Source organism: Rhodococcus sp. ARC_M12, from assembly GCF_022810385.1.
GTDB classification, from domain to species: Bacteria; Actinomycetota; Actinomycetes; order Mycobacteriales; family Mycobacteriaceae; genus Rhodococcoides; species Rhodococcoides navarretei.
Window position 1 is genome coordinate 692,056 of the sequence record NZ_JALGQI010000001.1, and the last position, 53,722, is coordinate 745,777.

Sequence of the window (53,722 nt, forward strand, 5' to 3'; positions counted from 1 at the left end):
CACCACATCCACGTCCGGCATGGCACCTCGATCGGCATTGAGCCCGAAGAACACGTATCCGTCGTACGACGTCAACCCGATACTCATCGCTTGGTTCTCGAACAGCGGCGACACCGGATACATCTCGAGCATGCGCGCACCGCCGACGTAGAGCGGAAACTGGGGCCCGGGAGCGTTGGTCACGATCAAATTGAACACCCGCTGAGAAAGCCGGCTGCCGGCCCGCGCACCCATGGCGTGCAGGCTTGCGGGGGCGAATCCGGAGATACGCATCAGCGTCTGCGCGGTGACACCCCGACTCTGCTTGGCGTGTGCCTCGGTGGCGTGCGCGATGTGCGAGAGCCGCACCACCGCATTCGATTCACCGACGGGCAGGTCGACGAGGAACGACGAGACCTCGCTGCGATCGTCCTCGGTCGGTTCGGCCGGCCGGTCCGTCGCTTCCACGAAACCGACACGATCTGCGGAGACGTACACCGACATCGGCACCATGGCCCGCACGGTGGACGAGGCAGTGACGGGCTCGCCCCGCGAGAGCAGCCAGTTGCGCAGTGCGCCGGTGACGACGGCGAGCACCACGTCGTTGATCGAGCAGTCGAATCTGTTGTGGATTCTGCGATAGTCCGCGAGCTCGGTCTTGGCGACCGCAAACCTCCGGTTTCGCGAGATGGGGGCGTTCAGCGGACTCGACGGCGCACTCTGAGTTGCGGTGCGCAGCACCGCCGCGACCTTCCCTGCGGCACGCAGCGCCTCGCCCGCGACACCTGCCACACCGTGCACCGCGCCGCGCAAGGCCTCGATGCTCTCGCCCGGGCGCACCACCAACTCGGTCAGAGCGTCGATGACGAGAGCCGAATCCTTGGGTGCCCGCGCAGGCATCCACAGTTCCTCGGCCATCGGCGGCGGATTCTTGCTCGCGTCCAGGATGACCTGACCGATGTCGAGTGCGTGCTCGCCGTCGACCAACGCAGAGTGGGATTTGGTGAAGATGGCGAAGCGGTTCTTCGAGAGCCCCTCGACCAAGTACATCTCCCAGAGCGGCCGAGTGCGATCGAGTGGGCGAGATGTCAATCGCGCGATCAGATCGTGCAACTGTTCGTCCGATCCCGGCTTGGGCAGCGCCGAACGTCGGATGTGATACGTGATGTCGAAGTCCGCATCGTCCACCCAGACCGGCCGGGCCAGTCCGAAGGCAACCTCGCGAACCTTCTGCCGATACCGGGGAACCAAGGCCAGTCGTTGCTCGACCAACGTCAACAGACGGTCGTAGCTGAAACCACTGCGTGGGGTCCGAAAGATGGCAAGCGAGCCGAGGTGCATAGGACTGCTGCTGGCCTCGAGAAAGTAGAACGACGCATCCTGCGCTGTCAGCCTGGTCGCCATCTCGTGTTCCGGTCCCCGTCCTCGCATGAAGTACGCGCCGATTCCTGTGGCCGAGCGCGCGGTGTGCTCGAACCTAGAGTACGTGGCGGACGAATGTCGGTCGCGGGGCCGTTCGAGGACCGTGTCGCGTGTGTTTCGTCGGTTCCGGGGGAACCGATCGCGGTCCGGGACCGTCAATGTCGGTGTGAGCGTCATCGAATCCAACGACCCGCCCGAGAGCCCGGACATATCCGGGTCGGTCGCCCGGCTCCGCGCCGAACATCACTGCTTCCTCTCGCGTGCCGCTCCGTTCGAGCCACCGCTCGCCACCGGGGCAGTGCACACGTGGGATCCAGCGACCACCACCGAACCGACGCCGGTCAGGCACCGAGCGACGGTGCGCAGCAACCGTTCTCGACGGCGCACCGAGCCTCCCGGCCGGCCGCCGGTACCTGCCGATGCGAGGGCTACCGCTGACCGCGCCATGCGCATGCTGATCGAGGTGATCGATCGACGACGCAGTGCCGATCAGCTCTCGCCGTTGTTCACCACCTCGATGATCGATCTGGTGCGGACCATCGTGCGCAATCCGCCACCGGGACGGCGGCTCGGATTTGCCGCGGTACGTCGAGTACACGTGGCCTATCAGTCGGATGTGTCCGCAGAGATCTTCGGCTCGTACACCCGTGGACCACGGATGTTCGCCTTCGCCGGCCGAATCGAGCTGGCCATCGACCCGCGCCGTCCCGGATGGACGGTCACCTCGCTGCGCGTGGGATGAGGGTCGCGTCCTCGTGCAGCGACGCGACCCACGACCGCTACTTCTTGCGCTTGGAGCGAGCGGCCTTCTTCGGTGCCTTGTTCTGCGTCCTCGCCGCTTCTCGGCGCTCCCGACGGGTTCCCTCCGCCGCGGACTCGCCGGCGGACCGGGAGGGTTCCGATCTCCGAACGTCGGTTCCGCCGCCCTCGGCCGGCCCGGAGAAGGTCAGTCTCTGCTCGTCCTGCTCGTCGAGACCCTTCGCCCGCAGAGCGGAAGGGACTGCGGGAGCCGAAGGAGCGGGAGCCGAAGGAGCGGGTGCCGCAGAAGCGGGTGCCGTGCCGGTCGTTGCAGGTGCAGCTGCAGGGGTCGCGGCCGGGCGGCCGGTGCCCATCGGAGAGGCCAGTCCCGGAGCCACGGCGAGCCCCGCGGAGGCCGCGGGCCCTGCCGGAGCCGGGGTCGCCTCTACCTGGAGGTTGAACAGGAAGCCGACCGACTCCTCCTTCAGGCCGTCGAGCATGCCCTGGAACATGTCGTAACCCTCGCGCTGGTACTCGACCAAGGGGTCGCGCTGCGCCATCGCACGCAGGCCGATGCCTTCCTTGAGGTAGTCCATCTCGTAGAGGTGCTCGCGCCACTTGCGGTCGAGGACGGACAGCAGGACTCGGCGCTCCAGCTCTCGCATTCCGTTCTCGCCTGCGATGCCGTCGATCTCTGCCTCGCGGTTGGCGTACGCGGAGCGCGCGTCCTCCAGCAGTGCCTCACGCAGCTCGTCGCGACTCAGATCGCCCTTCTCGCCGTCCTCGTTCTCGCCGGCGAGCACCTTGTGGTCGATACCGACCGGGTAGAGGGTCTTCAGCGCCGTCCACAACTGCTCCAGATCCCAGTCCTCGACGTAGCCCTCGCCCGTCGCACCGTCGACGTAGGCCGTGATCACATCGGTGATCATGCCCTCGACCTGGCCCTCCATGTCGGCCCCTTCGAGGATGCGACGGCGCTCCTCGTAGATGACGGTGCGCTGCTGGTTCATCACCTCGTCGTACTTGAGCACGTTCTTGCGGATCTCGAAGTTCTGCTGCTCGACCTGGGTCTGAGCACTCTTGATGGCCTTGGACACCATCTTGGCTTCGATCGGGACGTCGTCGGGCAGGTTGAGCCGGGTCATGATCGACTCGAGTGCGCCGCCGTTGAAACGGCGCATCAGTTCGTCACCGAGCGAGAGGTAGAAGCGCGATTCGCCCGGATCACCCTGACGACCGGAGCGGCCTCGAAGCTGGTTGTCGATGCGGCGCGAATCGTGGCGCTCGGTACCGAGAACGTACAGTCCCCCGGCCTCGCGCACGGTGTCCGCATCGGCCTTGACCTGCGCCTTGACCTCTTCCAGAGCAGGCTCCCACGCCGTCTCGTACTCCTCGGGGGTCTCGACCGGATCCAACCCCTGCTTGCGCAGCTTCAGGTCGGCGAGGATGTCCGGGTTGCCACCCAGTACGACGTCGGTGCCACGACCGGCCATGTTGGTCGCGACGGTCACCGCGCCCTGACGACCTGCCTCGGCGATGATCGTCGCTTCCTGCTCGTGGAACTTCGCGTTGAGCACATTGTGCGCGACGCCGCGCTTGGTGAACTGCTTCGACAGGTACTCCGAGCGCTCCACGCTCGTGGTACCGATCAGGACCGGCTGCCCCTTCCCGTGCCGCTCGACCACGTCGTCGACGACCGCGTCGAACTTGGCCTCTTCTGTCTTGTAGATCAGGTCGCCGTTGTCCACGCGGACCATCGGACGGTTCGTCGGGATCGGAATGACGCCGAGACCATAGATCTGATGGAGCTCCGCAGCCTCGGTCTCGGCCGTACCCGTCATGCCCGAGAGCTTGTCGTAGAGGCGGAAGTAGTTCTGCAGCGTGATCGTGGCAAGAGTCTGATTCTCGGCCTTGATCTCCACCTTCTCCTTGGCCTCGATCGCCTGGTGCATGCCCTCGTTGTAGCGGCGTCCTACCAGGATGCGGCCGGTGAACTCGTCGACGATGATGACCTCGCCGTCGCGGACGATGTAGTCCTTGTCCTTGGTGTAGAGCTCTTTCGCTTTGATCGCGTTGTTGAGGTAGTTCACCAGCGGCGAGTTGGCTGCCTCGTACAGGTTGTCGATGCCCAGCTGATCCTCGACCAGCTCGACGCCTGCCTCGTGCACACCGATGGTGCGCTTGCGGATGTCCACCTCGTAATGGGTGTCGACCTTGAGCATCGGTGCGATACGGGCGAACTCTCCGTACCACTTGCTCGACGCGTCGGCCGGTCCCGAGATGATCAGTGGAGTACGGGCCTCGTCGATGAGAATCGAGTCGACCTCGTCGACGACGGCGAAGTTGTGGCCCCGCTGCACGAGATCGTCGAGCGAGTGCGTCATGTTGTCGCGCAGGTAGTCGAAGCCGAACTCGTTGTTGGTGCCGTAGGTGATGTCGGCGGCGTACGCTGCGCGGCGCTGCACCGGCGTCATGCCGGAGAGGATCACGTCGACCGAGAGACCGAGGAAACGGTGCACGCGGCCCATCCACTCCGAGTCACGCTTGGCGAGGTAGTCGTTGACCGTGACCACATGTACACCCTCGCCCGAGATGGCGTTGAGGTAAGCGGGGAGAACACACGTCAGTGTCTTGCCCTCGCCGGTCTTCATCTCGGCGATGTTGCCGAAGTGCAGGGCGGCACCGCCCATGACCTGAACGTCGAAGTGTCGCTGCGAGAGCACTCGCCAGGACGCCTCACGGGCCACGGCGAATGCCTCGGGCAGGAGCTGGTCCAGGGTCTCACCGGCGGAGTACCTCTCCTTGAACTCCGCGGTCTTGCCGCGCAATTCGTCGTCGGAGAGGCTCTCGACGTCCGGAGCCAGGGTTGAGACGTGGTCGGCGATGCTCTTGAGCCGCTTGACCATGCGACCTTCACCGACACGGAGCAGCTTGGAAAACGACAGCGACGGCACGGGCTTTCTCGTCCTCGATCCTCGGTTCAGGGGTACTGGTACGAACAACACTGCTGCACGAAAAAGACTGCTTCTCGAACAACACTGGATACTGCACGAGCTCACGGGTCGGCACCACGGCTTGTGCGCGGCGGGTAACCCGAACGCGTCCATGGTAGGCGGTGTCGCTGCGGACCCGGCAGCCCGACTCACGGTCACCCGACATCGCCGGTACGCGACCGGCGATCACGCCGACACAGCACTGCAGGCCCGACGTGGGGATCGAGTCTCCGGTGTCGAGCCTGCAGCGTTGGAAAGATTTCACGGACGGCGAACGAATCATGCCGCCCCGGGCGGTCGGGTCAGGTGAGTCTGATCAAGCCGTAATCGAAGGCGTGCCGTCGGTACACGACCGAGGGGCGATCGCTTGCGCTGTCGTGGAACAGATAGAAATCGTGGCCGACGAGCTCCATTTCGTACAGGGCGTCGTCGACGCTCATCGGTGCAGCCGAGTGGATCTTCGTCCGCACGATGTGACCGGGGCCGCTCTGATCGTCCTCGAAGGAGTCGAGTTTCGTTTCGGGATCGAGTGCAAGCGCGTCGTCCTCCGCGAGCTCGGCAGTGGCCTCGGCGACGGAGACGGGTCTCTTCTCGCCGTAGTGGACCTTGCGACGGTCTTTGGTACGCCGGAGTCTGCTCTCGAGTTTCGACGTCACCGCTTCGAGTGCGGCGTAGAAACTGTCGGCGCACGCTTCGGCTCGAACGACCGGGCCCTTGCCCTTCGCGGTGATCTCCACGCGTTGACATGCCTTGGCCTGGCGGCGATTTCGTTCGTGTTGCAGTTCGACGTCGAACAGGTAGATGGAGGGATCGAAGCGCTCGAGGCGAGCCAATTTCTCGGAGACGTATATCCGGAAGTGATCCGGAATCTCGACGTTGCGGCCCTTGACCACAACGTCCGCATTACTCTTGGCGGGTTCTTCCGAGGGCTTCTCGTCGAAGAAAACCGAGGCTTGTGAAGGGGTCGTCACGCGTACCTCCCGATATCGGCCACGCCCACTGTTGGACGTGGCAAGTGTTCATGCCGAATGGGGAACCTTCCGGCATCTCGAGTCCGGGGCATCACCTCACATCTGGTCCAGTCGGTGCGTGTCCGCGACGTTAGTCGGTCATCGACTCGTGTGCCACCGTTCACACCGAATTGGTTGTCGGCGTGTCCCCCCAACTCGCCGTCACGCACTGGCCACCACCAGTGCGCCGGCCACCGGCACTCCGAAACCGGTTAGCACTCTTGCCGATTCGGCCAACGTTGCGCCGGTGGTGATGACATCGTCGATCAGCAGAACCGTGAAGTCCGTCGACCCCGCCACCCGTGCGTCGGATCGAGGACGTACCACCCCGACGCCCTCGATTCGGCCCGCCACGTTGTGCTGACGTTGCCCGGCCGACAGTCCGACCGAATCGCGGACTCCGCCGCTCATGCGGAGCAACTCGGGAACGAGCACTTGCTCCGGTGCCAACTGTTCGGCAGCGATTCGAGCGCATTTCAGAACGGGATCGCCCCCGCGAGCGCGCGCCGCACGAGCCCGAGAGGGCGCGCAGATCAGAATCAGCGAACTCAGTTCGGGTGGATCGATCTCACCTGCCTCGCGTAGATGTCCGACGGCCTCGGCGAGCGCTCGCCCGAAAGGCCGGGCCACCGACCGTCGACCTCGCTCCTTCAGCGCGATGACACCGGTGCGCCGCGGCCCGCTGTACGTGCCCAAGGACCAGCACGGCACACCGGGATCGACACGCGGACGAACGGCGATGGGCGGGACGAAGAGAGCCACTGAACACACCGAGCACCACGACTCCCCCGGCGCACCGCACCCGGCGCATTCGAGGGGCAGCACCAGATCGAGGAGTGTCCGCATGGACCCGGAGTCTGCCCGGACCCACCGACACGCATCTGCGGCCGACCTCAGCCGGGCAGAATCGGCACTGCTTTCACCCCGGCCAGACCGGTGACCTCGCGCCAGTACCGGTCGCCGACCGGATCGGCGTTGTTGAGAGCGAAGACCGCCCGCGCGTCGGCGACGTACTCGGTCTCCGGGGACGCATCGACCGCCAACACCGGAGTGGTCAGGTTGCGCGAAGGCAGCGCGTCCATCCGGGAGCCGTCGACGGTCACCTGCACCACCGGTGTGTCGGTGGCGACCCGCGCGATCACGATGGTGTCGCCGGTACTCCAGTCCAAACTCGTGGCGTCGCTGCCGAGTCCGATCGCCACGGCCCTCGGCTCGGTCAACGAGTACACACCCGAGGGCTCGCGCACCACCGTTGCCACGTACACGACGCCGTCGACGATGAGCGCTGCGCGCACTCCGTCGCGGGCCAGTCGCAGTTCGGTGATCCGGTTGCCGAGAGTCGTGACTGCGGTGGCCTCGACCGGTATCACCGATACCTGGCCGGTCGAGGGATCGCGGGCCGCTCGGATGACGTTGGTGCCGTCGATCACCGCCCAGGCCGCGTTGTCATCGGCTCCCCAGGTGGGCCGCGTGATCGATTGACCCTCCGCCACCGGGAACGCGCCGCCGTCGTAATCGCCGACCATGAGCGTGCTCGACGGCGCGGGGGCCGGCCGTCCGGTGTCCGCGACACCGGCCACGAGGGTGCCGTCGTTGGACAGCGCCACCGAGCGCAGGTTACGGGCCTGCCCGAAGTACCCGGGAGCGGGCGTGGTCTCCGCCTCGTCGACGCGGAGCAACGTGCCGGACGCCAGTGCGTGCAGTCCGACGCTGTCGTCGGCGCTGCCGAGCGGATCGAACGAGTCGACGCCTGCTGTCGTCCACCCGTCGGGCTTGGTCGTATCGATCGGTTGACCGTCCGCGAGCAGCACGTAAGGACCTGGCACCTCGGCCGAGGCCAGGGTCCAGATCACCTGAGCGGCGAGTAGTTCCCGATCACGGTCGCCCTTGTTCTGCAGGCCGCCGAAGTCGATCTTGATTCCGCCGAGCCCCACCCCCACCTGGGAGGTCTGACCGTCGGCCTTGGTGATGGGACCTCGAATACTCACGTCGTCGGAGAGTTCGTTGCTCACCGCTGCCGACAGCGCCGACTTCGGTCCGTCGATGAGCAGCTGCACGAGTTGATTGGCGAGTTGGTCCTGCGATCCGCTGGTCCACCGCACATCGGGCACGAGCACGCCACCGAGCGGATCGACGAAGTAGAGGGAGCGCTGCTGATAGGTGTTCAGAAACGCGGATCGATCGATGACGACGCCCGGCGGTAACTTCGAGATGCGCCACTGACCGTCCACCCGCTTCAGCTCGAACGCGGCGTCGAAGGTGTCCGAGCCTGCCTGGTACTCGCCGCCGGAAGCGAGCATTCCGGCCGTCGTCGACCGGATCGTGAACTGCGCGGTGTCGGTGGTGCGCGGCCCGGACAGGGTGTCGATCCGGTCGGCGACCACCGTGCGTGCGCCGTCGTCCCAGGTTGCCGACGCCTCTGCCGTGAGAAACTGCCGCGCGGCCTGATGCCTGTTGGAAGAGACGGCGCTGGCCTCGAAGAAATCGTCGAGCAACCGATCCGGCTCGCGTCCGGGTTCGGGGGCCGGAGCGCTGGTGGGCACGGCACCGGCGGTCAACGTGCCGATGGCCTGCGGGCTCGACGATTCGGGAAGGCTGGCGCACCCGCTGGCGAGCGCGACAACGAGCGCCCAGACGGCCAGCACGCGAGCGCCACGACCGGTCGGTCGGATCACGTCGCGGGCTCCGACGCGGACGTCTTCTGTGCGGTGATAGCGGGAATCGGTTGTCCTTGAGCGTATTTCTTGGTGCTGGGCTTGAGGGGCAGTGGGGAGCCGATCACCTTGTGCCCGCGAACGAGCGGCACTGTGAGTCGGAAGCATGCGCCTTCGCCTACTGCACCCCACGCTTCGAGCTTACCGTCGTGCAGGCGGGCGTCCTCGACGCTGATCGCCAGACCGAGCCCGGTGCCGCCGGACCTGCGAACGCGGGAGGGGTCCGAGCGCCAGAACCGGTTGAACACCAGCTTCTCTTCGCCGGGACGCAGACCGATTCCCTGGTCTCGCACCACGAATGCTGCCGCGTCGGCGTCCGAGCGAAGCCGCAACAGCACCGGCTTGCCTTCTCCGTGATCGAGTGCGTTGGCCAGAAGATTCCGCAGAATTCGTTCCACCCGTCTGGGGTCGACCTCGGCGATCACTGCGGTCTCGGGCATGTCGACGATCACTTCGGTACCGGTCTCGCGCGCCAGGTGTCGCACGGTCGACACCGCCGCTCGGGCACACATGCGCAGGTCGAGCTGTTCGGCGGCCAATTCGGCGACGCCTGCGTCGTGGCGGCTGATCTCGAGCAGGTCACCGAGCAAGGTCTCGAATCGGTCGAGCTCGTTGACCAGCAGCTCCGAGGATCTCTTGAGTGCGGGCTCCAGGTCGTCGCTGGCGTCGTGAATGAGGTCTGCGGCCATCCGCACGGTGGTCAACGGGGTGCGCAGTTCGTGGCTGACGTCGGAGGTGAATCGGCGCTGCAGGTTGCCGAACTCCTCGAGTTGAGTGATCTGCTTGGACAGGCTTTCGGCCATCTCGTTGAACGACATCGCCAGTCTGGCCATGTCGTCCTCACCGCGAACCGGCATGCGCTCCTTGAGCCTGCCGTCGGCGAAGCGCACCGCGATTCTCGATGCCGATCGAATGGGCAGAACCACCTGGCGCGCGACGAGCATCGCAATCGCTGCGAGCAGTACCAGGAGCACCACAGCGCCGATGAACAACGTGCCACGCACGAGCGAGAGAGTGCGGTCCTCGCTGGCCAACGGAAATATGAGATACAGCTGCAGGGCGGAGATGTCGGATCCGGTGGGTGATCCCATGATCAGCGCGGATCCGGAATATCCGCCGTCGCTGTCGGTCACCGTCGCGTACTGAGAGCTGATCAGGCCCTTCTTGACGAAGTCGCGCAGACTGTTCGGGATCTGATCAACGGGACCGACCGACGCCTCGGCGCGGGTGGCGTCGCCCTCGACGATCAGGACCGGATCGAACGACCCCGCCGAACCGGTGGTCGACGCGGCGTCCAGATCCTGGTTGGTCAGAGCGGCTCTTGCTCGTTCGAGGCGTGTCGCGAGCCCGCTCGAATCGTCGGCACCGGCGAGGTTGCCTTCGACGGTGGTGCGCGAACGGTCGAGTTCCTCGGTGGCAGCGGACAGTTTCGCTTCGAGGAGTCGATCGGTGATCTGGCTGGTCAACACCACACCGAGGATGAGGATGACCACCAGGGACAGCGTCAGCGTCGATACGACGACGCGCAGCTGCAGTGAACGTCGCCAGGCATGACCCAGCGACGTACTCAGCGAACGGAACCACCGCAGTAGGGGTGAGAACTTGCCGTTGATCCGCCGCCGAGAATGGGAGAGACGGATCACGGCGGTCCGGCCTTGTAGCCGACCCCCCTCACGGTCAGCACCACCTCGGGGTTCTCCGGGTCCTTCTCGACCTTCGCGCGTAGACGCTGTACGTGCACGTTGACCAGTCTGGTATCGGCCGCGTGGCGGTAGCCCCAGACCTGTTCGAGCAACACCTCTCGCGTGAACACCTGGCGAGGCTTGCGGGCCAGGGCCACGAGCAGGTCGAACTCGAGCGGGGTGAGGGAGACCAGTTCGTCGCCCCGACTGACCTTGTGTGCAGGCACGTCGATGACGATGTCTGCGATGGACAGCAATTCGGCCGGCTCGTCCTCGGTCCTGCGCAGACGCGCGCGCACTCGCGCGACCAGTTCCTTGGGCTTGAACGGCTTCATGATGTAGTCGTCGGCGCCGGACTCGAGGCCGAGCACGACATCGACGGTGTCGGTCTTGGCCGTCAGCATCACGATCGGCACGCCCGAATCGGCTCGCAGGACCCGACACACGTCGATGCCGTTCATGCCGGGAAGCATCAGATCCAGCAGCACCAGGTCCGGCCGGTTCTCGCGCACGGCCGCCAGTGCTTGAGTGCCGTCGCCGACCACGAAGGGCTCGAATCCCTCACCGCGCAACACGATGGTGAGCATCTCCGCCAGAGCCGAATCGTCGTCCACAACCAGAATCCGAGGCTTCATGGTCCTATGGTGTCACTTTCCGCACGCCTGATGGCTGATTGAACAAGTCGGCGGCGAGTCGATCGGGATCGACGTCGGCAGTGACGATCCGCCACGGCGACACCCAGTTCGAGTCGGCGAGCAGACCGTACGCGGCCGAGGTTCGGCTCTGCAGCGAGCCGTCCCGCTCGTAGGCATCCCGGGTGCGAGCGACGTCCGCGCTCTCGCGAGCCGCGGCTCGCTCGGCGGCGAGCGCCACGGGCACGTCGAGAAGGATCTGGACGTCGGGAATCGGTGCGAGGAATCGCTCGAATTCGAGTGACCTGATCCACTCGACGGCCTCGCCGTCGGCGGATTGCTCCAACCGAGCCGCGGTGTAGGCCGCATTGGACGCCACGTACCGATCCAGCAGCACGATGTCGTTGTGCGAGAGCAATTCTCGAATCTCCTCGCGCGCCTCTCGGCGATCGAGTGCGAACAGAAGAGCCATCGCGTGCACGCTGCCCGCGGTGTCGCCGTGCTGGCCGTGCAACGCCTCCGCGGCCAGATCGGCGTGGACCGACCGGTCGTACCGGGGAAACCCGATGCGCACGACCGTCAGACCGTCTCGTTCCCACGCCGAAACGAGCCGACGGGCGAGCGTGTTCTTGCCCGCTCCGTCGACTCCTTCGATGACGAACAGTTTTCCCACCGTCGGACCGGTCCGACGGTCAGTAGCGGTAGTGCTCGGGCTTGTACGGGCCCTCGACGTCGACACCGATGTACTCGGCCTGCTCCTTGGTGAGCTTGGTGATCGATCCACCGAGTGCCTCGACGTGGATGCGCGCGACCTTCTCGTCGAGGTGCTTGGGCAGGCGGTAGACCTCGTTGTCGTACTCGTCCGGCTTGGTCCACAGTTCGATCTGCGCGATGACCTGGTTGGAGAAGCTGTTGCTCATGACGAACGACGGGTGGCCCGTAGCGTTACCGAGGTTCAGCAGACGGCCCTCGGACAGCACGATGATCGAGTGGCCGTCCTTGAACTGGTACTCGTCGACCTGTGGCTTGATGTTGACCCGCGTGACATCGGGAGCCTTCTCCAGCCCGGCCATGTCGATCTCGTTGTCGAAGTGGCCGATGTTGCCCAGGATCGCCTGGTGCTTCATCTTGCGCATGTGCTCGAACGTGATGATCGACAGGTTGCCCGTCGAGGTGATCACGATGTCGGCCTGCTCGATGAACTCCTCGACCGTGCGCACGTCGAAGCCGTCCATGAGCGCCTGCAGCGCGTTGATCGGGTCGGCCTCGGTGACGGTCACGCGTGCACCCTGGCCCTTGAGCGCCTCGGCGCAGCCCTTGCCGACGTCGCCGTAGCCACAGACCAGAACGGCCTTGCCGCCGATGAGAACGTCGGTGCCGCGGTTGATGCCGTCGATGAGCGAGTGCCGGGTGCCGTACTTGTTGTCGAACTTGCTCTTGGTGACCGAGTCGTTGACGTTGATGGCCGGGAACGTGAGCTCCCCCGCCGAAGCGAACTGATACAACCGCAGCACGCCGGTCGTGGTCTCCTCGGTGACGCCCTGCACGGACTCGGCGACCTCGGTCCACTTGGACTTCGACGCCTCGAGCGAGCGACGCAGCAGTCCGAGGAACACCTTGTACTCGTCCGAATCGTGATCGTCGTCGGTCGGCGGGACGACCCCTGCCTTCTCGAACTGCGCACCGCGCAGCACCAGCATCGTGGCGTCGCCGCCGTCGTCGAGAATCATGTTGGCGGGCTGCTCGGGCCAGGTGAGCATCTGCTCCGCCGCCCACCAGTACTCTTCGAGACTTTCGCCCTTCCATGCGAACACCGGGACGCCCTTGGGCTCCTCGACGGTGCCGTACGGGCCGACGACGACGGCCGCAGCGGCGTGATCCTGGGTGGAGAAGATGTTGCACGACGCCCAGCGCACCTCGGCTCCGAGCGCCACCAAGGTCTCGATCAGCACTGCGGTCTGCACGGTCATGTGCAGCGATCCCGATACTCGTGCGCCCTTGAGCGGCTGTACATCGGCATATTCGCGACGCAGCGCGATCAAGCCGGGCATCTCGTGCTCGGCGAGCCGAATTTCCTTGCGGCCGAATTCCGCGAGCGACAGGTCCGCGACCTTGAAATCGATTCCACCGCGGTGATCCACGGTGAGTGCCGAGTCTGACGTAACTGAGGTCGTCATCTTGCCTCTCCTGTTGACTGAGTGTCTGCCGTCCAGGCTATCGGGTCCGCGCGTTGGAACTACCGGCTGCCCGGAGGTGCAGGCACGGAGCCGGTGACGCGACGCGATTGCCGCCGCCTGCTCTATCCGTTTCGTCCGGCTCGCGCCAGAATCCGACCCCGTTTGCGGGGCAGGATGTTCGCGCGGGTGATATCGCCCTGGTAGTGCGCCAGTACCCGCGGGTCCATCACCCGACGCCACAGTGGCGGAATTGCGGCGAGCATCACCATCGAGGCGTAGCCGGCAGGAAGCTGCGGTGCCTCGTCGCACGACAACAGGGTCTGATATCGCTTTCCGGGATTGGCGTGATGGTCGCTGTGTCGTTGCAGGTGATACAGGAAGATATTGGTGCAGATTCTGTCGCTGTTCCAGCTGTGGCGTGGCGAGCAACGTACGTATCTGCCGCGGTCGTTCGTCTCCCGGAGCAGGGCATAGTGCTCCACGTAGTTCACCATCTCGAGCAACACGAATCCGACGACGGCCTGCAGCAGCAGATACGGCGCGATGGACCACCCGAACACGATCAGCAACGAGCCGAAGAGCACGGCGCTGAGCAGCCACGTATGCAGTAGGGCATTCGTCGGGCTCGCGACCGAGCGGCCCTGACGGCGAAGGCGTTGCGCCTCGAGCTTCCACGCGGAGGCGAGACCGAGAATCGTGCTGCGCGGCACGAATGTCCACGCGCTTTCGCCGAACCGCGCACTGGCGGGGTCGTCGGGCGTGGCCACTCGAACGTGATGCCCCCGATTGTGCTCGACGAAGAAGTGCCCGTAGAACGTCTGGGACAACGCGATCTTGGCCAACCACCGCTCGTGCTGCTCGATGCGGTGACCCAGTTCGTGGGCGGCATTGATTCCGGTGCCCGCCACCAGGCCCACCGTCACCGCAAGCCCGATCTTGTCAACCACACTCAGCCCGCCGTACGCCCACATCCAACATGCGACGATCAGCGCAATGAACTGGATGGGGAGAAAAAGATACGTACACCAGCGGTAGTACCGATCGTTCTGCAGCTTCTCGCTGGCGGACGCGTCCGGATTATGTCCGTCCTCGCCGGCGATCAGATCGATCACCGGAATGATCACGAAGAACACCAGCACACCGCTCCACCAGAACAGTGGCATCCCCGTCCAGTAGACCAACTGCGACGGCAGTAGCGCCGATGCCGGGGCCAACAGCCCCAGCATCCACAAATAGCGTTTGTTGTCCTGCCAGCGACCCCATCGTTCACCGGCCTTCGAATCCCGCCCCCCGAAAGCGACACCCGAACCCTCCGTAGAAGTGATTCGGCCGTCCACGCTCACTGTCTCGACACCCTCTCATCGAACTTTTCGAGTCCTCCAAGTCTGTTTTCGAGGGTATAACATTCCAGCGGTCGGATGCGAAGCTACCCAAAGTAAACTCTGAGCGCTGGTCGGAGCGCACAAATCCCGGGCGAAAAGACCCCTGTTCGGGTCAGTGCTCCGACTTCTCGGTACGAGTCTTCTCGGCTTCCCGCAGACCCATCACCGAGTGCCGCCTGCTGTACACGACGTAGATGACGACACCGGCGGCCATCCAGACCAGAAAACGCAGCCATGTTTCGACCGACAGGTTGAGCATCAACCACAGGCACGCCAGGACCGCGAGGATCGGCACCAGGGGAACCCAGGGAACACGGAAACCACGCGGGAGGTCCGGGCGAGTTCTGCGCAGCACGAGAACCCCGGCAGAGACCAGCACGAACGCGAACAGCGTGCCGATGTTCACCATTTCCTCGAGCGTGCCGAGCGGAACGAACGCGGCGAGCAGGCCCACGATGACACCGACCAGAATCGTCGTCCGGACCGGCGTGCCCTTCTTTCCGGTGTGCGCCAGTGCCCGCGGCACCAGTCCGTCTCGCGACATCGCGAAGAGCACCCGGGTCTGCCCGAGCATCAGCACCATCACCACGGTCGTCAGACCGGCGAGTGCACCGAACGAAATGATGTTCTTGGCCCAGGTCAGCCCGTTCAGCTCGAATGCCGTCGCCAGCGTGGAACTGTCACCGGCCAGATCGGTGTACTTGACCATTCCGGTCAGAACCAGGGTGACAGCCACGTAGAGCACGGTGACGATCGCGAGCGATCCGAGGATTCCTCGCGGTAGTGCCTTCTGCGGTTCCTTGGTCTCCTCGGCGGTCGTTGCCACCACGTCGAACCCGATGAATGCGAAGAACACCAGCGACGCCGCGGCCAGCAGTCCGTAGGCACCGAACGTGCTGCCGCCTGCTCCCGTGACGAACGAGAGAAGAGACTGATGCAGCCCCTCGCCCGTGGAGCCCGGTTGTGACGGCGGAATGTACGGGTCGTAATTGGCGACCTTGATGTAGAAGGCTCCGAGCACAACCACGAACAGAACGACGATCACCTTCACCGCCGTGATGACCAGCGACACTCGTGAGGACAACTTGGTGCCCGATGCGATGAGCACCGTCAGGACCACCACGATCAGCAGTGCGCCCCAATCGAAGTTCAGTGAGCCGATCTCGAGCACCGGAGCGGCCGTACCGAGCAGATCGCCGAGATAGAGCGACCACGCCTTCGCCACCACGGCGGCTGCGAGGCCGAACTCGAGGATGAGATCCCATCCGATGATCCATGCGATGAACTCACCGAACGCGGCGTACGAGAACGTGTACGCACTTCCGGCCACCGGCACCGTGGATGCGAACTCCGCGTAACACAGCGCCGCGAGGCCACAGGCGATCGCCGCGAGCACAAAGGCCAACGACACTGCCGGTCCCGCAACGTTTCCGGCAGTCCGCGCGGTCAGGGTGAAGATGCCGGCACCGACAGCCACGGCAACGCCGAACACGGTCAGGTCCCAGGATCCGAGCTCTTTCCGGAGTTTCGTGTCCGGCTCGTCGGTGTCCTGGATCGACTGCTCGATCGATTTGGTCCGGAACCAACCCGTCGTGCGCGGGGTCTTCGCGGGCCGGTCTGCTCTGGTCATCGGGTCTCCGTATCGCCACTTCACATCTACCGACGGATCACCGAACACATCCGTCACTTCGATTCACTGTGGCATCAGACTATTGCCTCCGGGCGGACCGTTCGCACCATTACGCAGTTCCAAACCGCAAGCGGCGCAACGATGCCCGAATTGCCCGATCTACACGCGTCCGACGGAGGCCACGAACACCTCGGCGTCGCCCGACTCGGCGGTCACGGTAACGGATTCGTCGGAGGCCGGTATCCACACCGAACTGCCCTGAGACACCGTCAGACCGGACCGCGTCCCGTCGGTTCCCGCCACGACCGTTCCGCTGGTGCACAGCAGAATTCTCGGACCGGATCCGGATAGATCGGCCGTCTCCCCCGCCGTCACCGCCGTCTTGCTCAGGGCGAATTCGGGTGCGGGCGTTGGGTACACGTACGTAGGCCGATCGTTCTCGCCCGGGGTGATGGGCGATATGTCGGCGGGCTCGAAGTCCAGTACCCGCAACAACTCCGGGACGTCGACGTGCTTGGGAGTCAGTCCGCCGCGGAGCACGTTGTCGGAGTTCGCCATGATTTCCACGCCCGTGCCGCGCAGATACGCGTGCAAGTTTCCGGCGTCGAGGTACAGACCCTGGCCGGGTGTGAGCGTCACCCGATTGAGCAGTAGCGCCGCAAGCACTCCGGCGTCACCGGGATACGACTCCCCGAGCTCGAGCAAGGTTCTCGCCTCGGCTGCGAATCGTCCACCGTCCGTACGCGCAGGACCGGACAGGTAGTCGATGCATCCCTGTGCGACGGCAGGCAAGATATCGTCCAACGCCTGGCCGGGCAGCGTGATCCACGAAGTGAACACCGTGCGCAGCCCGGAAGCGTCGGGCTGAGCGGCGAGCAGAGTGCGATACCCGGCCAGCGCAGGAACGGCCAACGCGTCGAGCAATTCGACGGTGTCGGTGGGTCGCCGGAACCCCGCCAATGCCTCGAACTCGGTGAGAGCGACGATCAACTCGGGCTTGTGGTTCGGATCCCGGTAGTTGCGTACCGGAGAATCTATGGGGACGCCGGCGGAGTTCTCGCGCGCGAAGCCCTCACGGGCCTGGGCGCTGCTCGGATGCGCCTGCAACGACAGCGGTTCTTCTGCGGCCAGCAGTTTCAACAGGTACGGCAGCCGTGACTCGTAGTGCTGCGCAGATCCGCCGAGCTGGGTGCTCGGATCGTCGTCGATCAGAGTGAGCAGAGGCGTACTACCACCCTCGTGCACCACGTGCGCGGAATCGGCCGGGTGAGCACCGAGCCAGATCTCTGCCTCGGGATGATCGGACGGAACCGGGCGACCTTGTATTCGAGCCAGGGCGGTTCGTGAACCCCATGCGTACGACCGAACCGCGCCTCGCAAGAGTTGCACTAGCTACCGCCCATCAACAACAGATACGCGGCTGTGGTGTCCAACCGCGTCGCCAACACGGACATCGTATCGAGCACCGAGAGTGTAGCCGGATCCGCCGACGGAGCGGGGTTGTCGAATTCGGACCTCGGGCGCTCGCCGCCGAACAGCGGCTGGCTCGAATCGGCGAGCAGTACTTCGGATTCCGGCACACCGGCGATTCGTCGTTCGGTGATCGCACGATCGGCTTCGGACGCCACCACGATCACCCGCATCGGCAGCGCGGGCGGTGGGCCGTCGAGTTGCTCGTCGTGGAAGATCGAGTCGAATGTCGATGGCGCACCCCCTGATTCGACGAGCGATGCCCGAACGGACGCGGCGATGACATCGCCCAACTCCCCCGCACCGACGACCACGCCCGCAACCCGCAGGAGTACCTCGCTGCCGTGCCGAGCGACCTCGACTGCCGCGGGGCTGCCACCCGTCAGTACCGCGCGCCTACCGTTCAATCCACTGGCGAGGGCCTTGGCCGGATTGTGGAACACCTCATTGGACGGGCTGTTTCGCACGGCCTCTGCGTCGAGCAGATCCGCCAGACGAGACAAATTGGGCAGCAACGTCTTCCACGACCCACCGGACACCGCGCCGAGTACGGCAACGAATGCGGCGAGATAACGCATCAGCGCATTGTGGTCCCGAACCGCTATTCGCGGCGGCAACCACATCGCTCGGGGCCCCCGGACGGCTCGCAGCGGCCCCTCTTCCGGCGCAACCACGACGACTTCCGCCCCGCGGCGCGATGCCGCATCCATCGACTCGGCCAGTCGCGGATCTCCGGCGTCGTCCCCGGCCACCACGACCACGTCGAGCGGGCCGATCCACGGCGGAGTGCCGGTGCTTCGTACCAGTGGCACCCCGAGTCGGTCGCCGAGAGCGGCGACGAGCAGCGACGCGGCCCGGCTGCTGCGGCCGTCGCCGGTCACGATCACCACGCTGCGGGGACGCAGATCCGTCAGTCGAGCGAGGACGGACTCGTCGACTGCGGTGGCGACGGCGCGCACCTGCGCGCCCGCCAGTGCGGCACTGCGCAACGAGCCGTCACGATCGGCTGCGATGAGGGCGTCGGAATCGTCGAGATCGACCAGAGACGACAGTGCTGTCATGGCTGCGACACCTCCCCTTCGTCACCCGCTCGAAACCACTGCATACCCACTCACGAACTCTTGACAACCACTATTCCAGTCCGGCGCGAACGATGCTCAGAATCTCGGTCGAGATCGCATCGACATCCGCACTCGTTCGCGCTTCCACGTTGAGCCGAAGCAGTGGTTCGGTGTTCGAGGCCCGCAGGTTGAACCAGGCACCGTCGGCGAGATCGACCGTGACCCCGTCGAGTCGGTCGATGCCGGTAGTCCGATCGGCGAACGCTTCCAGGACCGCATCGGTTCGCGCGGCTGCGTCGTCGACGGTCGAGTTGATCTCGCCCGATGCACTGTAGGTCTCGTAGGTGGCCATCATCTCCGACAGCGGGCGATCCTGAGCTCCGAGTGCAGCGAGCACGTGCAGCGCGGCGAGCATGCCCGAGTCTGCACCCCAGAAGTCACGGAAGTAGTAGTGGGCAGAGTGCTCACCGCCGAATATCGCGCCGGTGTCGGCCATCTGCTGTTTGATGAAGGAGTGCCCCACTCGGGTGCGAACCGGTGTACCACCGAGCTCGGTGACCAGTTCCGGCACCGCACGCGAGGTGATCAGATTGTGAATGACCACCGCACCCGGCTCTTTGGCCAATTCACGCTCGGCCACCAGGCAGGTCACCGCGGACGGCGAGACCGGGTCTCCCTTCTCGTCGACGACGAAGCACCGATCCGCGTCGCCGTCGAAGGCGAGTCCGATGTCGGCACCGGTCTCGACGACGAAACGCTGCAGATCCACCAGATTCGCCGGATCGAGCGGATTGGCCTCGTGATTCGGGAAAGTGCCGTCGAGCTCGAAGAAGAGCGGCTCGATCGTGACCGGTAGTGGTCCGAAGACCGCAGGCACCGTATGTCCGCCCATTCCGTTTCCGGCGTCGACGGCGATCTTCATCGATCCGATTCCCGACAGATCGACCAGATCTCGAACGAACTGCGCGTATTCGGCGAGCACGTCGCGCGATGTGGTCGTTCCCGACGGGCCGTCGAACTCCGGAACCCCGTCCACCAGTTCGGCCTTGACCGTGGCCAAGCCGGTGTCCTGTCCCACCGGCTTCGCTCCCGCGCGGCAGAGTTTGATCCCGTTGTACTTCGCCGGATTGTGGCTGGCGGTGAACATCGCTCCCGGGCATTCGAGCAGGCCGGAAGCAAAGTAGAGCTGATCGGTCGACGCCAGACCGATGTGCACCACGTCGAGGCCCTGGGCGGTCACGCCGTCGGCGAAGGCCCGAGACAGCGCGGGCGAGGAATCACGCATGTCGTGGCCGATCACGACCGACTGTGCGGCCCCCGACTCGTCGCGAACCAACCGTGCGAAGGATGCGCCGACGTCGCGCACGAACGCCTCGTCGATCTGCTCGCCTACGACGCCACGGACGTCGTAGGCCTTGATGACGGCGTTGACGGACTCTGCGGTTCGGGCCACGAAAATTCTCCTGGTGATCGTTCTGACGACGCCGCACATCGGCGTCGAACATCGAGCGTCGGTAGCGGTGCGATCCACACCAAGTATCGGCAGACCGGCACTGTCCGTTTCGGTCCTGTTCTGCAAACCTTGCCAGACGGCAGACCGACCGGCCAGTCGGACCGCTGCACACCACAACCGTGGCGCGCGGACGGCTCAGGACGTGGGGTCGGGAAGCACTCGAAGGTGCCCGCGCCTGCCCGTTCGGACGGCCGGAGCGGATCGGCGTTCGGTGTCGGACGCCCGCGAGATCGAGCGGTCGGAGCCCTCACGGTCCTCGGATCGGACGCGATCGCCGCGGCCCGCCTCACGCACGGCCTCGGCGAGGGCCGTCAGATCGTCCTCGTCGGGGCTCGACGTCGAGTAGCCACCCTCGTACCGCACCAGTTCCCAGCCCTTGGGCGCGGTCGTGGTCGACGCATGCACCTCGCACAGATCCCAGGAATGCGGTTCGTCGACGGTGGCCAGCGGCCCGACGACCGCAGTGGAATCGGAGTAGACATATGTGAGCGTCGCAACGGCAGAACGGTTGCAACCAGGCCTGCAGCAGCCACGCAGTGATCTCACGACTGCAGAGTATCCGGTGGGTGCAACCGACCGACCCACCGACACACCGGGCGAGCGCGATAACCTCCCCCTATGCCTCGATACTCGACCCCGCGCAGGATCACCTCCCGGTCCGTTGCTAGGCACGGACGAGGCATCCGCGGCCCGGTTTTGCCCGAGGACATCCCGGCGAGGCGCTCCAGGGCCGAGAAGTTCGATCGACTGGTGCTCGACGCGTTCGCGCGGATCGATCACAAGTGGCACGAGAAGCTCTCGAAGCTGGACATCGCCGTGGACGAAGTTCCCAAGATCAGGGCCTTGGATCCGGAATCTGTGACGTGGCCACCCGAGGTGGTGGCGGAAGGCCCTGTGCCGCTCTCGCGGTTGGTGCCGGCAGGCATCGACAGGCGCGGGGAGACGACACGCGCCAGAGTGGTGCTCTTCCGCAGACCGTTGGAACGTCGCGCGAAGCATCCGGAGGATCTGGAAGACCTGTTGTTCGAGGTCTTGGTGGAGCAGGTGGCGACGTATCTCGGCGTCGACCCCGACGAGGTGGATCCTGCCGGAGAATGATCGATCGGGCACCGCCCTCTATCGATCGGTTGCGGTGCCGCTCAGCCGATTCCGCGCTTGAGCCGACGACGTTCCCGCTCGGACAACCCGCCCCATATACCGAATCGCTCATCGTTGGCGAGCGCGTATTCGAGGCACTCGTCCTTCACCTCGCAGCCGAGGCAGATGCGCTTCGCTTCGCGGGTGGAGCCGCCTTTTTCGGGGAAGAAGGCTTCGGGGTCGGTCTGCGCGCACAGTGCGCGCTCCTGCCACTGATCCTCGATTTCCTCGAACATCTCGTCGAAACCCGCGACGACACTGAGAAACGGCTTCGCCGGTGGAACCGACTCGGCGACGAACGGCATCAGGTCGGCGTCGGTATCCGACTCGAGCTCGCCATCGGATACGCCGGCGTCGGATACATCGGTGTCGGATGCATCGGTGTCGACAGCGGCCTCGACGGTTCGGGCAACATACGCAGAGCCCGCGTCGATCGAGACGCTCGAATCTGCGCCGATGCGGGACTCGGTTTGCGGCGCGTCGTCGACAGCGCTGAGATGTGCAGTGGGTTCGCCCCGCTGATCACGTGTCACGTGCTGGTCATACATCGCTTCCGCCTCCTCACCTGTGGTAGCGCAGATACTTTCGATCCTCGCGTTCTCGAATACCTTGCCCCGCGCCGATATTCGATCGAGCAGCATGTCCGGACGATTACGTCGCGCCCGTCCGACTCTCGACCTCTACTCGACGTCCACTCAGGAACGAACAGGAAGGGAACGAGTGTTCGAAACCAGGTTCGCTGCAATCGAACTCGTGCGGCGAACACTGAATGACATACCTGTGATTAGACACGTCCAGGTGTGTCGCGGTCAAGCCGATCGTACAAATCCAATACCATCACATGCCCGAAATCGGCACTCTCCCCGAATCGAAGCCCGTCGCGTGCGTGTCGCAATGGTTCTCGCACCCTCACCGTCCGCGCGGACGGTGAGGGTGGGCGCTCGCCCAGCACCGCCGCAACCCCATTAGGGTCGTGTGTTGTGAAAGTTACTGTTCTGGTCGGTGGCGTCGGTGGAGCGCGGTTTCTGCAGGGCCTGAAATCCTTGTTCGGCGACGAGTCCGAGCACGAGATCACTGCCGTGGTGAACGTCGGCGACGACGTGTGGATGCATGGACTCCGTATCTGCCCGGATCTCGATACGTGCATGTACACCCTGGGCGGCGGCATCGACACCGATCGCGGGTGGGGTCGCATCGCGGAGACCTGGAACGCTCGGGACGAATTGGCTGCCTACGGTGCCGATCCCGACTGGTTCGGACTCGGCGACCGCGACATCGCCACGCACCTGATCCGCAGTCGCATGCTGCGCACCGGCTTTCCGCTGTCCGCCGTCACCGAAGCCCTGTGCAACCGGTGGCAACCCGGTGTCCGGCTCCTGCCCGTCACCGACGACCGCTCGGAGACCCACGTCGTCGTCACCGACCCCGAGGACCCGAGCGGTGAGCAGCAGCGCGCAATTCACTTCCAGGAGTGGTGGGTTCGATACCGAGCCCAGATTCCGACCCACAGTTTCGCCAACATCGGTGCCGAACAGGCAACTCCGGCACCGGGAGTCGTCGAGGCGATCTCCGAGGCCGACGCCGTCGTCCTCGCGCCGTCCAACCCGGTGGTGAGCGTCGGCGCGATCCTCGCAGTGCCGGGCATCCGCGGGGCGCTGCGCACGACGGCCGCCAAGGTGGTCGGCCTCTCCCCCGTCGTCGACGGTAAGCCGTTGCGCGGCATGGCCGACGAGTGCCTGTCCGTCATCGGAGTCGAGACGACGGCGCAGGCGGTCGGCCGCCACTACGGAAGCCGAAGCGGTACCGGCATTCTCGACGCCTGGTTGGTGCACACCACCGACACGGCAGAGGTCGAGGGAGTGGACGTGCAGTCCGTTCCGTTGCTGATGACCGACCCCGAGACCACCGCGGTGATGGCACGCACCGCTCTGCGCGCGGCCGGACTCGACCTGTGAGCGAGCCTCGCGACATCGAATCGATCCGGTCCGCACCCGGGGATCACGCTCCGGGCGGCTCGATCGAGATCCTGCCCGTCACCGGACTTCCCGAGTTCCGACCGGGCGACGATCTGGCCGCGATCGTCGCAGACCGTGCGCCGTGGCTACGCGACGGCGACATCTTGATCGTCACCAGCAAGATCGTCTCCAAGGTCGAGGGCCGCCTGGTGCAGGCACCTCGTGATGCGGACGAGCGAGATGCCGCCCGCAGGGTTCTCGTGGACCAGGAAGCCGTGCGCATCGTTGCGCGCAAGGGCCGAACCCTCATCACCGAGAATCGACTCGGCATCGTGCAGGCCGCGTCGGGAATCGACGGCTCCAACGTCGACGGTGGCGAACTGGCACTGCTGCCCGAGGACCCCGATGCCAGCGCCGCAGCTCTGCGCGCAGCTGTCGGAGAACTGCTGGGGGTGACGGTGGCCGTCGTCGTCACCGACACCATGGGACGTGCGTGGCGAATCGGTCAGACGGACGCCGCCATCGGGGCTGCGGGCCTCGGCGTCGTGCACGCGTATGCCGGAGCGGAGGACGGTCAGGGGAACGAGCTCGTCGTCACCGAGGTCGCGATCGCCGACGAACTCGCTGCCGCAGGCGATCTGGTGAAGGGCAAGCTGGGCGGGGTTCCGATCGCCGTCGTCCGCGGACTGAGCCCCGTCGACGACGGTTCCACCGCGGCTACCCTGCTGCGCGGCGGTGAGGACGATCTGTTCTGGCTCGGCACCGCCGAGGCACTCGATCGCGGCCGACGAGAAGCTCTGCTGCGCCGACGATCGGTGCGCTCGTTCTCCGACGAACCCGTCGATCCCGAGTCCGTTCGTGCGGCCGTTGCCGATGCCCTCACCGCCCCGGCCCCGCACCACACTCGTCCGGTTCGGTTCGTGTGGGTCAGGACCCCCGCGGTGCGGCGTCGCCTGCTCGAGACGATGCGTGAGCAGTGGCGCGCCGACCTGACCGCCGACGGGCTCAGCGAGGAACGAATCGCGGCCAGACTGAGCCGCGGCGATATTCTCTTCGACGCCCCGGAGATCGTGATCCCGTTCTGTGTGCCCGACGGCGCACACTCCTACCCCGACGACAGGCGTCGCGCCGCGGAGGACACGATGTTCACGGTTGCCGTCGGTGCCGCCGTCCAGGGTCTGCTCGTCGCTCTCGCGGTGCGTGAGTTGGGTAGCTGCTGGATCGGCTCGACGATCTTCGCCGCAGACACCGTGCGCGCCGAACTGGGCCTACGAGCCGATTGGAAAGCCATGGGGGCCATCGCAATCGGACACTCCACCGAGCCGCTGACCGTGCGGGATCCGGTGGTGCCCGGGTCCTCGCTAGTGGAGCTCTGACGTGTCGGCGTCGACGTCGCCTCGTTCGACTCTGTGGAATTCGGTCGGAGCATCGCTCGATCGATGGGCACCGTCCGATTCGAGCGACGAATCGCTCCGGCACACCATGCTGGCGTTTCTCGACAGCAACCCCGACGCCTGCCTGCGCGCCAACGAGGCCGGTCACTTCACCGCGTCCTCGTTGGTGCTCGACGCCTCGGGAACCCATGTGCTGCTGACGCTGCATCCGAAAGTGGGTCGGTGGATTCAACTCGGCGGCCACTGCGAACCGACCGACCGCACAGTGGTCGACGCGGCACTACGAGAGGCAACCGAGGAATCTGGGATTGCCGATCTGAGCATCGATTCGGCTCTGCTCTCGGCGCACACGCACCCGATCACGTGCTCGCTCGGTAAGCCGACGCGGCACCTCGACCTGAGGTTTCTGGTCCGGGCTCAGGATGGCGCGCGAGCAGTACGCAGCGAGGAATCGACCGACCTGCGCTGGTGGCCGGTCGATGCTCTGCCCGAGAACGCCGAGCGCGAGACGATCGACCACCTCGTCTCGCTCGCGGCGCTCCGCTGACCGATCGACCCGCTGGATGCCGTCCGGTCAGACGTCGGTGGAGAAGCGGACGCCACCGTCGGGCAACGTGACCCCGGGCCACACGCGCGCGCCGCGGAGCAACTCGCAGCGGGCCCCGATGTCGGCACCGTCGCCGATGACCGCATCGCGCACCAGCGCGCGGGGTCCGATACGGGCACCGAAGCCGAGAATGGACCGCTCGACGACGGCCCCTGCTTCGACGATCGCACCGTCGAACACGACGGCACCGTCGAGGCGGGCACCCGCCCCGATCTCGGCACCGCGTCCGACGACGGTTCCACCGATCAGCAAGGCACCAGGTGCCACACCGGCACCCGGATGGACCAACGATTCCCCGCGATCACCGTGCAGTGCAGGCGACGGCGCGATACCGCGAACCAGATCGGCCGAGCCCTTCACGAAGTCCTCCGGTGTTCCCATGTCGCGCCAGTACGCACTGTCGACGTGCCCGTAGACCTTCTTGTCCTCGGCCAGCAAGGCGGGGAACACTTCTCGCTCCACAGACACCGGTCGGTCGGACGGAATGGACTCGATGATCTCACGCTTGAACACGTAGCAACCGGCGTTGATCTGATCGGTCGGCGGATCCTGTGTCTTCTCGAGAAACGCTGTCACCCGGCCGGATTCGTCGGTGGGCACGCAACCGAACGCGCGCGGGTCACCCACGCGCACCAGATGCAACGTGACATCGGCATCGGTGATGCGATGGGTATCGAGAACTGCAGTCAGATCGGTGCCGCCCAGAACGTCGCCGTTGAACACCATGACATTGTCCGCACGCAGACGCGGCAGCACGTTTCTGATGCCACCGCCGGTGCCCATCGGTTCGGTCTCGAAGACGTACTCGAGATCGATACCGAGCGAGGATCCGTCGCCGAAATGCTGCTCGAACACTTCGGCTTTGAAGGAGGTACCGAGGACGACGTGCTCGATACCCGCGGCCTTGATGCGCGCCAAGAGGTGCGTCAGAAACGGCAGTCCCGCGGTGGGAAGCATCGGCTTGGGTGCCGAGAGCGTGAGCGGCCTCAGTCGAGTTCCCTTGCCGCCGACCAAGATCACTGCATCCGTACCTGCAGCGACCGATGGGGAACTATCCGACATGTCCAGCCTCTGTTCTCTCGTCCGATTCTCGTCCGTCGACTGCGCGGGCCCGCAGCGCCGAAGCCACAACGATCTTCGAGCGAAGACCGAGACCCACACGCAAGGCCAATCGTAAGGGCGCCTGCCACGTTCGGGCGTGTCGATCGGCTTGGAATCGGTACGCACTCGTGTGATGTGCGGGCAACATCACTTCCGGATGCCGTCCTGCCGCATGACCTTTCGAATGGGTCACCTCGACGCCGGGCACGTAGACGTTGTGCCAGCCCGCTCGGCCGAGCCGGTCACCGAGGTCGACGTCCTCCATGTACATGAAGTAGCGCGAATCGAATCCGCCGATCGAGTCGAACGCCGACCGCCGCAACAGCAGGCAGGATCCCGACAGCCATCCCACGGGCCGCTCGGCCACCGTCTCGTTCTCCTGGCGATACCGCTGTGTCCAGGGGTTTCCGGGCCAGAGCTTGCCCAGCACCGCGTGGCCCGCACCGGACGTGAGATCGGGCACCGAGCGCGCCGACGGGTATCGGGAGCCGTCGGGCTCGCGGATCAGCGGTCCGAGAGCACCCGCGCGTGGCCACCGCGCCGCCGCCTCGAGCAGACCGTCGAGAGATCCGGGGTGCCACCGCACATCGGGGTTGGCCACGACGACGAACTCCACATCGGGATCGATCTCGGCCACCGCGCGGTTCACTGCTGCGCCGTAGCCGATGTTCGCGCCGGTGCGCAGCAACTCCGCCTCGTCGAACGCGAGTTCGGCGGCCTCGGGCGCACCGTCGACCGAGCCGTTGTCCGCCATGATCACCCGAAGCGGACGCGTCGTCGCCTCACGTAGAGACGTCAGGAACTGGTCAAGGTATTCGCCGGGTGAATAGGTCACCGTCACCACGGCCAGCTCGGAACTCACGCGGGCAAGACTAGCCCGAGGACGCGTCGAACCCTCATGTCGACTGCGCCAACGCTGCGGCCAACGCCTCCGACCACGGCCGCGCCGGGGTCAGACCGGCATCGACCCATGCCGTCGGTGAGAGCACGGAGTAGGCGGGCCGAGGTGCCGGAACGACGTACTCGGCGCTCGAACACGGCTTCACTCGGTCGGGATCGGCACCGATCCCGGTGAACACCGCACGGGCGAGATCGAACCAGCTGGCCTGCCCCGCGTTGGTGTAGTGCAAAGTCCGCGCGCGAAGGTCCGGGTCGGCTTCGATCTCGAGCAGGCCCGACGCGAGGTCGAGGGCGAAGGTGGGCGAACCGATCTGATCGTTCACCACCGAGACGGTCTCGCGCTCGCCCTCGAGTCGACGCATCGTGGTCACGAAATTCTTGCCGGTGTTGTCGTACACCCACGCGGTCCGTACGACCACGGCCTCGGGCAGCTCCTCGTGCACGGCGAGCTCACCCGCGAGCTTGGTGCGTCCGTACGCCGACTGCGGCGCGGTCCTCGAGTCGACCTCGTACGGTTCGGTTGCTGTGCCGTCGAACACATAATCGGTGGAGACGTGGATCAACCGGGCTCCGACACGCCCGCACGCGCGCGCGAGATTTCGAGGGCCGTCCGCGTTGACCGCCGATGCCCTGGCCTCGTCCGTCTCGGCGGCGTCGACGGCGGTGTACGCGGCGCAGTTGATCACCGTCGTCCCCGCGTTCACCGTGGCAGCGACGGCATCGGGGTCGGTGATGTCCAGGTCGGCGGACGAATAGGCGGACACCTCGACACCGTCACCTCGTTCGGCGGCGAGAGAAACCACTCGGCGGCCCAACTGGCCGTGTGCACCGGTCACGACGATCGCATTCACGGTTGCCAAGTGTGGCACGCCGTGTTCGCTTCGGCGAGGCAGCGACCGCCGACCAGTAACCTTCGAACGGCGGGGGGACAACAACGAAGCAGGCGGGCGTTTCACGCCGGCCGGAAACCAGAGAGGGTCGTCACGGTGCCACGAGATCCAGGCACGCCAGGAGGTGAGCGCACTCCCCCGCCCAGGCGACGCGCTCCCCGGCGACCCGAGGGCCCCGACCCGCGAACCTCCGGTCGCCCGCGTGACCTCGCGGGACGAGCAGCCCATCGACACGGCGACGACGAACAGCGCGACGAACCGCGCGGGGACCGCCGCACCGGCGAACGCAGGCAGGGCGAACGCAGACAGGGCAATCGCAGCGACGCCTCCGACCGGTCCCGGCGGTCGGCGCAGCGCACGCCTCGCGGTCCCGTCGACGGTGCTCAATCGAACGATCGGTCGTCTCGCGGACGCAGCGGTGCGCGATGGCCTGCAACACACGTCGCGGTCGCGGTGTTGTCCATTCTCGTCCTACTGGTGACCGGTTTCGCGTGGCGCAGCGTCGACAGTCTGCGGTCCAACATCGCCACCGCAGGTGGCCTGGGCCTCGGCGGTGCCGCGGACGGTGCCGTCGACATCCTGATGGTGGGCACCGACAGCCGCACCGACGCCCACGGCAACGCGCTGTCCCCCGAGGAACTGGCATCCCTGAACGCTGGTGAAGAGGTGGCGTCCAACACCGACACGATCGTGCTGATTCGTGTCCCCAACGACGGGTCGTCGGCCACCGCCATTTCCATCCCACGCGATTCGTACGTCGAAGTACCCGGCATCGGGATGTCGAAGATCAATGCTGCCTACGGCGCGACCAAGGAGAACAAGCGGCTCGAACTGGTGGAGCAAGGTGTCCCGGACGCCGATGCGGAGGGCCAGGCCACCGAGGCCGGGCGCGAGGCCCTCATCGACTCGGTCGCCAACCTCACGGGTATCACCGTCGACCATTACGCCGAGGTGGGGCTACTCGGTTTCGTGCTGCTGACCGATGCCGTCGGCGGCGTCGAGGTATGCCTGAACAACCCTGTCCAGGAGCCTCTTTCGGGTGCGAACTTCCCGGCGGGCGAGCAGAAGCTGTCCGGTTCGCAGGCTCTGAGTTTCGTGCGACAGCGGCACGACCTTCCCCGCGGCGATCTGGACCGCATCGTGCGCCAGCAGGTGTTCATGGCCTCGCTCGTGCGCAGTGTGCTCAGCGCCAAGACGCTGAGCAACCCCGGCAAACTGGGCCAGCTCAGCACCGCGGTCCAGCGATCGGTGACACTCGATTCCGACTGGGACATTCTGCAGTTCGCCACTCGCCTGCAGGATCTTGCCGGCGGAAAGGTCAAGTTCGAGACCGTCCCCGCAGTCGACATCAATGCGACGACCGACTACGGCGAGTCGATCGTGCAGGTGGATCCGGCGGCGGTGAAGAAATACGTCGCAGGGTTGCTCGGAGACGGCAATTCCGCCGAGACCAACGCCGAGAACGCCGACGCTCCGGACGTCGATCCCTCGACAGTGACGGTGGACGTCGCGAACGACAGCGGGATCGACGGACTCGCCAACGGTGTCGCCGGTTCGCTGACGGCATTGGGATACGTCGGCGGCACCATCGGAAACTACGAGGGCGCGTCGATCTCCGCGAGCCGAATCCAGGCCGCAGATGTCGACAGCGATGCCGCGCGTGCCGTTTCGGCGGCACTGGGCGACCTGCAGATCACGGCCGACGACACGCTGGCGGACGACACTGTGCGGGTGGTACTCGCAGATGACTACGCAGGACCGGGCTCGGGCCAGGCCTCGACGGCAGAAATCATCGCTCCCGAATCGGGTGCTGCGATTCCCGAGGCACCCGCGGCTCCGATCGACGCCGGTTCAACCGGCCCGATGTGCGTCAACTGATCGATGCCGCTCGCAGCGTGTGAATCTGTATCGGCGAGCGTCATCTAGGGTCGTGGGGTGGCCTCGAATCTGACTCAGACCCTGCTCGACCCGATTCTCGCCGCCGATCCGGCCGGTCCGCGCGTCACGTTCTACGACGATGCGACCGGCGAGCGGGTCGAGGTGTCGGCGGTGACCCTTGCGAACTGGGCGGCCAAGACCGCCAATCTGTTGCGCGACGAGTTCGCGTTCGAGGTGGGTGGCAGGGTGAGTGTGCTGCTACCCGCGCACTGGCAGACGGCTGCGGCGCTACTCGGGATCTGGTGGGCGGGCGGCGAGGTGATCCTCGGGGCCGACGACTCCGCCGACGTGGCGTTGGTCTCGGGCGATCGCCTCGACGAGGCCCCCGACGTCGACGAGGTGCTGGCCTTCTCGCTCGACGCGTTCGGCAAGGCCGTCCCCGATCTGCCCATCGGAATGACCGACTACGCGACGTCGGTGCGGGTGCACGGCGATCAATTCAGGGCCATGGATTCCGGGGGTGAAAGTGCGGCTCTGGACGGGCGTTCGGTGGACGAGGTACTCGCTGCCGCACGTGATCGGGCCGACGCCAGGTCGCTGACCGCATCGGACCGGGTGATGTCCAGCGCACACTGGACCACAGCCGACGAACTGACAGACGGGCTGCTCTCGGTGCTCGTCACCGGAGCGTCACTGGTTCAGGTGGCGAATCCGGACGAGACGAAGTCACAGCGGCGCGCCGAGACCGAGAAGGTCACCGCCACCATCGCTCAGCCGGGCTGACGATAGCCCCCGTCTGCCAGTCCGGCCTCTCTCTCGTATTTGTTGGCCGGGCCCCGATGTCGGGCTTCCTCGGCAAGGTAGCGGAACGGGAAGGTGAGCCCGAAACGGGCCCATTGGTCGGCGTGCACGGACTCGTGTCGCAACACGCGCCGAGCGGTGTTGCCCTTCGTCAGATAGGCACCACCGAATGTCGTTCCCCCGCGCCCGAATCCGCCGCGCAGCCCCGTGCACACGAAGATCTCGAACTCGTCGTCGAAGCTCGCCGTACCGCGCCACAGCCCGGCGTAGAGCAAGGCGAGCCGGGTCACGAACACGGCCTGCCGACTACCGCGACCTGCGCGCCTGAGCTGCTCGCGCCGTGACACGGTTCCGCTCACCCCAGCAGGGTGGTGCGCAGCGCTTTGTCCTTCTCCAGCACCATCGCCTCCAGTGAGGCCTGGAACTCCGACATCCGTTGTTGCAGAGCCGGATCGGACGCACCGAGAATCCGGACAGCGAGCAGACCTGCGTTCCGAGCGCCGCCGATGGAGACCGTGGCCACGGGAACACCTGCAGGCATCTGGACGATCGAGAGCAGTGAGTCCATACCGTCGAGGTACTTCAGCGGCACCGGAACACCGATGACCGGAAGCGGCGTCGCCGACGCCACCATGCCGGGCAGGTGGGCTGCTCCCCCGGCTCCGGCGATGATCACTCGGATGCCGCGGTCCGCGGCCTCGCGCGCGTAGTCGAGCATGCGCTGCGGAGTGCGGTGCGCCGACACGACGCCGACCTCGAACCGAATCCCGAACTCCGCCAGCGCTTCGGCTGCGGCTTCCATCGTCGGCCAGTCGGAGTCGCTGCCCATGATCAGGCCGACGGCAGGAGTGGAGTTGGAGGTGTCAGGCATCGTGCGGGTCCCATCCATCGGTCCATTCGGCGTGCGACATCCAGTGCGCTGCGCGTTCGGCTCGCTCGCGCACCGAGGCCACATAGTCGGGATCGGCGAGCGAACCCGACTGCGAGCCCAGGATGTTGACGTGGCCGATCTTGCGATCCTTGCGCTCGCTCTTGCCGTACAGATGCACCTTCGCATCCGGCATGCGTGCGAACAGGTGATGCAGCCGCTCGTCCATCGTCATCTCGGGCGCATCCGGCGCGCCCAGAATGTTGGCCATCACCGTCACGGGAGCCAGTGGATCGGTGTCGCCGAGCGGGTAGTCCAGTACTGCGCGTAGGTGCTGCTCGAACTGCGAGGTGCGGCACCCGTCCATGGTCCAGTGACCGGAGTTGTGTGGTCGCATGGCCAGTTCGTTCACCAGAAGCTTGCCCGAGGTGGTCTCGAACAGTTCGACCGCAAGGTCTCCGACCACACCGAGCGCACTCGCGATGTCGAGGGCGAGCTTGCCCGCGAACGTAGCGACGTCCTCATCGAGGTCAGGGGCCGGTGCCAGCACCACGGCGCACTGGCCGTTGCGCTGCACCGTCTGCACGACGGGCCAGGCCGCACCCTGCCCGAACGGTGACCGAGCAACCATGGCCGACAGCTCGCGGCGCATGGCGACCTTCTCCTCCACCATGAGCGGTACGCCCAGGTCGAGCTGTGCGGTGACGATCTCCTCGGCTTCCTCTGCGTCGGCGGGCATCCAGACCCCGCGGCCGTCGTAGCCGCCGCGGACGGCCTTGAGCACCACCGGCCACCCGTGCTCGTCACCGAAGGCGACCGCGTCCTGCGCCCACGAGACCTCCGCGTAGGCGGGTCCGGGCGCGCCGAGCTCGGCGAGTTTGCGTCGCATGCGCAGTTTGTCCTGCGCGTAGATCAACGCACTCGGCGGCGGCTGCACGTTGACGCCCTCGGCCACGAGAGTCTCGAGGTGCTCGGTCGGCACATGCTCGTGATCGAAGGTCAGCGCGTTGGAACCGGTAGCGGCGGTGCGCAGAGCATCGAGGTCGTCGTGGTGACCGAAAACGACGTCGGGGCTGACCTGCGCTGCCGGCTCGTCGGCACCCGCGGCGAGCACGCGGAGAGTTTGTCCGAGCTCGATCGCGGACTGATGGGTCATGCGGGCGAGCTGACCACCGCCGATCATCGTCACCACGGGCATTCCGGTCGACGACGGGCGCGCGGCAGTGGGGCGCGGTTCGGTACCTGTCACGGCTCACCATGGTGTCATGTCGCGCGACATCGGTCCGAACCGGCAGCCGCACGCGAGACCGCGGAGTCGGTGCGGACCTGTGGAAACCCTGATGATCAGAGCGTCGGTTCGTCGGATCGAGGGGGTGTTTCGTAGACTTCAGCGTTGTGCCGACGATCGACAGCGTGCTTCATCGCTTACCCACGCCCATTCGTGACCTCGCGATTCGGCACAGTGAGCTGATCAAGTTCGCCATCGTGGGTGGTACGACAATGGTCTTCGACCTCGTCATCTTCTACTCGCTGAGTCTGACGGTGCTCGAACAGAAGCCGGTGATCGCCAAGATCATCTCCGGCGTTCTCGCCACCCTGCTGAGCTATTTCCTCAATCGCGAATGGGCGTTCAAGCACCGCGGCGGACGCGAACGGCACCACGAGGCGCTGCTGTTCTTCGCCATCAGCGGCATCGGCGTGCTCATCGCGGCCGGTCCGCTGTGGATTGCGAACAACATCTTCGACATTCGCGAGACCAGCGAATCGCTGACCACGCTGGTGGTCATCGACTTCGTCCTCAACTACATCATCGGCAATCTGCTGCAGATGGCGTTCCGATTCTGGGCTCTGCGACGGTTCGCGTTTCCCGAGGACAACGCGCGCACGATCCTCGAGGTCGACGCCGAACGCAACGAGGACCCCACCGACGCAGCGGACGCACTCGACAAACCCTGAACCGACTCAGCGCGGTTCGCTGCTTCGCACGGCAGGCGACGGTTCACGCCATGCAGGCACGAACACCGAGAACAGAGCGGGTCGGCGCCGCTGCAGTTCGAGCCTGCCGCCGTCCGCCTCGATCAGGGCCCGGGCCAGCGCGAGCCCGACACCGGTGGAGCCGGCACCGGAGAATCCGCGGTCGAAGATGTGCGGGGCGAGTTCGTTGCTCACCCCCGGGCCCTCGTCCGAGACCTCGACGCAGACCAGAGGTTCGCGGCGTCGCTCGGTGCTCTCCTTCGCCGAGACCGCCCGGACGGCCACCATGCAGGCTCCGTCGCCGTGCACCAGAGAGTTGTCGATCAGCACCGAGACGGCCTCGCGCAATCGCGATCCCGTCACCGACGCCTTCAGATCCTCGTCTCCCCTGATGACCAACGTCCGACCCACGTCCTCGAAGTTTCGCTGCCACTCGATGATGGTCCCGATCAGTTCCTCGACCACCGACACTTCGTGTGCCCCGGCCGCGCCGTCACTGCGAGAGGACCGTACGAGCTCGTCGATGGCCAGCGTCAGCCGATCGACCTGATCCATCGCCTCGTTGGCCTCGTCGACCACCGCCGGGTCCGGGTGCGTGGAGATTTCGTCCAGGCGCAGACGAACGGCCGTCAGGCGGCTGCGAAGTTGATGCGAGACGTCTGCGACCAACGTGTGTTCGCGCTGCAGCCGGCCGGCGATCTCCACGGTGGCCGAGTCGAGAACCTCCGAGACTCGATCGAGTTCGGCGATCCCGTGCCGTCGTGGGTCCGGCCGGAAGTCACCTTCGGCGAGTCGGGCAGCTCGACGTGCCACGTCCTGCAGCGGATCGGCCAAGCGCTTCGCCGTGACGACAGCGACAACCGTGCCCGCCATCGCGGACGCCAGAACGACGAGAGTCACCGCTCCGAGCGCCTGGCGTTGCAGTGAACGCATGTCGTCCGACGGCACTTCGAGTCGAAGCGAACCCGAGGTACCCATCGACAGGGACTCGACCAGCGGACGAGGCACGGACGCTTCGCCGATGTCTGCGCGCGAGGCGGCGTCCTCCGGGGTCGGGTAGATCACCACCAGGCGACCGCCCTGCGGGATCGCCAGCCGAAGTGAACCGATGTCGAGTTGGCCCTCGATCAGCCCCGCCGACCCTTCCTGCGAGATGATCTCCGCCGCCATCCGGTCCAGGCGGGCCTGCAGGTCGTTGCGAGTGAAATCCTCCACCCACAGCCACGCGGTGTACATCAGGGGCAGACCGAGCAGCAAAGCCGTCATGACGACGACAGCGAGAATCGAGACCAGAATTCGACGGCGCATCGACCGCTAGTCGCTGTTGATGCGGAATCCGACGCCGCGAACCGTCGCGATACGGCGTTCGGCCACAGGTCCTTCGTCACCGATCTTGCGCCGCAGCCAGGACATGTGCATGTCGAGAGTCTTCGACCCCCGCAGCTCTGCGTCGCCCCAGACCTCGCGCAGGATCACCTCGCGAGAGACGACTTGGCCCGCGTGGTCGAGCAGGACCTTGAGCAGCTCGTATTCCTTGTTGGCGAGGGATATCTCGGTGCCACCGACGAGGACGCGTCGAGCGGCGGGTTCGAGGCGAATGGCACCGACCTCGATCGGGGAATCATCTCCGGCACCCCGGCGACGAAGGAGCGCACGTACGCGAGCCATGAGCTCGGCGAGCCGGAAGGGCTTGCCGACGTAGTCGTCGGCTCCGGCATCGAGGCCGACGACGAAGTCGACCTCGTCGGTTCGTGCAGTGAGCATGAGGACGGCCACCTCGGATCGGTTGGCGCGAACCTGCCGACACACTTCGAGACCGTCCATCCCCGGCAGGCCCAGGTCGAGGATCAGCAGATCGAATTTTCCGTCCAGTGCACGCTGGAGAGTGGCGGGACCGGTCTGTTCGACGGTCACCGTGTAGCCCTCGCGCCCGAGGGCGCGAGACAGGGGTGCAGCGATGGCTTCGTCGTCTTCGGCAAGTAGCACGTCGGTCACATCGGTCACCATACGGTTCGAAGGTGAGAACAGCCTGTGTTACCTGCGTTTGCCCGCGCGCCAACCGGGCTTGGACTCGGCGGCCGAATCCTCGGGCATGGACTCGAACGCCGTCTCCCGCCCGTGCACGGACTCGCGGCGGTATTCCATCGAGTCGAATACCTGCTGGTAAAGCAATGAATGGACTCGTTGCACCTGGGGAATGTCGTCGAACTCGAGTGGATCGTCCGATGCCGAGGCAATGATGAGGGTGCCGGTGCGCAACATCCGATCGACCAGCCCGTGTCGAAACTGCACGTTGCTGATCCGGCTCATCGGAATGTCGATACCGGAGTGCGTGAGCACACCCTGCCGAATCAACACCCGCCGATCGGTGACGATGAAATGGGTGCACTTCCAGCTGATCAGCGGCACCAGACAACGCCACCCGACGATCACCGCCCACAGCACAGCCGCGGCGATCATCGCCACGTTCGCAGCGGTCGATTCGAGCCGTGCACTCGCAGCGCCGAGGGCGACGCCCGCCACACCTGTGGCGATCACGAAGGTGATCGACGGCAGGATCAGCATCTTCCAGTGCGGGTGATGATGAAGCAGGAGCTCTTCCTCATCGGCCAACGCATCTTGGGGATAGCCCACCGTGCACTCCTGACTACTTGCTACAGCTTCCGTCGAGCTGAGATGGTCTCACGTGAGAGGTCGTAGATGGGTGACGTCACCGGCGGCAACGGCCAACACCGACGGGCTCTCGGTCCCGGTGTGCTCCACCTCGATCACGATGCGCCCGTGCTCGTCGACATCGACCGCAGTTCCGACCTTGTCGTCGCCGCCGGGCAGGTCCACCCGCACGCGCTGCCCGATGGTGCCGCACCTCTCCCGGTACCGGTGAGCGAGCGCATCGGTGTTCCAGTTCGAGTCCCGCCACGAATCCACCTCGGCGGCCATCGCACGCAGAATCGCCCGCACCAACGTGTCGCGGTCGAGAACCGCAGCCCCCTCCAGCGCCAGTGACGTCGCCGTCGGCACAGGCAACTCGTCGGCCGTCATCGACACGTTCACCCCGAGTCCGATAACGACAGTGGGCGACGGCCCGTGCGCGGCGACCTCGGCCAGGATGCCCGAGACCTTCTTGCCATCGATCAGTACGTCGTTGGGCCATTTCAGTCGAGCATCGACTTCACCGACGGTGCGCAACGCGTCGACCAGTGCGATTCCGGTCATGAGCGACACCCACCCGAGGACCGCGGGATCGATTCCGGGAAACTTCAACAGCATCGATACCAGGATCTGCGACCGGGGCGCACCGGAAAACGGTCGCGCATGCCTGCCGCGTCCGCTGCCCTGATGCTCGGCGAGCAGGGCTGTTCGGTCTGCGTAGTTCGCAGCCCCCGCGATCAGGTCGGCATTGGTCGAACCGGTTTCGGCCACCACGTCCAACCGAGACCAGGATGCCTGCGGTCCATCCACCAGCGCCCGGCGAAGCGCGCGAACGTCCAGTGGTGGGCGATCGAGGTTTGTCCACATACCGACCAGCATATGGGCTCGGCGAGGCACGATCGGCTTCGGCGAACCACCCTCGGTCGGGGCCCAGATCACACTCGCCGTTAAAGTGGTGCCCCATGACCAGCGTCCAGGATTCCACTGCACACGGGTCGGCCGAAACCCCTGATATCCATACCACTGCGGGTAAGTTGGCCGATCTTCGTAAACGTCTCGCGGTTGCGGAGATTCCGTCGGGTGAGGCAGCGGTGGAGCGGGTCCATGCCAAGGGCAAGCTGACTGCGCGGGAGCGGATCACGGCGTTGCTCGACGAGGGATCGTTCGTCGAACTCGACGCGTTGGCGCGGCACCGCTCACAGAATTTCGGGTTGGCCGACAACCGGCCGTTCGGTGACGGTGTCGTCACCGGCTACGGCACGGTCGATGGCCGCGATGTGTGCGTGTTCTCCCAGGACGCGACCGTCTTCGGTGGCAGCTTGGGGGAGATCTACGGCGAGAAGATCGTCAAGGTGATGGACCTGGCGATCAAGACCGGCCGGCCCCTGGTCGGGATCAACGAAGGTGCCGGAGCCCGCATCCAGGAAGGGGTGGTCTCCCTCGGGTTGTACGGGGAGATCTTCCACCGCAACGTCCGCGCGTCCGGGGTGATCCCGCAGATCTCGGTGATCATGGGACCCGCCGCAGGCGGGCACGTCTACTCCCCGGCCCTGACCGATTTCGTGGTCATGGTCGACGGCACGAGCCAGATGTTCGTCACCGGCCCCGACGTCATCAAAACCGTCACCGGTGAGAACGTCACCATGGAAGAACTCGGTGGCGCCCACACCCACATGGAGAAATCCGGGGTCGCGCACTACGTCGCCTCCGGCGAACAGGACGCCCTCGACTACGTCCGGGACCTGCTGTCCTACCTACCGTCGAACAATCGCGCCGACGCCCCCCGCACGGCGGCGTCGGATCCGATCAGCGGCGCGATCGAGGACTCGCTGACCGCCGAGGACCTCGAACTCGACACCCTGATCCCCGATTCACCGAACACCCCGTACGACATGCACGAGGTGATCACCCGGATCCTCGACGACGACGAATTCCTCGAAGTCCAGGAAGGTCGAGCCCGCAACATCATCGTCGGGTTCGGGCGGATCGACGGCCGGTCGGTGGGGATCGTGGCCAATCAACCCACCCAGTTCGCGGGCACCCTCGATATCGATGCCTCCGAGAAAGCAGCCCGCTTCGTCCGCACGTGCGACTGCTTCAACGTCCCGATCATCACCCTGGTCGATGTACCGGGCTTTCTGCCCGGGACGGGGCAGGAATTCAACGGCATCATCCGGCGTGGGGCGAAACTGTTGTACGCCTACGGGGAAGCGACCGTCGGGAAGATCACCGTCATCACCCGCAAAGCGTACGGCGGGGCATACGACGTGATGGGGTCCAAGCACATGGGAGCAGACGTCAACCTCGCGTGGCCGACCGCGCAGATCGCAGTCATGGGAGCCTCCGGTGCCGTCGGGTTCGTCTACCGCAAGAAACTGTTGGAGGCCGCGAAGAACGGTGAGGACGTCGACGCTCTCCGGTTGACACTGCAGCAGGAATACGAGGACACCCTCGTCAACCCCTACATCGCTGCCGAACGCGGCTACCTCGATGCCGTCATCCCGCCCAGTCACACCCGCGGCCAGATCGTCACCGCGCTACGACTGCTCGAACGCAAACAAGTCACCCTCCCACCCAAGAAACACGGAAACATCCCACTATGAGCGGCGAAGCGAATCACGACGCAGCGAGCGAAGCGAATCTTGACGCAGTGGATGCCGCCGCACAGTCCGGAACACCCGTTGCCGTCAGCGTGGTGAAGGGCAATCCGAGTGACGAGGAACTTGCCGCTCTGGTGGCGGTTCTGACGGCGGCCCAGAACGGGTCGCAATCGACGTTCGATTCTCGTCCCCGCGAGCTGTGGGGTTCGCCGGAATCGTTGCATCGTGGGTTCGTGGCTCGATCGGCGTATTCGTATGCCGCGTCGGGTCGCCACCCGCGGTGACGGTGGAGCCCTCCGACGCTGCGCCAAGCCCTTTTCGTCTGGTTTTGGCGTCGGCGTCGCCGGCCCGCCTGTCGGTGCTCCGCGGTGCCGGTGTGGAGCCGATCGTCCGAGTGTCGGGTGTCGACGAGGATGCACTGAGCGCAGCGCTCGGTCCGTCTGCGTCTCCGGAAACGGTGGTCACCGAGCTGGCCCGAGCCAAAGCAGCGGCAGTGGCCGAGACGTTTTCGGATTCGGCCGACGATCTGGTGATAGTCGGCTGCGACTCGATGCTGTCCATCGGCGGCGAACTACACGGCAAGCCGCATTCGGTCGAGGTGGCGCGCGAAAGATGGCAGTCGATGGCGGGCAACAGTGGCGAATTGTTGACGGGCCACGCGGTGCTCCGAGTGACCGACGGTGTGGTCGTGGCGCAGGCTGCAGCGCACAGCTCGACCATCGTGCATTTCGCGACGCCGTCCTCGGTGGATCTCGAGGCCTACCTCACCTCCGGTGAGCCGCTACTGGTGGCAGGTGCGTTCACGCTGGACGGCCTCGGCGGCTGGTTCGTCGACCGCATCGAGGGCGATCCGTCGTCGGTGATCGGAATAGGCCTGCCGCTGGTGCGAACGCTGCTCACCCGTGTCGGTACGTCCTTGGCTGCCCTCTGGGACCGAACACCGTCGTGATCGTCCCGGCTCCGCCGGAAGGTACCCGTCGCGGTCGGTCGTTACCGTCAGGGCAGTAGGTCGATCAACTCCCGAGCCCATTCCTCGGCCATGGACTTCGGCTTGACGTTCGACGAGCTGTCGTGCCGAGCGTGGGTTCCGACCTGCTTGCCGCCGAGTTCGGTGAGCTTCTCCGCGAGGATCTCGCCGCCACGGTTGAAGGTGTCCTCGTAGACCCGGTCTCCCAGACCGAACACCGCGAACTGCAGTCCGGCGAGATCCGGAGCGTCCTCGACGAGTGCATCGAAGAACGGCTCTGCACCGGTGGGGAGTTCGCCGTCTCCGTAGGTGGAGCAGACGACGACGTGGAAGTCGTCGGTGTCGATGTCGGACACCTCGTACTCGAGCATGTCGCGTACCTCGGCGTCATGATCGCTCAGCACGTCCGCAATCTTGTCGGCGACCTCCTCGGCCGTACCGGTCTCGGACCCGAACAACACGACCACTGCCATGGATCGCTCCCCTTTCTCACACCTGCTCGAACACTCGAACAGTCGGAAAGCATAGCCGCACCGGCGATCCGGTCGAAAATCCGTCCTCGCCTGCAGTTGTGACTTGTCTCGAGGTCACCAGAATTCGGGCGTCAGGCCCCATCGTTCGAACTCCGCCTCGACGAGCCCACGCAGGTGCTCCTTGCTGGGAAACCTGTCCGGATCGAGCCCGGTGACGCAGAGTGTCGCGCGCTCCCCCGATTCGTTCCACCAGGCGCTGACGCCGCCGCCGGTGCGGCGCAGCAGGTCCACATCGGTGTTCTGCGTGATCGACCTCATCGCGACCGCGGTGGCGTCGACACCGCCGATGGTGCGCAGCGCGACGCCTCGTGCACCGAGATTCGAACACAGGCACAGCGGAGCCGATCCCGACGCGGCGAGCTTGGCGACGATCGCGTCCGGCAGCAACTGCATCAACGGTTTGAGAAGCTCGAACGTCGTCGTGACGGTGCGATCGGCCTGGGTTCTGAAGGCCTGCTTGCTCGATGCGCGGATAGCTCCGAGATCGTCGAGGTACGCCCCTCCGGCGTCGACGTGAATCGAGACACCGGAGGTCGCGTTGGCGCGCCGATCTCCCGTGGTCCTGGTACTGACCGGAAGGGCGACGCGAACCCTGTCCTCCGTTGTGATCCTGCCGCTTCCGGTCAGGATTCCGAGCACCACCGCGACCAGCAGACTGTTGGAGCTGCCGCCCTTGCTCGCTGCAGCGGCGGACCACTGCGAGGAAAGACAGTCGACAACGACGGTGCTCGGAACCCACGCCCCGTTCTCGGGTGCGACCAACACGCGCGGACGGTCCGGATCGGCGCTCGTGGGGTCCGGCGCGGCGTTGCTCCGGCCGGCCGACGCCGTGAACCGTGCCCTCGCCGTCTCCACCGCGGTGCGGCCGATCGCTCGTGCCGCACCCGAGAGCGACGCACCGATCCGGCCGAGACCATCGGACACATCGGCTCCCGTGAGCGTCATCGAGGACGCGGAGTCGTCATCGAGTCCGACGCGTACGAAGTCGTCGGGTACAGCGCGTCCGGCGAGCGCAGCCGCGGCGGCAGAGGTCAGTGCCCCACCGTCGCCGACCACGTGCGAGCCGACCAGCGACACGATCGTGCCGCCTCCGTCGACCGAGGTGGCCGACAAGCGCCACGCCGGTCCCCCGATCGGGTCCAACGTCACTGCGGCTTCGTCCTCGATCCACCTGTCGACCGCCGTGCGGTCGATCGACGATTCGATCGCCACGGGATCGGCCGATCGGCGCGCCGCCGTCCAACTGTCACGGGCTCCGGGCATCCGCGTCCGCCGAACGGATCGATCGATGGGACCTGCGGCGAGCATTCGCCACATCGATTCGAGTGCGTCGAGTGCGACGGCACCGTCGAACTTCCAGACGATCTGGTTCACCACCGGTACCCCGAGTACGCATTCCATGCGGAGGAACAGGTCGTCGTCGTACGTCAGTCTTTCCACCTCGAGAGACTATCGCTGCACGAGTGCAGACGCAGGTGGGCCGCAAATGTGTTTCGCACCATATGTTTTCCGCACCGGGCTACTGCGAGCGAAGCTGATAGGTTGTGATCGCTCTCCGAAACCGACGCGACTGCGAGTGCCCGTATGAAGTTCGTGATGCCCTTCAACGGGAGCCGCGGTGATGTGACGCCCGGTCTGGCGCTGGGCGTCGAACTCGCAGAGCGCGGGCACGAGGTGGTGTTCGGCGCACCGCCGAATCTGCTGGACTTCGCGCGCACGACAACGGCCGAGTGCGACCCGATCCGCGTGGTGTCGTTCGGCCCGGACACCCAGCGCCTCTTGGAGTCCGAGCTGATCAGGGTGCGTATCAAATCACGCAATCCGCGGACCAGGTTGGCGGCACTGGCCGAGCTTGCCAACTACGGCTGGGACCGGATGACAGCCGAACTCGAGCAGATGGCCGAGGGTTGCGATGCGGTCGTCACCGGTTCGCTGGGGCAGGAAATGGCCTTCAACATGGCCGAGTCTGCGGGCAGTGCTTTTGTGGCACTGCACTATTGCCCACTCCGGCGCAACGACGTCGTGCCCGTGGTTCCGGGAGTCACCCTGCCGGGCCGGCTCAATCGATCGATGTGGGCATTGGCAGAGTCGATGCGCTGGAAGTCGATGAAGACCCGAGAGAACGCGCAGAGAGTGTCCCTCGGAATGGCACCGACCGGCGATTCGTTGCCCGTTCGCTCCGAACGCTACGGCGGGGTCGAGATTCAGGCCTACGAGTCGGCGCTGTTCCCAGGGCTCGCCGAGCAATGGGGACCGCTTCGTCCGTTCGTCGGATTCCTCGGCCTGAGCAGTGGACGCTTCGAGGCCGATCTAACGCTGGAGGAATGGCTGAAGGCCGGCTCGGCACCGGTGTATTTCGGATTCGGCAGCATGCCTGTTCCCGACCCGGCCGCCCTCCTGCGCATGATCGAGAACGTCGTGGAAAAACTCGGTGTTCGCGCTCTCGTCTGTGCCGGCTGGAGCAACCTCGTCGGTGCCGATTCTGTTGCGACTCGGACGAACTCCAGCATCAAGATCGTGGATTCGGTCGATCATGGGACTGTTTTCCCGCAGTGCCTCGCCGCGGTGCACCACGGCGGCGCGGGTACGACGGCGGCCACTGCGCGGGCGGGTCTACCGACGCTCGTGTGTTGGTTCAGCGCCGATCAGCCGTACTGGGGAACCGCTCTACGACGGATCGGAGCCGGAGCCAGCACGAAGTTCTCGACACTGACCGAATCCGTGTTGCAGCAGGCCATTACCGATATCACTACCGACCGCGCCAGGCAGGCGGCGCGTCGACTCGCCGACGTCGTTGCCCCGACCACAACGGCGGTGGCTGCAGCTGCCGACATTGCCGAAGCCGCCGCGCGCGACCGCTGACGCAGTCACCAGAAACGCGCGGACAGCTCCCATCGAGCGAGCGCCTCGGTCAGGTGTTCACGCAGGACGTCCTCGTCGGCAAAGCGATCGGGATCCATGGCGTGCACGGTCACGGTCACGCTCGATCCCGTCTCGCACACCCAGGCCGTGAGACCACCGTCGAGCGACCGGGCGAATGCGGCATCGGCTCCCGCGAACGTCGCCCTGCCCGAGACTGCGCGAGCCCGAACGCCGGCCACCGTGGTGAAGTCCTCGGGCAGCACACCGAGGTTGGACGCGAGCCCTTCGGCACCGTCTCGCGGCTGTGGAACACGCGCAACCACGGCGTCGGGCAGCATTTGGACGAGGGCCTGCGAGATGCCTGTGGGTGCCTGCCCTTCGGCCTGCCTCACGGCGAAAGCGGTGAACGCCGCCTTGCTGATCGACCGAATCGTCGTCAGGTCGCGGTCCGAGGCGTCGGTGACGGGGACGTCGATCTTGACGATCTTGGTGGCGTTGGAACGGGTGTCGGCCGGGGTGCGGTCACTGACCGGCAGAGACCACTGCACCGAGTCGCCGATCGAGGCACGTCCGGCGTTCCCGGACGCTGCCGTCAGGACGGCGATGAACAGCGAATTGGACGTACCACCCCATCGCTCGGCGGCTGCGGTCCAGGCACCCGCGTCCACCTCTGCCACGGCGTGAGGTGATACCCAGTCGGAGTCCATCGCGTCGGCCGGCACCTGTGACCGGGTCGGGCGGGATCGTGGGGCGACCGCGTCGGGCTCGGTTCGGGTCGGGATCGGCAGTGCGTCGGCGGCGGCGTTCACCAGCCACCCAGCGACGGACCACGCTTGCTCTGCGGCGTCTCTGAGGTCCGAGCCGATGGCTGCGATACCGTCGGCGTCAGGAGCCAACCGGCCTTGCTTCGACCGGTTGTTCGCAGCACGGACTGCTTCGATCAGCGCACCGCCGTCGGCGACCATGTGCGACGCGACCAAGGACACGACCGTCCCGGCGTTCGCCACCGGTGCCGCCGCCAGACGCCATCCGAGACCGGTCTCGGGGTCGATGTCGGGATCGAGACGGCCGTCGGCCCACGCCGGTATGTCGGCCTCGTCGATGAACTGCGAGTGAAAGTCCAGTGAATGGGAGACGGGTGATCGCACCCATCGAGCACGAGCAGTCGGCACGGTCGGGGAGACCACTCGGCGCGCAAGCAAACCGTCGGACAGGTTGTTGCGTAGATTTTCCAGGTCGTCGCGCCGGACGGTTTCGCCGAACCACCACAAAAACTGGTTATAGACGGGATATCCGATGCCGTGGTGCATTCTCAAGAATAGGTGATCGGCAAATCCAATTCGAGTCACGCGCCGAACGTACTACATCTCCGACACCGAGGCAGCGGTGAGAATTCGCCACTTACCACGTATTAGCAATCGACAATAGGTGCAAGGATATGCACGCCGAATTGTGCCCCGCATCATGTTCGGCCTATCCAGTGAGGTGGCTCGTAGTTCGTCGTCCGAGCCGTGCCGCACCACACTTTCCGTGTGAACATTCATGAAGAAGACCAGCAAAAACAGTGATGCGCTCGTACGATGAGACAGTCGGGGCGTCTTCGGCAGGAGATCCGGGATCGACAGGTCAAGACGCTCGGCAGTGAGAAGTATTACTTTTACGCGTAGCGAAATAATTTTGGTTTCGCCCTATCGTGTGTTCTGGACTCACTTCGGGTCGACGGCAATGACGTTGTTCTTTCAATGATGAAAGCAGCAATCCAACAGCAAACACATAAACGACGAGTCGACGCGACGGGCACCGCTCCGCTGCTTTACACGCGCGGCTCAACCGTAATCGGACACGCAATACCGAACGAACGCCGAACATCGCTGACCGAGCCCGGAACGGAAGAGGACTCCCATGGAATACACCGAACTCGCCGACTACCCCCTCCCCGCCGGTCGCCTGACCGAGTGGGTCCCCCGCGTCGACGACGACCGCTGGGCGCCGGACCCCCGCGGCCTGTCCTTCACGCACCAGGACCACTGCGAGCGCAGCGCACCGGGCTCGTGGATCGGCACGGTGTTCGAGATTCATCGCCGCTACGACGTCGAGGCAGTGCGCGCAACGATCGCCGCTTACATGGCTCGCCACGAGGCGTTTCGCACCAAGGTTCGGCGCGACGAGGAATCCGGTTCGTGGCTGCGCCACACCGCTCCGGCAGATGCGGTGCAGGTGACCGATCGGGCACACACCGAACCCCGGACCGAGACTCAGGTCTTCAGCCACCTGCACTCCTGGTTCGGCGAAACCGTGTCTCCGACGGCGTGGCCGCACTTCGTCCTCGCCACCATCGAACCGGACGACGCATCCCGCGCTCTGGCGAACGGGCCGGGAGAGTCGTTCCTGCTCGCGTTCGCCGCCGACCACTCGGTGATGGACGCCTACAGCCAGATCTATGCCATCAACGAGATCGACCGCCTGTACGCACACGCCCTCGACGGCATCGACCCGGAGTTACCCGAAGTAGGTAGCTATGTCGACTTCAGCCAGTCCGAGAGGACTCTCGGCGAGACGCTGACCAGCGACCACAGCGCAGTGCGCACCTGGCAGGAATTTCTGTCGGTGGAGGACGGACGCTTCCCCGCCTTCCCACTGCCGGTGACGGTCGACGGGGCACCCGCTGCCGCAGGTCCAGCTGCTCAGAGCAGCATCTCGTCGTGGTTGCTGACGTCCGACCAGTCGGATGCCTTCAACTCTGCGTGCCGTACCGCCGGGTACAACATGCAAGCCGGAATACTCGCGGCTCTCGCCTTGACGAACTCGCGCCTGTCCGGCCGCTCGTCGTTGCGCACCGTGATGCCGATGCACACCAGAGACGAGCAGAAGTGGGCTGCGTCGGTCGGGTGGTACGTCGGCATCCTGCCCATGGAGATCGAGCTCGACAACGCACACACCTTCGGGGAGGCACTCGAAGCCGCGGCAACTGCGGGCGCGGCCAACAAGGGTCTGGCACGTATGCCGTACTCGAAGATCGCCCAGATCCTCGAGTCGACGGAGATTCCCCGATTCGTGGTCTCGTACATCGACCTTCGGTTCCTTCCGGACGCCGCGCAGTGGCAGGGCCGCAAGGGCCGGGCTCTGCGAAGCAACTGCCACGCCGACGACGAGGTGTACTTCTGGGTCAACAGGACGCTCGAAGGCCTCAACATCTCCGCGCGCTTCCCCAGTTCGGATGTTGCATCCACCAACGTCCACCGTTTCATCACCGAGTTCGTCGCAGTGTTGACGGCGGTGATCGACTCCGACTGCGGTGCCGATACGGTGCTCACGTCGGCCTCGCAGTCGGTGGTCGTCGCCGCAGAGTGAGCCATCGAATCAGGCCGCGGCCCCAACCGAAAAGGATGAAGCGACGATGATCATCACCGCAATGGGCAGGTGGAATCCCGCTCCCGGCCGTCTGCTCGAGTGGCATCCGACGGCGGCTGCCGAAGCGATCGCCGCTGCGGCACCGGCCGATTCGGCTCCGCCGTCGTTTCTTCAGGAGGACCATCTGAAGGCGGCCTGGGCGGCACGCGAACGCGGCGATGTTCACACCGCCTACACCGGGGTCGCAACCGAGATCGACGGTGACGTGGACACGGACGCGATGAGCCGCGCGCTGGCCGCCTACGTAGTGCGTCACGAGGGCCTGCGTTGCTGGTTCGAGGTCGAGAACAACACCGTCGTTCGACATCTCGCCACCCCCGAGGTAGCCGCGTTCGAGGTGTCGGACGCCGGTGAGTCGACGGACGACGAGCAGTTCCAACGCTATGTGCGCCAACGGTTCTCGTCCGAGGCAACCGCGGACGTCTGGCCCGGCTTCGTCGTCGGTGTCGTCGCCAGGCCCGGTAGCTTCACCCTGTACTACGGTGCCGACCATGCGTTCACCGACGGCGGTTCGCAGGCATTGGTCATCAGCGAATTGGCCGATCTGTACGCCCTCGAGACCGGAGCACAGGTACCCGAACTTGCAGAAGTAGGTAGCCATCTGACCTACGCCGCCGACGAACGGGCACGAGCGGCAACATTCGGGTCCGATGCTCCCGAAATCGCCGCCTGGCGAGACATCTTCACCCGGCACGACGGCCGGATGCCCCGATTCCCACTCGACCTCGGGCTCGCACCCGGTGAGAAAGCCCCGGTTCGCATCGTCGAACGTCACTTGCTGGACAAGGACCTGACTGCCGCATTCGACGCCGCATGCAAGGCCGCCGGGGCCCGGATGAGCAGCGGCATCTTCGCCGCCGTCGGGATCACCGACTTCGAATTGGCCGGTGCCACCGACTACTTCGGGATCACCGTACTGAGTACCCGGCACTACGGTGACTACGGACAGTCTCAGGGTTGGTTCGTCAATTTCGCTCCGGTCGCGTTCGAGGTGGCAGGACACGACACGTTCTCCGACGTCGCGGCCCTGGCGCACCGAGGCTTCGAGGAGGCCAAACAGATCGCCGAGGCCCCGGTGCACGCCGTACTCGGCGCTCTGGCTGCCGACGGCACTCTGGGTAGCGAGCTGGCGGTCAGCCCGAACATGCTCTCGTACATCGACTTTCGCTGGTTCCCCGGCGTCGGGCGAGACGCCGACACACGCGCGAAGCACTTCACCGGAGAAGGTTCGACGTCCAACGCATCGATGTGGATCAACCGAGACGGTGAGCACCTGTATCTGGTGGCACAAACCCCCGATACCGAGGTCGCCGCCGCTGCGGTGCAGCGATACCACGACCACCTCGCGCACGTGCTGAACACCATTGCCCGCGAGGGTGATTACGACATCACGCTCGACCATCTCGTTCAGGAGCCGGCCGGTGCGGGTCACCTCGATCACTGAGTACACCCCGCGTGCGGGTGCGCTGATCGAGTTCACCGCCGTCGTCACCGGCGATCCGCGACCCTCGCCCATTCCACCGTCGTTCAACCAGCTGTTTCACCTGGGCGATCTGGACGAGGCCGAGCGCGTCTGGATCGCCGGGTCCTTCGATGTCCAGGGCAGCATCGATATCGAAGCACTCGGGTGGGCATTCGAGCGTCTGATCGACCGCCACGACACCCTGCGCAGTGCGTTCGTCCGTAGAACGTCCGGGGTCGAACGGACGCTCTACGAGCCGGGTGCCGTCGAGATGCGGCAGTCCACTCGATCCGCTGTCGCGTCGGCGTCCACGCTTCGGGATCAGCTCCGAAGCGCACTCCAACTACACTGTGATGCACGGCAATTCCCGTCGTACACCTGTTTCGGCATCGACCGGCCGGACACCTCGACCGTGCTGTGCGCATTCGACCACGCCAACGTCGACGCCATGTCCATCGCCGTGGTCGTCGACGAGATACACACCCTGTACGACGCCTACCGTCGCTGCCCGTCGAGCCCGGACGTGGACCTGCCTCCGGTAGGTGGGTTCGTCGAGTACTGCCGCATCGAGGCAACCGAGCCGCGCGTCGATCCCGCGGACGAGCGCATGGTGCGGTGGGCGAACTTTCTCACCGAGTGCGGGGGCACCACGCCGCGTTTCCCCTTCGACCTCGGCCTCGCCGACGGTGACGCCGCGCCACAGGCAACGGCGCTCACCCCCTTGCTCGATGCGCGGCACACCCTCGAATTCGAGCAGCTCTGCGCCGGATCGGGAGCCGGCATGTTCGCAGGCGTCGTCGCTGCCATCGCGCAGGCCGGTGCCGCCATCGGCGGACCGAGCCGCATGCCGTTTCTGTTCCCGCTCCACACCCGCCATCAGCAGAAGTGGTCGCGAGCCCTGGGCTGGTTCACCACCAATGCCCCCATGACCGTCGAGGTCGGAACCCACCTCTCCGACACGATCACCGCCGCCCACAGCGCGTTTCGGGCGGCACTGCCGTTGAGCACCGTCCCGATCCCCCAGGTATTGGCCAATCTCGGCGATGCGTTCACGCTGTCGCGTCGAGACGTGTTCATGGTGTCCTACATCGACTACACGAGAATCGACGGACACGAACTCTTCGAGGACTCGAACGCACACCACATCAGCAATGCCACGGTGTCCGACGACGCCCAGTTCTGGGTCTCCCACACCCCCTCGGGCCTGGCCCTGCGAGCACGCTTCCCCGACACACCCACGGCACGCGCGGTGATGGCCGCGTTCACCGCCGAACTCGTCGCCCTCATGCGGGCCTGCACAACGAAGCCCGACATCGCTGCCCTGACGCCCTGACGAACCGATTCCGCATAGGATCGACAGTGCAGTCCGTTCACCCCCGGGCGGGCCGCGAGCCGAATATCTTCTGTAGGAGCCGATACGTGCCTGTACCAACCGATTCCAACGCAACGTTCGCCGACTATGCGCATCCGGATCGTCTCGTATCGACCGAATGGCTGTCCGCTCATCTCGGCACCCCCGGCCTTCGCGTCGTCGAATCCGACGAGGACGTGTTGCTCTACGACGTCGGCCACATCCCCGGTGCCGTCAAGATCGACTGGCATCTCGACCTCAACGATCCGGTCACCCGCGACTACATCGACGGCGAGCAGTTCTCGACACTGATGAGCCGCAAGGGTATTTCGCGAGAAGACACCATCGTCGTGTACGGCGACAAGAGCAACTGGTGGGCCGCGTACGCACTGTGGGTGTTCACCCTCTTCGGCCATCAGGACGTCCGTCTGCTCGACGGAGGTCGTGACGCCTGGCTGTCGGAGAACCGTGACACCACGCTCGATGTCCCCGAGTTCCCCGCAACCGACTACCCGGTAGTCGAGCGTGACGACGCACCCATCCGTGCGTTCGCCTCCGACGTGCTCGGCTCGCTCGGCACCGTGCCACTGATCGACGTTCGCTCCCCCGCCGAGTACACCGGCGAGCGCACCCACATGCCCGACTACCCGGAAGAAGGCGCGCTGCGAGGAGGCCACATCCCCACCGCCGTGAGCATCCCGTGGGCCAAGGCGGCTGCACCGGACGGACGCTTCCGTTCCCGCAAGGAACTCGACGAGATCTACTCCGACACCTCCTCGACCGACGAGGTGATCGCCTACTGCCGCATCGGTGAGCGGTCGAGTCACACCTGGTTCGTGTTGACCCACCTCCTCGGATACGACTCGGTTCGCAATTACGACGGCTCGTGGACCGAATGGGGCAACGCCGTTCGCGTCCCGATCGCCAAGGGCGAGGAGCCCGGATCGGCTCCGGCGGCTCGATGAGTTCCCTTCCGGAATCGCTGGCCGAGATCGTCGAGGACTTCGCCGCAGTGGAGGGCCAGGACAAACTGCAGCTGCTGCTGGAGTTCAGTCGCGAACTGCCTCCGCTGCCCGAGCACCTGGCCCAGGATGCGATGGAACCGGTGCCGGAGTGCCAGTCTCCGCTGTTCCTGTCGGTCGACGCGGGAGATCCGGCGCGGATCCAGTTGTACTTCAGCGCCCCGCCGGAAGCGCCGACCACGCGGGGGTTCGCCTCGATCCTCGCGCAGGGACTCGACGGTCTCAGCGCACAGGAGATCCTCGACGTGCCGGACGACTTCTACTCGGCGCTGGGGCTGAGCGACGCGGTCAGCCCGCTACGACTGCGCGGAATGTCGGCGATGCTGGCGCGGATCAAGCGTCACCTGCGTTGACGGGCGACGGCGACGGTAGCGCGCCGTCGTCTTGATCGATACAACGGGTCGTCGTTAGACTCCGCGGCAGGGCTGCAAGGGCCCTGTCCCCCGATGCGTACGACGAAGGTTGGTTGCTGCCGATATGGAGTTCACGGAGTTGGCGGACTACGCGGTTCCCGCGGGCACGCTCACCGAGTGGATACCCAGCGTCGGCCCGCAGGCCCGTACGCCGGAAGCGGCAGGGTGGCGGCCCGACGCCAGGCCGACGTCCTACGTCCACGAGGCACACCTGCGGACGAGCCTGAGCAGTCCTCGTCGCGGTCGTGAGTCATGGCTCGGCGCGGCCTTCGAGATCGCGGGCCCCTTGGACAAGCCTGCGTTTCGCCGGGCAGTTCTGAACTGGATAGACCGGCACGAGGCGATGCGTTCGAGCGCGTCGATCGACGAGGTGACGGGCGAGATGACGCGGGTGACCGCCGCACAGGGAGCTATCGACATCTGGCAGGTCGAGCAGGAGCGGTGCGCGCAATCGAGCGAGGTCTTCGAGCACCTGCAGTATCTCTTCGACGAGTTCACCTCGCCGTTGATCTGGCCGGCCTATGCCTTCGTGACGCTCGAACCGGTGGACGAGACGCGTCCGATCACCGTGTTCTTCGCAGCGGATCACTCGATCATCGACGGGCTGTCCACGGTGCTGGTGGCCCACGAGATCGCTGCTCTGTACGGAGAAGAACTCGGCGGTGCGCCTGCCGCCCTCTTCGAGGCCGGCAGCTACCTCGACTTCGGTTCCTCCGAACGCGAGAGGAATGCGGAACTGGAGCATTCGCACGACGCTGTGCGGATCTGGCGGGACTTTCTCGTCGACGGCGACGGCGAGCTACCTGCCTTTCCCCTCGACATCGGTGATCCGAGCCCGGATGATCTGCCCCAGGGCGGTTTGTCCGCGTGGGTGCTCGACCCCGATCAGGCCGACGCGTTCTCGGTCGCGTGCCGCAAGACCGGGCACAGCCTGTTCGCCGGTTTGCTCGCAGTGCTGGCCATCACCGGTTCCGAACTGGGCGGCGGCACTCGCTTTCGCACGGTGACTCCGGTCCACACCCGAGACGAGCCCCAATGGGCCTCCGCGCTGGGTTGGTTCGTCGGACTGTGCCCCATATCGTTCGACATCGCCGGCACGGACTCGTTCGGCTCGGTGGTGGCAGCGGCCTCGGCCGAGGTGAAGAAGACCAAACCGATCGCCCGCGTTCCTCTGGATCGCGTGTTCACCACTCTCGGCTACTCCGCCCGCCCGCGTTTCGTCGTGTCGTTCATGGATGTCCGGTTCGCACCGGCCGCCGAGCACTGGCCGGACTGGAACGCCCGAGCCCTGCGTAGTAAGCAGTATCAGCACGACGTCTACATCTGGATCAATCGCACACCGCAGGGAATGAATATCGCGGCGCGCTACCCCAACACCGAGCAGGCAACCGCGCGGGTCCACGAGTACGTCGGTGCCTTCCGGAAGCTGTTGACCGATGTCGCGGACACCGGCACCGCCCGATTCCCTCATGCGGACGACGAGCGCTCCGATATCGGGCATCTCGACTCCGGTCAGATCGCTACCAATCAGTAGCCCCCGGCGGCTCGCCACCGATGCACTGCAGCTGTGTGGACCGATTGCAGCGATGACAGTGCCGGTGCTTAGACTCCGACGTGACGTTCGCAACGATGCACGCGAGAAATACATCCGTAGGAGGCTCAGTGCCCAGCCATGCCAGTGCTCAGATCACCAAGGTTCTTGTCGCCAATCGTGGTGAGATCGCGGTGCGGGTGATCCGGGCGGCCGCCGATGCCGGGTTGGCCAGTGTCGCTGTGTATGCCGAGCCCGATGCCGATGCCCCGTTCGTACGCCTGGCCGACGAAGCCTTCGCGCTCGGTGGGCAGTCGTCGGCGGAGTCGTATCTGGTGATCGACAAGATCCTCGACGCCGCCGCCAAGTCCGGTGCCGACGCCATCCACCCCGGCTACGGATTCCTCTCCGAGAACGCCGACTTCGCCCAGGCCGTGATCGACGCCGGCCTGATCTGGATCGGACCGTCCCCCCAGTCCATCCGCGACCTCGGCGACAAGGTCACCGCCCGCCACATCGCCGCCCGCGCCAAAGCACCGTCGGTCCCCGGCACCTCCGAACCGGTCAAGGACGCCGACGAAATCCTCGCGTTCGTCGACGAACACGGCCTCCCCATCGCCATCAAAGCCGCATTCGGTGGCGGCGGACGCGGCATGAAAGTGGCCCGCACCCGCGAGGAAATCCCCGAACTGTTCGACTCCGCCACCCGCGAAGCCGTCGCCGCATTCGGGCGTGGGGAATGCTTCGTCGAACGCTACCTCGACAAGCCACGCCACGTCGAAGCCCAGGTCATCGCCGACCAACACGGCAACGTCATCGTCGCCGGTACCCGCGACTGCTCCCTGCAACGCCGCTTCCAGAAACTCGTCGAAGAAGCCCCCGCCCCGTTCCTCACCGACGCCCAACGCAAAGAAATCCACTCCAGCGCCAAAGCCATCTGCCTCGAAGCCGGCTACTACGGAGCCGGCACGGTGGAATACCTCGTCGGCCAAGACGGGCTGGTGTCGTTC

General features: G+C 65.6%; 48 protein-coding genes (1 of these 48 cut by a window edge). 19 read left to right on the forward strand and 29 right to left on the reverse strand.

Annotated elements, in window-relative coordinates:
• A protein-coding gene (locus MTX35_RS03255; RefSeq protein ID WP_243593539.1) for a wax ester/triacylglycerol synthase family O-acyltransferase crosses the window boundary here: on the reverse strand, positions 1-1,383 show its 5' portion. 63 nt of this gene lie to the left of the window's left edge; only the first 1,383 of its 1,446 coding nucleotides appear in the window; it begins with the start codon at positions 1,381-1,383; its stop codon lies beyond the left edge, outside the window.
• 184 nt (positions 1,384-1,567) lie between these two features.
• Between MTX35_RS03255 and MTX35_RS03260 the strand changes: the two genes are divergently transcribed.
• A complete protein-coding gene (locus MTX35_RS03260; protein ID WP_243593540.1) occupies positions 1,568-2,143 on the forward strand; it encodes an Rv3235 family protein in 576 nt (191 codons plus the stop codon).
• Between the two features lie 37 nt (positions 2,144-2,180).
• Here MTX35_RS03260 and secA read toward each other — a convergent pair whose 3' ends face one another.
• From secA to MTX35_RS03330, 14 genes are all read right to left on the reverse strand, one after another.
• Positions 2,181-5,093, reverse strand: a complete 2,913-nt coding sequence (secA, locus tag MTX35_RS03265) for a preprotein translocase subunit SecA (RefSeq protein ID WP_243593541.1) — start codon at positions 5,091-5,093, stop codon at positions 2,181-2,183.
• Between the two features lie 341 nt (positions 5,094-5,434).
• Positions 5,435-6,103: a ribosome hibernation-promoting factor, HPF/YfiA family gene (hpf, locus tag MTX35_RS03270; RefSeq protein ID WP_243593542.1), complete on the reverse strand. Its 669-nt coding sequence runs from the start codon at positions 6,101-6,103 to the stop codon at positions 5,435-5,437.
• A 201-nt stretch (positions 6,104-6,304) separates the two neighbouring features.
• Entirely contained in the window at positions 6,305-6,988 is a 684-nt protein-coding gene (locus MTX35_RS03275; RefSeq protein ID WP_243593543.1) for a ComF family protein, read from the reverse strand.
• Between the two features lie 47 nt (positions 6,989-7,035).
• Complete coding sequence (gene lpqB, locus MTX35_RS03280) at positions 7,036-8,814, reverse strand: MtrAB system accessory lipoprotein LpqB (protein ID WP_374230231.1); 1,779 nt, start codon at positions 8,812-8,814, stop codon at positions 7,036-7,038.
• Positions 8,814-10,499, reverse strand: coding sequence for an MtrAB system histidine kinase MtrB (gene mtrB / locus MTX35_RS03285; protein WP_243593544.1), 1,686 nt, complete (start codon positions 10,497-10,499; stop codon positions 8,814-8,816). Before mtrB ends, lpqB begins: the two co-directional genes overlap by 1 nt.
• Positions 10,496-11,173, reverse strand: a complete 678-nt coding sequence (gene mtrA, locus MTX35_RS03290; protein ID WP_027496508.1) for an MtrAB system response regulator MtrA — start codon at positions 11,171-11,173, stop codon at positions 10,496-10,498. The genes mtrB and mtrA overlap by 4 nt, the downstream gene beginning before the upstream one ends.
• Positions 11,174-11,177: 4 nt before the next feature.
• Entirely contained in the window at positions 11,178-11,843 is a 666-nt protein-coding gene (locus MTX35_RS03295; RefSeq protein ID WP_243593545.1) for a dTMP kinase, read from the reverse strand.
• Positions 11,844-11,862: 19 nt separating this feature from the next.
• A complete protein-coding gene (gene ahcY, locus MTX35_RS03300; RefSeq protein WP_243593546.1) occupies positions 11,863-13,347 on the reverse strand; it encodes an adenosylhomocysteinase in 1,485 nt (494 codons plus the stop codon).
• 122 nt (positions 13,348-13,469) lie between these two features.
• Positions 13,470-14,573 (reverse strand): alkane 1-monooxygenase, encoded by a 1,104-nt coding sequence (locus MTX35_RS03305; protein WP_243593649.1) that lies wholly within the window; start codon positions 14,571-14,573, stop codon positions 13,470-13,472.
• 268 nt (positions 14,574-14,841) lie between these two features.
• The gene (locus MTX35_RS03310) at positions 14,842-16,359 is read right to left on the reverse strand and encodes an amino acid permease (RefSeq protein WP_243593547.1); all 1,518 of its coding nucleotides are present in this window, start codon (positions 16,357-16,359) and stop codon (positions 14,842-14,844) included.
• Between the two features lie 159 nt (positions 16,360-16,518).
• Positions 16,519-17,748 (reverse strand): mannose-6-phosphate isomerase, class I, encoded by a 1,230-nt coding sequence (manA, locus tag MTX35_RS03315; RefSeq protein WP_243593548.1) that lies wholly within the window; start codon positions 17,746-17,748, stop codon positions 16,519-16,521.
• Entirely contained in the window at positions 17,748-18,890 is a 1,143-nt protein-coding gene (locus MTX35_RS03320) for a tobH protein (protein WP_243593549.1), read from the reverse strand. The genes manA and MTX35_RS03320 overlap by 1 nt, the downstream gene beginning before the upstream one ends.
• A 70-nt stretch (positions 18,891-18,960) precedes the next feature.
• Positions 18,961-20,343, reverse strand: a complete 1,383-nt coding sequence (locus MTX35_RS03325; protein WP_243593550.1) for a phosphomannomutase/phosphoglucomutase — start codon at positions 20,341-20,343, stop codon at positions 18,961-18,963.
• Between the two features lie 195 nt (positions 20,344-20,538).
• Positions 20,539-20,949 carry a DUF3499 domain-containing protein gene (locus MTX35_RS03330; RefSeq protein ID WP_243593551.1) on the reverse strand — a complete coding sequence of 137 codons (411 nt, stop codon included), beginning with the start codon at positions 20,947-20,949 and terminating at the stop codon, positions 20,539-20,541.
• Between the two features lie 72 nt (positions 20,950-21,021).
• On the opposite strand from MTX35_RS03330, the gene MTX35_RS03335 reads away from it, so the two are divergent.
• Complete coding sequence (locus MTX35_RS03335) at positions 21,022-21,501, forward strand: metallopeptidase family protein (protein WP_243593552.1); 480 nt, start codon at positions 21,022-21,024, stop codon at positions 21,499-21,501.
• Positions 21,502-21,542: 41 nt separating this feature from the next.
• On the opposite strand, the gene MTX35_RS03340 is transcribed toward MTX35_RS03335, so the two are convergent.
• On the reverse strand, positions 21,543-21,776 hold the full coding sequence (locus MTX35_RS03340; RefSeq protein ID WP_027496498.1) for a WhiB family transcriptional regulator: 234 nt from the start codon (positions 21,774-21,776) through the stop codon (positions 21,543-21,545).
• 744 nt (positions 21,777-22,520) lie between these two features.
• On the opposite strand from MTX35_RS03340, the gene cofD reads away from it, so the two are divergent.
• The 3 genes from cofD (at position 22,521) to MTX35_RS03355 (ending at position 25,436) form a co-directional block, all read left to right on the forward strand.
• Complete coding sequence (gene cofD, locus MTX35_RS03345) at positions 22,521-23,495, forward strand: 2-phospho-L-lactate transferase (protein WP_243593553.1); 975 nt, start codon at positions 22,521-22,523, stop codon at positions 23,493-23,495.
• Positions 23,492-24,871: a coenzyme F420-0:L-glutamate ligase gene (locus tag MTX35_RS03350; RefSeq protein ID WP_335740869.1), complete on the forward strand. Its 1,380-nt coding sequence runs from the start codon at positions 23,492-23,494 to the stop codon at positions 24,869-24,871. Before cofD ends, MTX35_RS03350 begins: the two co-directional genes overlap by 4 nt.
• 106 nt (positions 24,872-24,977) lie before the next feature.
• Complete coding sequence (locus tag MTX35_RS03355; RefSeq protein WP_243593651.1) at positions 24,978-25,436, forward strand: NUDIX hydrolase; 459 nt, start codon at positions 24,978-24,980, stop codon at positions 25,434-25,436.
• A 27-nt stretch (positions 25,437-25,463) separates the two neighbouring features.
• Here MTX35_RS03355 and MTX35_RS03360 read toward each other — a convergent pair whose 3' ends face one another.
• From MTX35_RS03360 to rfbD, 3 genes are read right to left on the reverse strand one after another with little or no spacing between them, the layout of a single operon-like run.
• Positions 25,464-26,558 (reverse strand): sugar phosphate nucleotidyltransferase, encoded by a 1,095-nt coding sequence (locus tag MTX35_RS03360; protein WP_243593554.1) that lies wholly within the window; start codon positions 26,556-26,558, stop codon positions 25,464-25,466.
• Complete coding sequence (locus MTX35_RS03365; RefSeq protein WP_243593555.1) at positions 26,548-27,459, reverse strand: glycosyltransferase family 2 protein; 912 nt, start codon at positions 27,457-27,459, stop codon at positions 26,548-26,550. The genes MTX35_RS03360 and MTX35_RS03365 overlap by 11 nt, the downstream gene beginning before the upstream one ends.
• A 34-nt stretch (positions 27,460-27,493) precedes the next feature.
• The gene (rfbD, locus tag MTX35_RS03370) at positions 27,494-28,348 is read right to left on the reverse strand and encodes a dTDP-4-dehydrorhamnose reductase (RefSeq protein ID WP_243593556.1); all 855 of its coding nucleotides are present in this window, start codon (positions 28,346-28,348) and stop codon (positions 27,494-27,496) included.
• 492 nt (positions 28,349-28,840) lie between these two features.
• On the opposite strand from rfbD, the gene MTX35_RS03375 reads away from it, so the two are divergent.
• Together MTX35_RS03375 and MTX35_RS03380 are read left to right on the forward strand one after the other, a co-directional pair.
• Entirely contained in the window at positions 28,841-30,265 is a 1,425-nt protein-coding gene (locus MTX35_RS03375) for an LCP family protein (RefSeq protein WP_243593652.1), read from the forward strand.
• Positions 30,266-30,322: 57 nt separating this feature from the next.
• A complete protein-coding gene (locus MTX35_RS03380) occupies positions 30,323-31,048 on the forward strand; it encodes a TIGR03089 family protein (protein ID WP_243593557.1) in 726 nt (241 codons plus the stop codon).
• Here the strand turns inward: MTX35_RS03380 and MTX35_RS03385 are convergent.
• From MTX35_RS03385 to MTX35_RS03395, 3 genes are read right to left on the reverse strand one after another with little or no spacing between them, the layout of a single operon-like run.
• Positions 31,036-31,425, reverse strand: a complete 390-nt coding sequence (locus tag MTX35_RS03385) for a hypothetical protein (RefSeq protein ID WP_243593558.1) — start codon at positions 31,423-31,425, stop codon at positions 31,036-31,038. The two genes, MTX35_RS03380 and MTX35_RS03385, sit on opposite strands and share 13 nt — an antisense overlap.
• Positions 31,422-31,937: a 5-(carboxyamino)imidazole ribonucleotide mutase gene (gene purE / locus MTX35_RS03390; protein ID WP_243593559.1), complete on the reverse strand. Its 516-nt coding sequence runs from the start codon at positions 31,935-31,937 to the stop codon at positions 31,422-31,424. The genes MTX35_RS03385 and purE overlap by 4 nt, the downstream gene beginning before the upstream one ends.
• Entirely contained in the window at positions 31,930-33,183 is a 1,254-nt protein-coding gene (locus MTX35_RS03395; protein WP_243593560.1) for a 5-(carboxyamino)imidazole ribonucleotide synthase, read from the reverse strand. Before MTX35_RS03395 ends, purE begins: the two co-directional genes overlap by 8 nt.
• A 146-nt stretch (positions 33,184-33,329) precedes the next feature.
• Between MTX35_RS03395 and MTX35_RS03400 the strand changes: the two genes are divergently transcribed.
• A complete protein-coding gene (locus MTX35_RS03400) occupies positions 33,330-33,890 on the forward strand; it encodes a GtrA family protein (protein ID WP_243593561.1) in 561 nt (186 codons plus the stop codon).
• A 6-nt stretch (positions 33,891-33,896) separates the two neighbouring features.
• Here the strand turns inward: MTX35_RS03400 and MTX35_RS03405 are convergent, their stop codons facing one another.
• The 4 genes from MTX35_RS03405 to MTX35_RS03420 are packed head-to-tail and all read right to left on the reverse strand — an operon-like array spanning position 33,897 to position 37,427.
• Positions 33,897-35,216: a HAMP domain-containing sensor histidine kinase gene (locus MTX35_RS03405; RefSeq protein WP_243593562.1), complete on the reverse strand. Its 1,320-nt coding sequence runs from the start codon at positions 35,214-35,216 to the stop codon at positions 33,897-33,899.
• A 6-nt stretch (positions 35,217-35,222) separates the two neighbouring features.
• Entirely contained in the window at positions 35,223-35,903 is a 681-nt protein-coding gene (locus MTX35_RS03410; protein WP_243593563.1) for a response regulator transcription factor, read from the reverse strand.
• Between the two features lie 39 nt (positions 35,904-35,942).
• The gene (locus tag MTX35_RS03415) at positions 35,943-36,542 is read right to left on the reverse strand and encodes a PH domain-containing protein (protein ID WP_243593564.1); all 600 of its coding nucleotides are present in this window, start codon (positions 36,540-36,542) and stop codon (positions 35,943-35,945) included.
• 48 nt (positions 36,543-36,590) lie between these two features.
• Positions 36,591-37,427, reverse strand: a complete 837-nt coding sequence (locus tag MTX35_RS03420) for a biotin--[acetyl-CoA-carboxylase] ligase (RefSeq protein WP_243593565.1) — start codon at positions 37,425-37,427, stop codon at positions 36,591-36,593.
• A gap of 95 nt (positions 37,428-37,522) precedes the next feature.
• Between MTX35_RS03420 and MTX35_RS03425 the strand changes: the two genes are divergently transcribed.
• Genes MTX35_RS03425 through MTX35_RS03435 form a run of 3 tightly spaced genes read left to right on the forward strand, consistent with a single transcriptional unit; the run spans position 37,523 to position 40,109 of the window.
• Complete coding sequence (locus MTX35_RS03425; RefSeq protein WP_243593566.1) at positions 37,523-39,163, forward strand: acyl-CoA carboxylase subunit beta; 1,641 nt, start codon at positions 37,523-37,525, stop codon at positions 39,161-39,163.
• Positions 39,160-39,444, forward strand: a complete 285-nt coding sequence (locus MTX35_RS03430; protein WP_243593567.1) for an acyl-CoA carboxylase epsilon subunit — start codon at positions 39,160-39,162, stop codon at positions 39,442-39,444. The genes MTX35_RS03425 and MTX35_RS03430 overlap by 4 nt, the downstream gene beginning before the upstream one ends.
• A 2-nt stretch (positions 39,445-39,446) precedes the next feature.
• Positions 39,447-40,109 carry a nucleoside triphosphate pyrophosphatase gene (locus MTX35_RS03435; RefSeq protein WP_243593653.1) on the forward strand — a complete coding sequence of 221 codons (663 nt, stop codon included), beginning with the start codon at positions 39,447-39,449 and terminating at the stop codon, positions 40,107-40,109.
• A gap of 47 nt (positions 40,110-40,156) precedes the next feature.
• Here the strand turns inward: MTX35_RS03435 and MTX35_RS03440 are convergent, their stop codons facing one another.
• Together MTX35_RS03440 and MTX35_RS03445 are read right to left on the reverse strand one after the other, a co-directional pair.
• On the reverse strand, positions 40,157-40,600 hold the full coding sequence (locus tag MTX35_RS03440) for a flavodoxin domain-containing protein (RefSeq protein ID WP_243593568.1): 444 nt from the start codon (positions 40,598-40,600) through the stop codon (positions 40,157-40,159).
• Between the two features lie 114 nt (positions 40,601-40,714).
• Positions 40,715-42,100 carry a hypothetical protein gene (locus MTX35_RS03445; protein ID WP_243593569.1) on the reverse strand — a complete coding sequence of 462 codons (1,386 nt, stop codon included), beginning with the start codon at positions 42,098-42,100 and terminating at the stop codon, positions 40,715-40,717.
• A 156-nt stretch (positions 42,101-42,256) separates the two neighbouring features.
• Here MTX35_RS03445 and MTX35_RS03450 point away from each other — a divergent pair, with 156 nt between their 5' ends.
• Complete coding sequence (locus MTX35_RS03450; RefSeq protein ID WP_243593570.1) at positions 42,257-43,522, forward strand: glycosyltransferase; 1,266 nt, start codon at positions 42,257-42,259, stop codon at positions 43,520-43,522.
• 5 nt (positions 43,523-43,527) lie between these two features.
• Here MTX35_RS03450 and MTX35_RS03455 read toward each other — a convergent pair whose 3' ends face one another.
• A complete protein-coding gene (locus tag MTX35_RS03455) occupies positions 43,528-44,871 on the reverse strand; it encodes a hypothetical protein (protein ID WP_243593571.1) in 1,344 nt (447 codons plus the stop codon).
• Between the two features lie 553 nt (positions 44,872-45,424).
• Between MTX35_RS03455 and MTX35_RS03460 the strand changes: the two genes are divergently transcribed.
• The 7 genes from MTX35_RS03460 to MTX35_RS03490 all read left to right on the forward strand — a co-directional run.
• Positions 45,425-46,873 (forward strand): condensation domain-containing protein, encoded by a 1,449-nt coding sequence (locus tag MTX35_RS03460; protein ID WP_243593572.1) that lies wholly within the window; start codon positions 45,425-45,427, stop codon positions 46,871-46,873.
• A gap of 46 nt (positions 46,874-46,919) precedes the next feature.
• Positions 46,920-48,377 carry a condensation domain-containing protein gene (locus MTX35_RS03465; protein WP_243593573.1) on the forward strand — a complete coding sequence of 486 codons (1,458 nt, stop codon included), beginning with the start codon at positions 46,920-46,922 and terminating at the stop codon, positions 48,375-48,377.
• A complete protein-coding gene (locus tag MTX35_RS03470) occupies positions 48,355-49,728 on the forward strand; it encodes a condensation domain-containing protein (protein ID WP_243593574.1) in 1,374 nt (457 codons plus the stop codon). The genes MTX35_RS03465 and MTX35_RS03470 overlap by 23 nt, the downstream gene beginning before the upstream one ends.
• An 86-nt stretch (positions 49,729-49,814) precedes the next feature.
• Positions 49,815-50,711: a sulfurtransferase gene (locus MTX35_RS03475; RefSeq protein ID WP_243593575.1), complete on the forward strand. Its 897-nt coding sequence runs from the start codon at positions 49,815-49,817 to the stop codon at positions 50,709-50,711.
• Positions 50,708-51,121: a SufE family protein gene (locus MTX35_RS03480; protein WP_243593576.1), complete on the forward strand. Its 414-nt coding sequence runs from the start codon at positions 50,708-50,710 to the stop codon at positions 51,119-51,121. Before MTX35_RS03475 ends, MTX35_RS03480 begins: the two co-directional genes overlap by 4 nt.
• A gap of 124 nt (positions 51,122-51,245) precedes the next feature.
• A complete protein-coding gene (locus tag MTX35_RS03485) occupies positions 51,246-52,715 on the forward strand; it encodes a condensation domain-containing protein (protein ID WP_243593577.1) in 1,470 nt (489 codons plus the stop codon).
• Between the two features lie 128 nt (positions 52,716-52,843).
• Positions 52,844-53,722 (forward strand): biotin carboxylase N-terminal domain-containing protein (locus MTX35_RS03490; RefSeq protein ID WP_243593578.1); only part of this gene is annotated, 879 nt, incomplete at its 3' end.

Excerpts from the sequence above, each read along its gene's own strand:
- MTX35_RS03275 (WP_243593543.1), bottom strand. The coding sequence starts at position 6,988 with ATGCGGACACTCCTCGATCTGGTGCTGCCCCTCGAATGCGCCGGGTGC.
- mtrA (WP_027496508.1), bottom strand. The coding sequence starts at position 11,173 with ATGAAGCCTCGGATTCTGGTTGTGGACGACGATTCGGCTCTGGCGGAG.
- ahcY (WP_243593546.1), bottom strand. The coding sequence starts at position 13,347 with ATGACGACCTCAGTTACGTCAGACTCGGCACTCACCGTGGATCACCGC.
- MTX35_RS03305 (WP_243593649.1), bottom strand. The coding sequence starts at position 14,573 with ATGCTGGGGCTGTTGGCCCCGGCATCGGCGCTACTGCCGTCGCAGTTG.
- MTX35_RS03310 (WP_243593547.1), bottom strand. The coding sequence starts at position 16,359 with ATGACCAGAGCAGACCGGCCCGCGAAGACCCCGCGCACGACGGGTTGG.
- MTX35_RS03320 (WP_243593549.1), bottom strand. The coding sequence starts at position 18,890 with ATGACAGCACTGTCGTCTCTGGTCGATCTCGACGATTCCGACGCCCTC.
- MTX35_RS03335 (WP_243593552.1), top strand. The coding sequence starts at position 21,022 with ATGCCTCGATACTCGACCCCGCGCAGGATCACCTCCCGGTCCGTTGCT.
- MTX35_RS03340 (WP_027496498.1), bottom strand. The coding sequence starts at position 21,776 with ATGTTCGAGGAAATCGAGGATCAGTGGCAGGAGCGCGCACTGTGCGCG.
- MTX35_RS03355 (WP_243593651.1), top strand. The coding sequence starts at position 24,978 with ATGCTGGCGTTTCTCGACAGCAACCCCGACGCCTGCCTGCGCGCCAAC.
- MTX35_RS03360 (WP_243593554.1), bottom strand. The coding sequence starts at position 26,558 with ATGTCGGATAGTTCCCCATCGGTCGCTGCAGGTACGGATGCAGTGATC.
- purE (WP_243593559.1), bottom strand. The coding sequence starts at position 31,937 with ATGCCTGACACCTCCAACTCCACTCCTGCCGTCGGCCTGATCATGGGC.
- MTX35_RS03405 (WP_243593562.1), bottom strand. The coding sequence starts at position 35,216 with ATGCGCCGTCGAATTCTGGTCTCGATTCTCGCTGTCGTCGTCATGACG.
- MTX35_RS03420 (WP_243593565.1), bottom strand. The coding sequence starts at position 37,427 with ATGTGGACAAACCTCGATCGCCCACCACTGGACGTTCGCGCGCTTCGC.
- MTX35_RS03425 (WP_243593566.1), top strand. The coding sequence starts at position 37,523 with ATGACCAGCGTCCAGGATTCCACTGCACACGGGTCGGCCGAAACCCCT.
- MTX35_RS03430 (WP_243593567.1), top strand. The coding sequence starts at position 39,160 with ATGAGCGGCGAAGCGAATCACGACGCAGCGAGCGAAGCGAATCTTGAC.
- MTX35_RS03440 (WP_243593568.1), bottom strand. The coding sequence starts at position 40,600 with ATGGCAGTGGTCGTGTTGTTCGGGTCCGAGACCGGTACGGCCGAGGAG.
- MTX35_RS03450 (WP_243593570.1), top strand. The coding sequence starts at position 42,257 with ATGCCCTTCAACGGGAGCCGCGGTGATGTGACGCCCGGTCTGGCGCTG.
- MTX35_RS03460 (WP_243593572.1), top strand. The coding sequence starts at position 45,425 with ATGGAATACACCGAACTCGCCGACTACCCCCTCCCCGCCGGTCGCCTG.
- MTX35_RS03465 (WP_243593573.1), top strand. The coding sequence starts at position 46,920 with ATGATCATCACCGCAATGGGCAGGTGGAATCCCGCTCCCGGCCGTCTG.
- MTX35_RS03480 (WP_243593576.1), top strand. The coding sequence starts at position 50,708 with ATGAGTTCCCTTCCGGAATCGCTGGCCGAGATCGTCGAGGACTTCGCC.
- MTX35_RS03485 (WP_243593577.1), top strand. The coding sequence starts at position 51,246 with ATGGAGTTCACGGAGTTGGCGGACTACGCGGTTCCCGCGGGCACGCTC.